The sequence below is a fragment of the Massilia sp. TWP1-3-3 genome (assembly GCF_049897805.1).
In the GTDB taxonomy this organism is placed as follows: Bacteria; Pseudomonadota; Gammaproteobacteria; order Burkholderiales; family Burkholderiaceae_D; genus Telluria_A.
On sequence record NZ_JAFCWX010000033.1, the window covers coordinates 1 to 55,801 of the forward strand.

The window sequence follows — 55,801 nt, forward strand, 5'->3', positions numbered from 1 at the left end:
CTGCGCGACCTGCTGCGGCTAATTGCCGGGAAGACCTATCGCCATCGAGAGAATCGTTCGAAGCCCAGGAAGCCCGGCGTAAAACCACACAAGAAGATGACTCAGAAAAACTGTTGAAAGGTCTTAACTTGGGTGGATTGGTGCGTGCGGGCGGGTGCCCGTTAGGACTAGTGGGTGCCGGCCCGTTCGCGGGGCACGAATGCCCGACAGATCATACCCACCGGGTATGATGCAAAATCTACCCACATGATATATTCGCCCCATGAATAGAATTGACTCCTTGGACTGGCAACGCGGTCTACTTGCATTTGCGATAATGACCTACCACCTCACTGGATGGGAGTTGTTCTCACTTGACTCGTCGTCGACTCTGGGGCGGCTGGGGATCTATGGCGTCTCGATGTTCTTCGTGCTTTCCGGATTGAGCATGGCAGTGGTGTATCACAAATACATTGAAGATGCCGGTTCGTCCATGAGGTTCTTCGTCAGGCGTGTGTTCCGGATCTGGCCCTTGCTGTGGTTCGCCGTAGTTTTCGCGACAGGCGCAGCACTGTTAGCGGGACAGTCTCCAAATAAGCTGGTGATTCTGCTCAATCTCACCACCTCGTTCGGCTTTGTGCAGCCGTCAGCGTACATTAACGTTGGCGCCTGGTCTATTGGAAATGAGATGGTGTATTACGCGTTCACTCCTCTATTCATATGGGCTTACAACACGCGTGCGGCTTGTGGCAACCTCCTGACGGGGCTGGCCTGTGTGGTCGGACTTTGGTTCTCAACAAATCTACTTACGGTCGACAAGTCGCTCGCCGACCAGTGGGTACAATACATCAATCCGTTCAATAACCTGTTCCTATACTGCGCGGGAATAGCGATCTACTACAATACCAAGGACCTGGTTGTCAGCACGCGCGTCAACCTGATGTGCTTCGTGGCCGCCCTTGCGACGTTTATCTTCTATCCTGCGGTTGGCGACCAAATTCATATCGTTTCTGGCGCCGGGCGCGTGGTGTTCAGCTTGGCCTCCGTACTTTTAGTATTTGCATTTTATAAAAATACCGTTCAGATTCCGCAGATTATCGGGGTGCCACTTACCCACCTCGGTGCCATCACCTACGGCGTATATTTACTTCACCCGATCGCGTATCGCGCGATAATTTTTGTTTTGAAGAAAATTCACATGGAATTACCCCCGTACGCAATGATTAGCGGGACCATGGCATCGACTATTATCTTGGCATTGCTTTCATTTAGGCTGTTGGAAGAGCCATTTATTCGACTAGGCAAGAGAAGCACCGCTCGTTATCGCGCTGGACAACAGCCGGATTTTGATGTTCCTGCTCTCGCAACACCGGTTCACCCACCGCGGCCACCAGCATAAATAGGAGTGCCTCGATAGCGCGGTACCATCCTGCTTGCTCACCGCTCCAATGCATGGCGAAGTATTCGCCGCGACCAACAATTTGGAGTCCCGAAATCGGACAATACCGTTTTCTGCCCCCCTTGTCTGGAGGGCGCAGGTCGCAAAATCCTGTCGACCGCCTTGACCAACGCTCCGGTATCCCTCTCGACGTCTTCGCGTACCAGCCGTTGCATGAATCAAACGTCGCCGTTGCGGCGGCCGACAGCTTGGCTGGGGCGACGGGGGCAGGTCCGCAGGAACGGCGCAGACGCGCGCGCAGTCATCAAAAATTCGCTCAATGACAGGACAAGCTCGTTACATCCGGCTTTCGTGGGAATGGCGTTGATAAGTTCCAACCTGAAACCTAGGACGGGTGGACCCGCAGCCTGGCGACACCTGCCCTCGCACGGCGCCGGCTCCGCTGCCTGAGCTGCGTCGAATCCGTACTCGCCGATGGGCGGGCAAATCCTCCACCCCAATCGACTCAAAATTCCCTTCCTAGCGCTGTCATAAGCGCTGGCCAAAGGAGCATACACCCCCGCCGGCGGGTATCCCTTTGACCATCGAAGGGTGCAATGCGCTTGCGCGTACAGGAGTTCTTGCGGCAGTGCACCGGATTGGTCGAAGAGCGCGTGCAAGTGAATGACGCGAGCCACGCCCGACTAGGGGGCAAGAAAAGTATTTGGGACAGTTCGGGATTTCATGATCTACGTCAACATCGCCCGTCGGCAAGCTTCCTAGACTGAGTTTCCTTCAGAAAAAAAGGAGAGTGTCATGAGCGAGTTCGGCATACCAAGCGAGTTCAATTCTCCACCTTGGGGCGAAGGACGCGAAAGGCTTACGGCCCGTGAGCGTCAGCGCCTGATCTGGCTGCTGGGGGCATGCCTGGCGGCCGATACCACGCTGCTGCTGCTAGTGAGTCAGGCGTTTGCTTAGCAACATCTCGGACCCAAGGGAGGCGACCAGCATGCCGCCTGATCGCTTGCTGTTGCCCGCATGGCTGGTCAAGCTAGCTGCATTTGATCGGTACGCATGAATTTCGACTCGCAAGTCCGGCAGCGCGTGTGGCGCGACTAATAGGCGCCGTCTTTCTTGAAGATGACCTTGACGGTTTTCAACAGGATGACGATATCCGAGAACAGCGACCAGTTCTTGACATACCATGCGTCGAGAAATACCCGCTCGTCGTAGGAAATGTCATTGCGGCCGCTGATCTGCCAAAGGCCGGTAATGCCCGGGTTGGCTTCCAGATAGTAATCGACCTGGTTGCCGTAGCGCTCAAGTTCCGCCTCGACGACGGGACGTGGCCCGACCAGACTCATCTCTCCCTTGAGCACATTCCACAACTGCGGCAATTCGTCGAGACTGGTTTTGCGCAGGAAATGGCCGATTGACGTCACGCGCGGATCGTTCTTGAGCTTGAAGTCGCGATCCCATTCGGCTTTCGCTTCAGGATCGCGCGCCAGCAGGTCGGCAAGCAGCTGGTCCGCATTTGGCGCCATGGTGCGGAACTTGTAGCAAGGGAAGGGCTTGTTATGGCGGCCAATGCGCTGGTGGCCATAGAACACGGGCTGGCCAGAGGCGGCCACCTTGGCAGCGATCCACAGCAGCACCGGAAAACCGAGCACCAGCACCGAGAGCGAGACGACCAGGTCGAACAGGCGCTTGACCAGTTGTGGAAAACGCCGCGCCAGGTTGTTGCGTACTGTTAGCAGCAGCACTTCGTGCGCGAAAAAGTGATTTACTTCCATGCCGTACAGCGGCAACCCGCGCACCGACGGCACAATTTGCATGTTCTGGCTGTAGCGGCCCAGGCGCTGAATGATTTCCTGGTAGGTTTCAATGCCGCCCTGTTCGAGGGCCAGCACGATGTGCGGATTGCCCAGGTGGGCCAGGGTCCGTTCGGGCGCGGCGCCCAGCGTGACGCATGGAATCAGGCGCCCGCTGCGGCTCGTGTAGGAGTCGAGTTTACGTTCGCGATCGTCAGGGACCACGAACGCGGTAAGCGTATAGCCCATCATGCGTTCGTCGTCGAAGGCGCGTGCGGTCTGCAGGGCGTTGTCGCCGTAGCCGATGATGACCATGGGGCGCTGCCAGCCACCGATCCGGCGCAAGAATTTCTTCAGCAGGGCGCGATTGAGCAGCATCAGACAGGGCGCGAACAGCCAGGTGGCCACGATTTCGCCGCGCGCCATGTCCCAACGGCCGAAAAACACCAGCGCCACATCGACCAGGGCCAGCACGGTGACCGTGCTGAGCACCTCCCGCACTTCATTGGAATACGGGCGCCGCTTCGAGTAGTGGCCCTTGGCCCAGAATGCCCCGACTGTCATGATCAGCAGCGCGATCGAAGTCTTGACACCCACCTGGTCCGGGATGTTCCAGCGGTGCTGGCGCAGGGGATCGGCCAGGGCCGGGATCGACAGCGCAATCGCGGCGAGGGAAAAGGCCAGCAGCACCGCGATCACATCGGCCGCCATCAGCAACCATTTTTCCGCCTCATTCTTGCAATACCATTTTGTTTTTATCAGGAAGAATGGTTCGGTCGGTTTCATATTTTTCTCTAAAAGTAAGTGCAGCGACATGCCAGCGAGCCTGCCGGCAACGGCAGCGCGCCCAGCGAGCAAAAACGCTGTCCGTCCTGGAGATACGCGTGCTGCAACACTGGTAAGCGGCTCTGGCGCTGTTTCGATCGTGCATTTGTGTTGTAACTAAGCCAGTTTTGGGCGTCAAGCCGCACCTGCTACTTCACAAGGCAGGCATTGACTAAAGCACAATCAAGGCTTGCGCATGGCACGACCGGATTGAACCGGAACGACGACCTCAAAGTTCGCGTAGGTTGGTGCGTCTCTTCCAATGGGCGAACAATCAGTTACCATCGCCTTTATTACTTCTGGTATCGACACAGATTGGTTCAGGAAAATTTAATCTTTTTCAACCGTGGCGTAATATTATCTGAAAGTTCAGCACGGATATGTGAGCACGCCTGACTCGCTCCTGTTACTTCGCAAAGTGTGGTTCGAGCGCATCACCCAGCATAATGAACTGCCACTATTATACCCTTGGGGCGTGCTGTCCTGTCGAATCGTCAAATGCATCCGTTCGTGCCACTCTTTTAGCTGACCGTGTCTTGCCAACTTTGCGTTGCCCGCCGCGCGGTACGCCGGCGGGATTCTTTTCTGCCTGGGTAATCGGTGATAAAATCGCGAATTGCCCAAGGCCTCCGTGCATTGTCCGGGCCGCTTCTGTTTGTTCACCTTGACGTCCCCGCGTGGAAGTGTGGCGGGGCACGGCATTTTACAGGTTATCCGCCTTGTTATTCGCCTTGAAATCCATGAAATATCCCGGCCTCGGCATGCTCATTTTCGGCATGGCCAACGCGCTGGCAGCGACCCCCACCGTGCACGGCCTGTCCGGCTACGTCACCATGCCGAGCGCCGTGGTGGAGCAGGACGGCACCTTCAGCATGGGTTACAGCTACGACCAGCCCTACGGTTCGCTGTGGGTCACATCGACCGTCCTGCCATTCTTGCAAGTGAACGGTCGCTACGTGTCGGTAAGCGGGATTCCCGGCTTTACCAATCTTGAAGGCCAGTACGGTAGCAATTACGGTCGCTACAAAGACAAGGTCATCGATGTCAAACTGCGTCTGCTGGAGGAGCGCTCCTGGTGGCCGGCCGTTGCCGTGGGGGCCACTGACGTCCAAGGAACGGCACTGTTCAAGGGTCAGTTCGTCGTGGCCACCAAGACGTTTGGTGCGGCGAACAATATCGAGGCCAGCGTCGGCTACGGCAACAAGCGCCCCGACGGCGCCTTTGCGGGTCTGCGCTGGCGCTCCGTCAAGGCGCCCGGCTGGAGCGTCGTGGCGGAGTATGATGCCAATGATTACACGCGCGATTTCAGGAGTGGCGAGACGGCAGCCGGCACGCGCGGCAATGGCCCTGTGCTGGGCCTTGAATACCGCTGGGGCTGGCTCGGTGCGCAGGTGGCGCGCCACCGCGACCATTTCAGTGCCAATGTATTTGCCAGCGTTCCCCTGTCGCAGCGCGAATTCATTCCCAAGGTCGCCGAGCCGGGCTATTACAAGCCGAAAGTGGCGCCAGTGCGCCTGTCGGCCGAACAGTGGCGCGCAGACCCGCGCTCCGCAGCGCCTTTGATCAGCGCCCTCGTCAAGCAGAACTTCAAGAACGTGCGCGTGGTTCAGGACGGCACCACGATGAAAATTTCCTTGACCAATACCCGCATCTCGGAGATGGGACGCGCCGTCGGGCGCGCCAGTCGCACTGCACTTGCCTTCGCCCCGCTGGGAACACGCTCGCTGCACATCACTTACACCAGGCTCGAACAGCCGATCACGACCTACGAATTCATCGACATGGGTGTGCTGGCAGACTACCTGGGGGGACTTGGCACGCGCGACGCTTTTCTCAAGACGGTACTGGTGCGCTATGCAAATGCGGATGACAAGGTCGAGGCCGACCGCGCGGCTTTGGCAGCCGCGATCGACGAGCAGACGGGGCTGGAGGTGCATGCTGGCCGCGAGGGCAATGTGGTCCAACTCAGTTCCGAAGACCGCGAAAACAACCGGGTCCGGTTCGCGCCCAAGCTTGGCTTCTTTTTTAACGACCCCAGCGGCGCTTTGCGCTACGACCTGGCCGTGGCGGCCAACTATGATCGGCGCCTGGGTAGCGGCTTGTACCTGAGCAGCGCGTTCCGCCTGACCCTGTTGGAAAGCATTTCGGGGGTCACTCAGAACTCCAACAGTTTGCTGCCCCATGTGCGCAGCGATGTTGCAGAGTATGCGAGGGGCGGAAAACTCAAGCTCAACCGGCTGATGGTGAACCAGTATTTCAGCCCGGCCGAGCGCTGGTACGGGCGCCTCTCGGGCGGTTTTTACGAAGAAATGTACCGCGGCGTTGGCGGCCAGGTGCTGTACCTGCCACAAGATGCACGCTGGGCCGCAGACTTCGCCGTCGACGCACTGCAGCAGCGCGGCTTCAAGGGATGGCTGGACAAACGCGATTACCGTGCTGTCACGGCACTCGGCTCACTGCATTACCGCCTTCCATATAACATGGAGCTCACTGCGCGCGCCGGCCGCTTCCTTGCCAGGGATGAAGGGGTGCGGCTTGAATTCAAGCGCCGCTTCCGCTCCGGTGTCGAGGTCGGTGCGTGGTACGCCAAAACCAACGGCAATGACATCACCAGCCCCGGTACCCCTGCCAGTCCTTATCACGACAAGGGCATTTTCATGTCCATCCCTCTGCGCAGCATGTTGGCGGCCGACACGCAGTCCACAGCCAGCTTCGCCATTTCGCCGTGGACGCGCGATGTGGGCCAGATGGTCGCCTCGCCCGGTGACCTGTATTCCATGGTTGAACAGCCGCGGCGCGATATGTACAACTACGATGGCCTGGGCAATTTCGGCGAGCGGCGGGACGAACAAAACCTGCCGGCAGTGAGCCAGCCCGACCTGCCCGCGCCAAATCCGTGGCCAGCGTTCCGCATGCGCCTCGCGCAGTCCGCCGCCGGTTCCCCGCCGCTGGCCGACTGGGTCTACGGTACCGGCGCGGCCGCCGGCGCCGTGTTGGCTAGTGCGCTGCTCGATAAACCGGTCGACAAGTACGTCAGCAAGCATGCCGAGACACGCTTGGCGCGCAGTTGGGGGAATTTCGGCAAGAACATGCCGATCGCGCTGCTCGCTACCTCGGGGGTGGCCGTCGCCATGGGCGACGGGCGCATGCAAAACACGGGCATCATTTCATTGGAGGCAGTCGCGGCCTCGCTTGGCGTGGCTGCGGTAGGGAAATATGCCGTCGATCGCGCTCGCCCCTACGAGAACCGCGGGCCGTGGCAGCGCGCAGGCGAGGGCCAGTCGCGCAGCAATTCCTCGTTCCCCTCCGGGCATAGCGCAATTGCGTTCGCCGCCGTCACGCCATTCGCGCAAGAGTATGATGCCCCATGGCTGTACGGCGTCGCGGCCGTGAGCGCCATGGGCCGCGTGGCAGGCCGGCAGCACTGGGTTTCCGATACCGTGGCCGGTGGCATCATCGGCTACGCAGCCGGTACATTGCTGTGGAAGGGGCAGCGTGACAACAGCAAATCGCAGTTGTCCGTGGTTCCCGGTCCTAAGGAGATCAGCGTGTCTTATCAGGCCAGGTTTTGAGGGCCTGACCGTCAAAAAATAGAGGCAGCCAAGAAAAAGCCGCCCAGCCCGCGTTAGCGGGGTGGGCGGCTTTTCAATTAGAGGGGCGCAAGGCCCCTCTAATTAACGACGAGCGTGGTGAACTGTCGCAGCGTGCGACGCTGGCGTCTCGCTGTCGTCCGAAGCAACAGCAGCAACAGCTGCCAGCGCTACACCGATCGAAATCATTGCAGCGACCGACAGGCCTGGGGTAGCAGCAGCAGGAGCAGCCATTGGCGCTTCTGCTGGAGCTGCTGGTGCGGTTTCAGGAGTCGCCTGGGCAAAAGCCTGGCCCGACACGAAAGCCATCATGGCGATTACGGAGATAATTTTCTTCATTATGAAACCCTTTTCGTTAAAAATTGTACATCTTCAAATATAACACCATCAGTCTTTTATTATAGCAATGTATGAATTGCTTACATAATAAAATTCAAAGATGGTCATATCTTTAGCAGTAACGGGATGATAGCAACCTTTTCATTTTGGCGTCGCTGTTCGCGCCGATACGTGTTGTTTGTGGACCAAAACGCGAGCCGGACAGGGTTTTTTGCCCGTGTTGCATGAACAAGGCCGCCTTCCCACCCCTGTTCCGGAGATTGCCTGCAAGAAAATTGACCAATAATGTCTTCTGTTAACCGGAGTCGATGATGGCAGAAGACAGCGACGCAGAAAAGACCGAACCCGCGTCAGCCAAACGCCTGGAAGACGCGCGCAAGGAAGGCGATGTGCCGCGCTCGCGCGAGCTGTCGACCTTTGTCGTCCTGATGACGGCCGGGGCCGGCCTGTGGCTCACCGGCGCCGGCCTGGTTCGGCAGCTCAATGCCAGCATGGTGTCCGGCCTTTCCCTCAATCGCGAGCAAGTATTCGATACCAACGTGCTGATCATGCGGGTGGCCAGCGACGTTGGCCAGGTCATGCTGGCCTGCCTGCCGCTGGCGCTGGCCATCATGTTTGTCGCTGTCGCGTCACCGCTGTTGATCGGCGGCTTGTTGTTCACCCCCAGCGGCTTCATGCCCAAATTTTCCAAGCTCAACCCCGCCACGGGCCTGGTCAATATGTTCTCCACCAATGCGCTGGTGGAACTGGGCAAGGCAATTGCCAAGACGCTGGTCATCGGTTTCGTCGCCTATTTGGTGATCAAGAGCCAAAAGGATGAAGTCATGACGCTCGCGCTCGAGCCGCTGGGCAGCGGCGTGGCGCATACGATCAGCCTGGTCGGCAAGGCGTTTCTCTACATTGTGGGTGGCCTGGGCATCGTGGCGGCGATCGACGCGCCTTACCAGATGTGGCACTACGCGAACAAATTGAAGATGACGCGCCAGGAAATGATCCAGGAGTCGAAAGAGTCCGACGGCAATCCGCAGATCAAGGCCAAGATCCGCCAGCTGCAGCGCCAGATGGCCCAGCGCCGCATGATGGCCGACGTCCCCACGGCCGACGTGATCGTCACCAACCCAACCCACTACGCCGTCGCGCTCAAGTACACCGATGGCGCCGGCGGGGCGCCGCGCGTAGTCGCCAAAGGCGCCGACGAGGTGGCCGCCAAAATTCGCGAACTGGCCAGGGAAAACAATGTACCGCTGCTGGAGGCGCCGCCGCTGGCGCGCGCGCTGCACAAGCATACCGAGATCGGCGACGAAATTCCCGAAGCGCTGTATGCGGCCGTGGCCGAAGTGCTGGCCTACGTGTTCCAGCTGCGTGCCTACAAACAGGGTGGCGCGGCCCATCCCGAGCGGCCCACGCGCCTGGCGGTGCCCGACGAGCTTGACCCGCTAAACCCGGCTGCGCAAAAAAATCCACCTGATACGAATAACGGAGCTGCACCATGAAGATGCCAACTTGGATGGCCGGAATGAAGGGCGGCGGCAACGCCCTGGCCGCGCCGATCATCATCATCTTGCTGCTGTCGATGATGATCCTGCCGCTGCCGGCGTTCGTGCTCGACGTGTTCTTCAGCTTTAATATTGCGCTGGCGGTGATCGTCTTGCTGACCAGCCTGTATACGGTCAAGCCGCTCGACTTCATGGCCTTTCCCACCATTTTGCTGGTCTCGACCATGCTGCGCCTGTCGCTCAATGTGGCCTCGACCCGTATCGTGCTGACCGAAGGCCACACCGGCGGCGCGGCGGCGGGCAAGGTGATCGAAGCGTTCGGCCACTTCCTGATCGGCGGCAATTACACGGTAGGTATCATCGTCTTCATCATCCTGACCATCATTAACTTTACCGTCGTCACCAAGGGCGCCGGCCGGATCGCCGAAGTGGGCGCCCGTTTCGCGCTCGACGCCATGCCCGGCAAGCAGATGGCGATCGACGCCGACCTGAACGCCGGCCTGATCGCCGAAGACGAAGCGCGCCGGCGGCGCCTGGAAGTGGGCCAGGAAGCGGAATTCTACGGCGCCATGGACGGCGCCTCCAAGTACGTGCGCGGCGACGCCGTGGCCGGCATCATGATCACCGTGATTAACATCATCGGCGGCCTGCTGGTGGGCGTGCTGCAGCACGACCTGGCGTTTGGCCAGGCGCTGGAAACCTATACGCTGCTGGCCATCGGCGACGGCCTGGTGGCGCAGATTCCTTCGCTGATCATTTCCACCGCCGCCGGTATCGTAGTCTCGCGCGTGGCCTCCGACCAGGACATCGGCACCCAGCTGGTGGGCCAGCTGTTCGCCAAGCCGGACGTGCTGTACATCACCGGCGCCATCATTGGGGGCATGGGCCTGATCCCGGGCATGCCGAATTTTGTCTTCATCCTGCTGGCAAGTTCGCTCATTGGCGCCGGCTACCTGGTCAGCAAGAAGCGCAAGGCGCCCAAGGCGATTGAGGAAGCCGCGCCAACGCCGACGGCCACGCCGGAGAGCGAAGAAGCGAGCTGGCAAGACATCATGCCAGTCGATACGCTGGGGCTGGAAGTGGGCTACCGCCTCATTCCCCTGGTCGACAAGTCGCAAGGCGGCGAGCTGCTCAAGCGCATCAAGGGCATCCGCAAGAAGTTCGCGCAGGAAGTCGGTTTTTTGGCGCCGCCCGTGCACATCCGCGACAACCTCGAGCTCAAGCCTTCTTCCTACCGGATCACCCTCAAGGGCGTGGAAGTGGGCGCCGGCGAAGCGCTCAGCGGCCAGTACCTGGCGATCAATCCGGGCATGGCGAGCGGCACCTTGCCGGGCCTGGTCACCACCGATCCCGCCTTCGGCCTGCCTGCCGTGTGGATCGATGCGAGTCTGAAGGATGAAGCGCAAAACATGGGCTACACCGTGGTCGATGCGGGCACTGTGGTGGCCACCCACCTGAACCATTTGATCACGTCGCATGCATCCGAATTGCTGGGCCGCGCCGAAGTGCAGTCGCTGCTGGACCATATCGCCAAAGAAACGCCGAAGCTGGTGGAAGACCTGGTGCCGAAGATGCTGTCATTGTCGAGCCTGCAGAAGGTGTTGCAGAACCTGCTGGTTGAAGGCGTGCACATCCGCGACATGCGCAGCGTGATCGAGGCGCTGGCCGAGTACGCGCCGCAGACCCAGGACCCGGCCGAGTTGACGGCCGTGGTGCGGGTGGCGCTGGGCCGCGCGATCGTGCAGCAGCTGTTCCCGGGCACCAATGAATTGTCGGTGATGACGCTCGATAACCGGCTCGAGCGGCTTCTGATGCAAGCGTTGGGGGCAGGGGGCGAGGGCGCCGGCATTGAACCGGGCCTGGCCGACACCATCGCACAGCAAGCGGGCCATGCGGCGAACCAGCAGGAGCAGATGGGCTTGACGCCAGTGCTGCTGGTGCCGGGGCCGCTGCGCGCGATGCTCTCGCGCTTTCTGCGCCGCGCGCTGCCGCAGCTGAAGGTGTTGTCCCACAATGAGATTCCCGAGACCAAGACGATCCGCGTAACCAGCCTGGTGGGTGCGGGAATGTAGATTGATGGCTAACGTCACGCGACAAAGAGAGGTGTATTTGCATATCGGCCATCCCGGCGGCTGGTCGGTCATATTGAAGCTTGGTACGCAAGAAAAGCCCCTTTGCGTACAGCGGACGGACAAGCCGCGCATGTGGCGCAGCCTGGACCGCTGTGTGGAGTACCTGAAACGGGAACTGCGGATTGCTCGCTTTGAACTTTTAGATGCGACCAATCATAGCGACGTCGCTGTTGCCGGCGTCACATCGCGCGCCGATGCCGCCACGCGTTTGCGCAATGCGCACGAAGCAGCCGGTCATGACAAGTGGTTCCGTGAAGAGGTCGGGCAAGCCATTGCAGAGGCGGATGATCCGAGCGCCGAATGGGTGACAAATGATGAGGCGAATACGAGTTGGGCGACGAAGCAGGCCGCATTGGTCAAGAGGTTTACAGCGAACGCAGTGTGAAACTGGTATGGCTGGACCGGGCAATTCATGATCGCGACGCGCAACTCGACTACATTGCCCATGACAGTATCAAGTCGGCCGTTGAGCAGCGCGATTGCAGCGCAAAACAGGTCGGCCTGCGGGCCGACCATCCGGAGATGGGCCGCACCGGTCGCATGCGCGGAACGCGGGAACTGGTCATCAGCGGCACCCCTTTTATTGCCGTATATCGCGTGAAGCCAAAGGCCGGGCGCATCGAGCTCTTACGCCTGCTGCATGGAGCGCAACGGTGGCCCCGATCGAAGCGATAAGCCTATCGTGCAAAGTCGTGATACAGATCACGCCACTCCGGATTATTGTTCGTCACCAGCTTCGCCTTCCACGCCCGATTCCACTTCTTGAGCTGTTTTTCGCGGGCAACGGCGGTCTGCAAATCGGCATGCGGTTCAAACCACACCAGCTTCCTGCGCGGCTGCGCGACGCGCTTTTCCAAGTCGCCAGTGACGCCAATAAACAAGTGCGGCGCGCTGTCCAATATGTACACGTAGTTGAGCTTTTCCATGCGCCCATCATGCTGTTTTCTCCAAAATCCTGTCGCACAGGATTGTCATTTTTCCATCAGGAAATGACTAACGTTGAAGTGACCCCGTTTCCCCGTCCTTCTCCGCTGATGGTTTCCGTTCGGCATCGTCAATAATCCATCCTGTGAATCGGTCAATGCCTCATGTGAGCACGCCGGCCGTACCCAGGAGTCGACAATGAACGTCAAAAAATTTACCGCAGCAACGTCCCGCGAAGCGCTGCGCAAGGTGCGCGACGCGCTTGGGCCTGATGCCGTGATCCTGTCGAACCGCCCGCTCGACGGCGTGGTCGAAATTTTGGCGCTGGCCAGCGACGATGTCGCCTCGATGGCCTCGCCCGCGCATGAAACGGAAATGGCGCAGCCGCGCCCCAGCCTGTCGCTGCCGCCCGAGTCCTACGCCAACCGCTACGCGCCGGCAGCCGCGGTTCCGCTACCTGCAGTCCCTGGCCACTTCGACATGTCGCTGATGGCCAGCCAAATGTCGTCGATGATGCAGCAGGCGCTGGCCCAGGCCAAAGACACGGCGGCGGCCGAAATGAGCGGCATGATGAGCGAAATTCGCGCCATGCGCGGCCTGATGGAAACCCAGTTGGCCGAAATTTCATGGAGCACGACCGCGCAGCGCGAACCGCAAAAAACCAGCGTGCTGCGCGAGATGCTGGCGGCCGGTTTTTCGGCCAGCCTGTCGCGCTACCTGATCGAAAAACTCCCGTCGGGAAAAGATGAGGCACAGAGTCTGGCATGGATCAAGACGGTCCTGTCGCGCAACCTGACCACCATTGCCAACGAAAATGAAATCCTGGAAAAGGGCGGCGTCTTCGCCCTGGTCGGCCCCACCGGCGTGGGCAAGACCACCAGCACCGCCAAACTGGCGGCGCGCTGCGTGATGCGCCACGGCCCTGAAAAACTGGCCTTGATCACCACCGACGCGTATCGTATCGGCGGCCACGAGCAGTTGCGCATCTACGGCAAGATCCTCGGCGTGATGGTGCACTCGGTCAAGGATGAATCGGACCTGCGCATCGCCCTGAAAGAATTGCGCAACAAGCACACCGTGCTGATCGACACGGTCGGCGTGTCGCAGCGCGACCACAACGTGGCCGAGCAGGTGGCGATGCTGTCGGGCACCGGCGCGGACGTCAAGCGCCTGCTGTGCCTGAACTCGACGTCCACCAACGAAACGCTCAACGAAGTGGTGCGCGCCTACCAGGGCAGCGGTCTGGCGGGGGCAATCATGACCAAGCTGGACGAAGCGGCCTCGCTCGGCAACGTGCTCGACGTCGTGATCCGCCAGAAGCTGAACCTGTTCTACATCTCCAACGGCCAGCGCGTGCCCGAAGACTTGCACCTGGCCGACCGCGCCATGCTGATTGACCGCGCCTTCCGTCTCAAAAAGGGCGACGCCGCCACCCAGTACGCGGACGCCGAATTGCCGCTCCTGATGGCCGGCGCGACCAACGCCAACAATGACCGCAGCCTGCGCGAGGTGTTCCTTGGCTAATTTCGATTTCGACCAGGCCGAAGGCCTGCGCAGGATGCTGGCCGGGCCAAAGCCGCGCATCGTCACGTTTTTATCGGCCACCGCCCAGGACGACAAGGGCGCCATGCTGGTCAACCTGGGCGCGTCGCTGGCGCGCGCCGGCAACGACGTCGTCATCGTCGACGCCTGCGACCAGGAATACGGCGTGGCCCAGCGCCTGGGCGTGGACCGCGGTTCGAGCCTGCTGAACGTGGCGCGCCAGGAATGCGGCCTGAACCAGGTCATCAACCAGGTGCCGCAAGGCTTTGGCGTGGTCAGCATGGCGCGCACCCGGCGCGCATGCAGCGGCGCGGACGATGCGCGCCGCCTGGCCAAGACGTTCGATGTGCTGGTCAAGCAAAGCGGCATCGTCATTGTCGACGGCGAGTTCGACAGCCGCGACAGCTTTCCCGTCCCCATCATGGGCAACTGCGAAATCGTGGTCCAGGTATCCACCAGCGCCGAGTCGATCACGGCCGCCTACCGCCTCATCAAGCGCCTTTCGCAACAGTTGGGCCGCCGTCCCTACGGTATTTTGGTGACCGGGGCTTCCGAACAGGAGGCGAAGGTGGTATACGATAATATGTCCTCTGCGGCAAGTCGTTACCTTGCGGTACAACTTGTGTCGATGGGCTCGGTGCCGGCCGATGAATACCTGCAGCGCGCAGCGCGCCTCGGGCGCGCGGTGGTCGATGCGTTCCCGCTGGCGGGCGCCTCCGTCGCGTTTCGCCGGCTGGCAGGGCGGTTTGCCATGGCGGGCATGGCGCCGCTAGGCCGAGCAGGGGGAAGCACCCATTTTGGCTCATAAAACTTTACGGTAAACATGTACACGGTCAAAGGCAAAACCGACAAGAACAACTTACTGACGGAGCACATGCCGTTGGTGAAGCGGCTTGCCCACCACATGAAGGCCAAGTTGCCCGCCAGCGTGGAAGTCGACGACCTGATCCAGGCTGGCATGATCGGCCTGCTGGACGCCATTTCCCGCTACGAGGAAACCCACGGCGCCCAATTTGAAACCTATGCCGTGCTGCGCATCCGCGGCGCCATGCTCGACGAATTGCGTTCGTCCGACTGGCTGCCCCGCTCCATGCGCCAAAACATGCGCAAAATTGAAGCGGCCATGAGCGCGCTGCAGCAAAAGCTGGGCCACGCGCCGTCCGAATCGGAAGTGGCCAAGTCGCTCAAGCTCTCGCTGGCCGACTACCAAGACATGCTCTCGGACGGCGGCGGCCACCAACTGGTGTATTACGAAGACTTCCACGACAGCGAAGGCAACGACAGTTTTCTGGACCGCTATGCGGTGGACGACGCCGACCCGCTGCGCTCGCTCATGGATGGCGACTTTCGCCAGGCCGTCATCGACGCCATTGACGCCTTGCCCCCGCGCGAGAAAATCCTGATGGGGCTCTACTACGAAGAAGAATTAAATCTCAAAGAAATTGGAGCCGTCATGGGGGTGTCCGAATCACGCGTATCGCAATTGCATACGCAAGCGGTGGCGCGCCTGCGCGCGACACTACGGGAGCAGGCGTGGACTGGGCCAGCGTAGCGGGGATTGTTCTCGCGTTGGCCGCGCTGCTGCTCGGTCACGGCATGGAAGGGGGCAAGTTCGCCTCGCTGGTGCAGCCGGCCGCCTTCATCATCGTGGTCGTGGGCACCTTTGGCGCGGTGCTGCTGCAGACCGAACGGCATACCTTTCTGCGCGGCGTGCACATGCTGCGCTGGGTGTTTCGCCCGCCCGAGTCGCAGCGCACGCGCCTGGCGCGCGACATCGCGCAATGGAGCTTGCACGCGCGGCGCGACGGCTTGCTTTCGCTCGAGCCGTTCATGCTCAAGTCGCAGGACAAATTCATCCAGAAAGGCTTGCGCCTGGTGGTTGACGGGATCGCGCCCGACAAGGTGCGCGGCCTGCTGGAAACGGAAGTAACGGCCTACGAATTTTCGGAGCGCCAGGCAGCCAAGATCTGGGAGTCGGCCGCTGGCTACTCGCCCACCATCGGCATCATCGGCGCCGTGCTGGGATTGATCCACGTGATGGAGAACCTGGCCGAGCCGGCCAAGCTGGGCAGCGGCATCGCCGTCGCCTTTGTCTCCACCGTGTATGGCGTGGGACTGGCCAACCTGTTTTACTACCCGGTCGCCAACAAGCTCAAAAACATCATCGCCGAGACGGTCACGCAGTATGAAATCCTGACCGACGTCTTTCACGACATCGCCGGCGGCGACCATTCGCGCGTGATCGAAGAGCGCGTCGCCAGCCTGCTCTCGCGCGCGTAGGGAGCACGATTCATGGCGCGCAAACGGTTTGCCGAAGAGCCGGACAACCACGAGCGCTGGCTCATTTCCTACGCCGACCTGATCACGCTGATGTTCGCGTTTTTCGTCGTCATGTACGCCATCTCCGTGGTCAACGAAGGCAAGTACAAGGCCTTTGCGCTGTCGCTCGACAAAGCCTTCACCGGCAAGGAGCACGAAGCGGTCAGCGTGCCCGGCCAGGTGGCGCCGATGGCCACGCTGGCCCCGCCCGTCAATACGCCCGCCATGAGAAAGCGCAACGAAGCCTTGCGGCGCGAGGCCGAAGCGCTCAAGAAGCTGGCCAAGGACTTGTCGGCCGCCCTGGCGCCGCTGGTCAAGGAAGGCAAGGTGCGCGTGACCCAGACCGCGCTGGGCGTGACGGTGGAGATCAACGCGAGCGTGCTGTTCGACCCGGGCGAGGCGCGTCTGGCCCCCGAGTCGGCCCAGGCGCTGCGCGCCCTTGGCGTGGTGCTGCGCAACGACACCCACGCGCTGCAGGTGGAAGGGCACACCGACGACACCAAAATCGCCAATGCGCTCTACCCGTCGAACTGGGAACTGTCCGCCGTACGAGCCAGCAGCGTGGTACGCTTGTTCATCGACAGCGGCGTGGCGCCGGCGCGTTTGACGGCCGTTGGACGCGCATCGAACATGCCGGTCTCGGCCAACGATTCGCCGCAAGGCAAGGCGCGCAACCGGCGCGTCACCGTCACCATCTTGTCGGCGGTGCCCGATTCGCCGAAAGAGGTGCGCACCTATTAACCTGGGGAGAACAAGTTGATTCAATCGATGATGGCGGTGCTGCTGGCGCTGCCGCTGGTGGCCCACGCAGGAGGCGGCATGAATGGTGGCGTGAATGGTGGCATGAATAATATAAAACAGCAGTTGCAGGTTGACGCCAACGGGGGCAAGGTCGTGGTCAAGCTCACGCTGGACAACGCCAGCGGCAAGCCGGTCTACGTGCCCAAGGCCGTGTATGCAGACAAGCAGATTTTCCGGCGCGAGTTCGCCATTACCGATGCGGCCACCGGCGCCGAGGTCGATTACACCGGCCCCATGGTCAAGCGCGGCCCGTTCACCAAAGATGACTTCATCGCCGTCAAACCAGGCCACAAGATCAGTCACGCTATCGACATCACGCGCAGCTATGATTTCAAGCCCAGGCATACCTACAAGCTCAGTTATACGGGCGGCTACCTTGGCGATGCTTCCAAGATGGAGGCCCTGTCGGCGGCCGTGGTTCCCTCGGTGACCTTCACTTTCGGACCCGCGCGCTAAGCGCCCCAGCGCGCACGCGCGACGTTGCGACGACGCGCCCACATAAAAAAACGGCGCCGTTCGCACGGCGCCGCCAAAATTCCCAAGCCGGGAAAGAAGTGTGCTTCCTTAGTTCAGGAATGGCGAATTTTCGCCAAAATATTCGTGCGAGTCCGCATTGTCCAGCGCGCCGGCCGGGTTGCTGATGGCAAGGCTGGCTGCCGCCGACTGGCCATAAGCGCGGTCGTCCGTGGCGGCGACGGCGTTAAAGTGCGACAGCTCGTGCACCAGGGTGCCGCCTTTGGAATCAGTGCCGCTCGTTGGCGCCGACCAGAACGCGTTGCAGACGTAGATCTTGTATGGCTGGGTCGGGTACACGTAAGCGAAGTACGACTCTTTGCAGCTGCAATCGACGACGATCGGCTTGTTGTCGAGCGCATCCTTGATGGCGGTGAAGTGCGAACGGGCCGTCGCGTAGCGGGTCGAGCTGTAGGTCCCGAACCATTTCTTGTAGCGGGTGCCGTTGGTGCCGGCGTTCAGGTAGCTGACGCCGCCGTTGGCCATGGTCTTGGCCGCGCTGATGGCCGACGTGATCGAGCTCGATTGCGACGCGGTGCAGCCGGTGGTGGCCAGGCTCATCGCGCCCGGGGTGCCCGCGCCTTGCTTGGCCAGCTCGAACGGCGTGCCAACCACGGTGCCGCGCGGCAGGCGGCCATCGATGAACATCGATACCGGCGCCGATGCCAGGTCGTCGACGTTGGCGCCAACCGGTGCGGCGGAGATGCTTGGCAAGCCTTTGCTCGGCATGAACAGGTTGACCGATGCAACGTGGTATTTGATGGCGTAGTCGCCCGTCACGCTCATGTCGTAGACCGACGAGAGTTCAACCCGGCTGGTGTGCGACTGGCCCGGCTTGAGCAGGTAGTAATCCTTGGCCGTTGGCGCGCCGCGCTTGTAGTGGCGGCCTAGGTAGGGCACGTCCACGCCATCGCGCGTGACTTCGAAGATATGGTCTTCGATCCCGGAGAACGGGGTATGCCACTTGAGCACGTACTGCGGGCTGGCCGAGGTGTTGGTGATGGTGACGCGCATGACAACGTCGTCATCTTTTTTGAGCGAATTTTTTTCCGGTGCAATGCTGACGGTCACGCCGTTAGATGCAGCCTGTGCGGAGAAACATGCTGCGAGTGTAGCAATCGATACGCCAGCTTTTACCAATGTATTCAAGTTCATTTCTGCTCCGTGAAGTATATGTGGTTGTCGTTGTCCGCTGAGCCGTCATGCATATAAAACCGAGCTCAACAATTCATCGTCACATAAACCCGGATGCCGAGTAAACGTTGAATCATCGGTAATTGTGTCAAATAGGCGAATGTTTAATGTTTTTAACTTTTGTTGGTTCTCCAAAGAAATTTTAACGAGCCCGCTATGAAAACAAGTTGTTACTGTCACATCTGGCTTGAGCACTGTGACAATGGATTGTTAAATTTTGAACGGTTACAAGGGCAAATAAACAAATGTTTGTCGTGGACCGTTCCAGCGGTGTAACATTATTTCCACAGTTGGTTCAGCGCTGCCGGCGAGACGAAAAAAAACCGGCGCCCACAAGGACGCCGGCTTGTCGTGAAGCACGGCTGATCAGTTCTGCGCCGGCGTGTTCTCGCCAAAATACTCGTGCGAGTCCGCATTGTCGGTCGCTTTGGCAGGATCGCTGATCGCCAGGCTGGCCGCGCCCGACTGGCCGTAGACCCAGTCGTCGGTGCCGGCGGTGGCCGTGAAATGGCTCATTTCATGGACCAGCGTGCCGCCTTTGGAATCGGTGCCGCTCATCGGCGCCGTCCAGAACGCCTTGCACACGTAGATCTTGTAAGGCTGGTTCGGGTAGACATACGCGTAGTAGGTCTTCTTGCAGCCACAGTCGACCGTGATCGGCTTGCTGTCGAACGCGCCCTTGATGGCGGTGTAATTGGCCTTCACGTGTGCGATGCGGCCGGCGTCGCTGGCGCCGAACCACTTGCTGTAGCGAGCACCGAGCGCGCCGCCCATGTAGCTGGTGGCATTGTTGGCATAGCCGCTGGCCACGCCGATGGCCTGGGTGATCTCGCCCTGCTGGGCGGCGGTGCACTTGCTGAACGACAGTGCGGCGAGTGAATTGCCGGTGTCTGCCGGCGCCTTGCCAGCGATCGATTGGGCGCCGCGCGGCTGGGCGCCGTCAATCCATACCGATGCCACCGGCGAGGTGATCTCGCCAACCGTTTTCTCGTGGGTGCCGAACAGGTTCACTGACGCTGCCTTGTAAGCAATCGTGTACTGGCCCGTGATGCTCATGTCGTACATGTCCGACAGTTCAACGCGTACCGTGTGCGAGGCGCCCGGCTTTAACAGATAGTAATCGGACGCCGTTGGCGTGCCGCGCTTGTAGTGGGCGCCCAGGTAGGGAACTTTGGCGCCGTCGCGGGTCACTTCAAACAGCGACTCTTCAATCTCGGCAAACGCGGTATGCCACTTCAAGACCATTTGCGGCTGAGCCGAGGTGTTGGTGATGGTCAGGCGAACGGTGACGTTGTCGTTCTTGCCCAGCGAACTTTTCTCGGCCGCCACGGTGGCGGTCACGCCGTGCTTGGACGCTGCGTGTGCGCCGATGCATGCCACGCCTGCGACGATTGCAACACTTGCCTTGCCTACGTTATTCCAATTCATTGTTTTCCTCCGAAGATGAGTCGTGTTGTTTGCCGCATCGCGCATTGACCAGCTTGTGGCCGGCGCTGGCGTGCAGCTTTTTATAGAAGTTGCCGTGACAAAATATCACTTGTCTATACCGGAAACCCGTGACTGATACTCACGGATTCACGCGCAGAAGTAAAGTTGATTTATGAAATGTGTCAATTTAGTCACGCAAGGTGGAGGAACGTCTCCATCGCCCTTGCGAAAGTCATGCAGCAGCGTTACATCGTTCTGGTGCGCGAGCACGATGTTGTTGGGTCCTGGATACAAAAAAACCGGCGCGCGGCCGGTTTTCCTGAATGTAGCAAGTCAGTTCTATCCCACCACCAACGGCCGCTTCCCGCTGACCGGCGTCGCATGCCCGCTGGGGCCATAAAACCCCGTATCGACCGCATGCGACGGCGTGCGCATGGCTTGTATCAAATTCTGGTTGTGGGTCATTTGCTTGTTGATCAGCATGCCGTTGATGCGGTTCAGTTCTTTCGCCGCGCGCATTTTTTCCAGCACATGCTGCCAATTGGCCTGGATCGCGGGATTGTTCAGCCGCTTCACCCACGCCTGCATGCCCGCTTCGGAGCCGTCGCAGCCGTCTTGCTGCAAGCTGGCGTGACGCTGGGCGGCGAGGGTGCCGAGCTGTTCAACCAGCTCGGTCTTGCGCGGCGTGAGCGTGCCGAGGCCGTCGGTATCGGCGGCCACCAGGCATTGCTGTTCCTGTTTCATCAGGTCGATCAAGCAATTGATCAGTTTTAGTTCGTCTTGCAGCGTGGTGTGTGCACTGGCCGTGGACATGATGAAAAGCTCGCCTTCGTCGCTTCAATTAGCGTTTGCGGGAATGCAACAGGTCGCGCACTGTTTCCAGCAAGCCGTCTGCGACTTTCTCTGAATTGATACTGAACTGCCCATCGGCGATGGCCAGCTTGATGCGCTCGACCTTTTTGGTGTCGAACACGCCCGTGCTGCTCGCTGCCGCCGACATGGCTTGCCCCTGCGACGACAAGCGTACGCTGTCGGTGCTGGCCGGCCCTGCGGTGCTGGCTTTTTCGGCGTTTTTGGCGCTGTGTGCTGGCGTATTTGCTGCCGCCAATGCAGGGCCACCCTTGATTGTATCGTTGATTTTCACGGCATCATCCTTCTCTGCGCGGAGTGGAAACTCCATGGTCTGCATCTATTACGGCGCCATCCCCGTAAACTTTAGCGCGACCGGCAGCATTGTTGCGTCTACTTCCTGAAATATTCAGAAAACAACTTCCACCAATCCACCGGCCTTGGCCACGCCGCTGATAATCGCCCCGGCCGGCGTGCGCACTTGCACCACCTGGCCTTCGCTGGCGTTGCCAATCGCGCGCGCTTCGGCCGTCACCCGGAACCCGGCGCCGCCCGACACCACGCGCACTGCCTGGCCTTGCTGCACCACCGGTTTGCTGCGCAGCAGGTCGGCGCGGAGTGGCGCCCCTGACTGCACCGACATGCTGCTGGTGCGCCCGACGACCTGCGCGATATCGGTCAGCACGCCGTTGGGCAGCGCCGCAAGGTCGCCCTTGACCATCACCAGCTGCGACGCGTCAATGGTCTGGCCCTGCACCAGTGGCGTGGCGGCGGCCACGTACTCGGCCTGCACGCTTACCTGCGATTGAATATACACCGTCCAGGCAGTAGGCGCCAGACAGCGCACGCCGACCGTGGTTTTGCCCCACGCGCGCGCGCCCGGCTGCTGGAACGGCTGCGGGTCGGGGCAGGCGGCCAGGTTCATGCGCTGGTCGAGCGCGCCCACCGTGACCGTCACCTTGCCCGGCAGGCCGGCGCTCTGGGTGACCAGATATTGCTGCGCCATCTGGCGCAGCGACTCCAGGTCCTGGCGTGCCGGCGCCTGGGCCAGAGCGAACGGTGCGGCAAGGAACAGTAAGATCGTCAACAGGGTTTTCATGGTGGGCGCCTTTATCTAGTGACGCGATGATAGGCCTCGCGCGAGGGGCCCGAAGTGATGAACAGCCGCCGTTTACCCATCTTGATCGCCCGATTAGCAAGCCCCAAGCCCACGTACTATCGGTCCTGTCATATAACGAGGCGAACGCGAGGCGAACGACATGATTGGCAAACTCAACGAATACATGGGTTTTAACGAGGCGGCCCTGGGGCTGCGGGCGCAGCGCCAGCAAGTGCTCGCGTCCAACATCGCCAATGCGGACACGCCCAACTACAAGGCACGCGACATCGATTTCGCCAGCGCCTTGCAGGCGGTCGTGGCGCGCAACAGCGGCACCCCGCCGGCCGGCGTACTGGCGCAGACGGCGCCGGCCCACATGCCGATCAGCGGCGGAGGCGACTACCTGCCCAACGGCACGCCGGTGCAGTACCGCATGCCGGCCCAGGGCGCCGCCGACAATAACACGGTCGACATGGATGTCGAGCGCAATCAGTTCGCCGACAACGCCCTGCGCTACGAAGCGGGCGTCACGTTTCTTAATATGCAGATCCGCGGCATGCTGACCGCGATCCAGGGAGGTTCTTGATCATGTCGCTCTTTAATATCTTTAATGTTTCCGGTTCGGCCATGAGTGCACAGGCGCAAAGGTTAAACACCGTTGCCAGCAATCTTGCAAATGCCGATTCCGCCAGCAGCGCCACTGGCCAGGCTTACCGGGCTAAACAGGTGGTTTTCGAGGCCGTGCAGACCGAAGGCGGCGGCACCGGCGTCAAGGTTCAGCAGGTGATCGACGATCCGTCGCCTTTGAAACAGGTATACGATCCAAAACATCCGTTGGCTGACGACAAGGGTTATGTGGCGATGCCAAACGTGAACGTGGTCGATGAGATGGTCAATATGCTGTCGGCTTCCCGGTCGTACCAGACCAATGTGGAAACCATGAATGCAGCCAAGGCGCTGCTGATGAAAACGCTGACGCTCGGTCAGTAAACGACGAAGAAAATGCCATGACTACCATTCAAACTCCGCCCGGCTATGTGTCGCAAGACTTGATGAATACCGTCAATGCCAAGAAGGGAAGCACGGCCGGCGCCAGCGTGGACGCCGACAAGGACAAGTTCATGACGCTCCTGATCACCCAGATGAAAAACCAGGATCCGATGAACCCGCTCGACAATGCGCAAGTGACCAGCCAGCTGGCCCAGCTCTCGACCGTCACCGGCATCAACCAGTTAAATACCACGCTCGAGTCGCTCAAGTCGAGCTACCAGTCGTCGGAATCGCTGCAGGCGGCCACGATGATCGGCCACGGCGTGCTGGTGGCCGGCGACAAGGTGGCGCTGGCCGGCGGCAAGGGCATCATGGGCGTGGAGGTCGGCAGCGCCGCCGACAAGGTGCAAGTCATCATTACCGACCCGCGCACCGGCAAGGACGTGCAGGTGATCGACATGGGAGCGCAGCAGCCGGGCATCACGCCGATCGCGTGGGACGGCGTGCCCGATCCATCGCAAATGGGCGCGGACGGCAAGCCGGTCACTCTGCGCGACGGCAATTTTTTGATCCGCGTCGTCGCCACCCGCGGCGAAGAAGTGCTCAAGGACGCCAAGACGCTCTCGTTCGACAGCGTGGCCAGCGTCACCACCAATCCCAAGGATGGCGTCAAGCTCAACTTGCCGACGCTGGGCGTGGTCTCGATGGCCGACATCCGCCAGATTTTGTAGCGCCAGGCCGCATTCACTAACATTTCAGGAGAATCACATGTCTTTCCAACAGGGACTTAGCGGCTTGAACGGCGCTGCAAAACAGCTCGACGTCATCGGCAACAACATCGCCAACGCCAGCACGGTCGGCTTCAAGGGTTCGCAAGTCCAGTTCGCCGACGTGTACGCTAATTCGCTCAACGGCGGCGGCGGCAACCAGGCCGGGATCGGCGTGAAGGTTTCGCAGATCGCCCAGCAGTTCACCCAGGGTAACGTCGAAGCGTCGAACAATCCGCTCGACATTGCCATCAATGGCGCGGGCTTTTTCCGCACCACCGTGGCCGGCGCCACCCAGTATTCGCGCAACGGCCAGTTTTCGCTGGACAAGGAAGGCTTCATGGTCACCGCCCAGGGCGCCAAGCTGACCGGTTTTGCCGCCGGCCCGACCGGCGCCATCCTGGCCGGTTCGCCGTCGCCCATCCAGATCAATACCGCCGACCTGAAACCGGTGGCCACCTCGCGCGTGGACACCGAGATCAACCTCGATTCGGGCAGCGTGGTTCCCGTGACCGCGCCGTTCAACGCCAACGACCCGACCAGCTACAACAAGCAGACCCCGATCGACGTCTTCGACAGCCTGGGCAATCCGCACGTGATGTCGACTTACTATGTGAAAACCGACGGCGGCGAGTGGGACGTCTACAGTGCAGTCGATGGCGTGGAAATTACCAACCAGGAAGTAGCGGCTGCTGCCCAGGACGATCCGGCGTCCATGACCGCGCGCGACAACTACCAGGCCGCGGCCGCCACGCCGCCGGGCGACACCTCGGCCCAGGCCGTGTCCTACGCCCAGGCCGCCGCGACTGCCGTCAAGAACGCCGCTGCGGCGGCCGGCGCGACCCCGACCACGCTCGCTGCAATCCAGGCCGCGGCCAATAGCGCCGGCACCACCGTCGGCATTAATCCGGACGGCATCGACGCCCTGATTGCGGCGGCGGTGACGGTGCCCGCCGTGCGTTCGGGCTACCTGCGCTTTGACACCAGCGGCGCGCTGAGCGCTTCGGCGATGGCGCCGCAAACGCTGCCGCTGAAGATTGATTTGCCGATCTTTCCGTCCACCGGTTCGGCCAACACGCTCACGCTGAAACTCAATTTTGCCAACTCGACCCAGTACGGCGCGGCCACCAGCGAAAAGAAGACCACCCAGGACGGCTACACGGCCGGCCAGTTGCAGCGCTTTGCGGCCGGTCCCGACGGCATCATCCTGGGCCAGTACAGCAATGGCCAGTCGCACGCGCTGGGCCAGATCGTGCTTGCCAACTTCGCCAATCCGAACGGCTTGACGCCGCTGGGCAACAACGCCTGGGCGGAAACGTCGGCCTCGGGCAATCCGCTGGTGGGCACGCCCAACTCGGGCAGCCTGGGCGTGCTGCAGTCGTCGGCGGTGGAAAACTCGAACGTCGATCTGACCGCTGAGCTGGTTAACATGATCACGGCGCAGCGGGTGTATCAGGCCAACGCGCAGACCATCAAGACGCAGGATTCTGTGCTGCAGACGCTGGTCAATCTGCGTTAACACTGAGCATGGCGGAATGCGCCAAGGCTTTTCCGCCCTACGTTCCTTTGCGGCGCGCCGGGCGGGTGGAAAATTCGCCCCACGTGCCCTTGCGGCGCGCCGGGCGGGTGGAAAAATCGATTCGCATTGGACCGTAGGGCGGAAAAGCGTAGCGCATTCCGCCAAGCGTGTCGGGGAACCCCATGGACAAACTGATCTACACCGCCGCCAGCGGCGCCAGGCACATCCTGGACCAGCAGGCCACCGCCGCCAACAACCTGGCCAACGTGACCACCACCGGCTTTCGCGCCCAGCTTGACGTGTTTCGCGCCGTGCCCGTGGTCGGCCCGGCCGGCGCCTTGCCCACGCGCGCCTTTGTGATCAACACCGAAGCGGGCACGGACTTTAGCGCCGGCCCCTTGCAAATGACGGGGCGCGATCTCGACGTCGCCCTCAAGGGCAAAGGCTGGATCGCCGTGCAAATGCCCGACGGCAGCGAAGCCTACACCCGTCACGGCGCCTTGCAAATGAACGCCAACGGTCTGCTGCAAACGGCCCAGGGCCAGACGGTGCAGGGCGACGGCGGCCCGATCACGGTGCCGCCTGAAGTGACGGTCGCCATCGGCGGCGACGGCACCATTTCGACCATCGCGACCACCACCAAGCCGGGCGCGCCCACCGTGCTGGGACGCCTGAAACTGGTGAATCCGCCCGAAAAAGACTTGGTGCGCGGCGACGACGGCCTGTTTCGCCTGAAGGACGGGGCCGCCGCCCCGGCCGACCCGTCGGTGGTCGTGGCCGGCGGCGCCCTCGAGGGCAGCAACGCCAGCCCGATCGATTCGATGGTGCAAATGATTTCACTGGCGCGCAGCTTCGAGCTTCAGATGAGCCTGATGAAGAACGCCGAGAACAACGCCGGTAAAGCTACCCAGATCCTCGCTTTGAATTAAGTAGCACCCGCGCATAATGGTCTTCAATGATCGGTGGCCGGCAAACTTCGCCTTGCCACCGTAACTGGAGAAAACCATGATCCGTTCCCTGTACACGGCCAAGACCGGCCTCGAAGCGCAGCAGACCCAGCTTGACGTCATCACCAACAACCTGGCCAACGTCAGCACCAACGGCTTCAAGCGTTCGCGCGCGGTGTTCGAAGACTTGCTGTACCAGAATATCCGCCAGCCCGGCGCCCAGTCCTCCCAGCAAACCAACTTGCCGTCCGGCGCCCAGATCGGTTCCGGCGTGCGCACCGTCGCCATCGAACGCATTCACACGCAAGGCAATCCCCAGGCGACGGGCAACTCGAAAGACGTAATGGTCAACGGTGCCGGTTTCTTCTCGGTGCTGCTGCCCGACGGCACCGCCGCCTACACCCGCGACGGCTCGTTCCAGAGCGACGCCAACGGCCAGCTGGTCACCTCGTCCGGTTTTGTGGTGCAGCCTGCCATTACCGTGCCCGCCAATGCGCAGTCGATCACGATCGGGCGCGACGGCACCGTCTCCGTCACCGTCTCCGGCACCGCCGCGCCGTCGCAGATCGGCACCTTGCAGCTGACCACGTTCGTCAATCCGGCGGGCCTCGAATCGAAGGGCGAAAACCTGTACGTGGAAACGGGCGCCTCGGGCAGCCCGGGCACCAACACGCCGGGTACCAATGGCGCGGGCGTCTTGATGCAAGGCTACGTGGAAACGTCGAACGTCAACGTGGTCGAGGAAATGGTCAACATGATCACCACCCAGCGCGCCTACGAAATTAACAGCAAGGCTATCACGGTGTCGGACCAGATGCTGCAAAAGCTGGCCCAGCTTTAACCGGAAGAGATTCATGAAAACCCTGCTGATTCTGTCCCTGCTGGCGCTGGCCGGCTGCTCCGCCACTCCTGGCACCATTGTCGACCGTCCCACCAGCGCGCGCCCGATGTACACCGAACCCGTGGTAGCTAGCAATGGCGCCATCTACCAGAGCTCGCAGTACCGCCCGCTGTTCGAAGACCGCCGCGCGCGCCATATCGGCGACATGCTCACCATTAACATCATCGAAAAGACCGCCGCCGTGAAAGCGGGCGCCAGCTCGGGCAACAAGTCCGGTTCGGCCAGTTTTGTGGTGCCGGTGCCGGTGCGCGGCGTGTTCGGCGCGTCGGTGGCGACGGAAGCTGCCACCAAGTTTTCAGATGCCGACAACCAGAGCGCCAGCAACACCTTTACCGGCACCATGGGCGTGACGGTCACCGAAGTGCTTTCCAACGGTAACCTGATCGTCTCGGGCGAAAAGCAGATCGCCATGAACAAGGGCGTGGAATTCATCCGCTTTTCAGGGATGATCAGTCCGGACAATATTGGCGTGGGCAATACCGTCTCGTCGACCCAGGTAGCCGACGCGCGCGTCGAGTACCGCACCAACAGCCAGATCGACCGCGCTGAACTGACGGCCATGGTGTCGCGTTTCTTCCAGTCGCTCGTACCGTTCTGATCGGAACCCCCATGCGCCGTACTTTTCACTGGCTGACCCTGGCCGCCATCTGCCTTGCCACGCTCGCGCCGCAACTGGTGCGCGCTGAACGCCTCAAGGACTTGACCACCATCGCCGGCGTGCGCCAGAACCAGTTGTCCGGCTACGGCATCGTGGTCGGCCTGGACGGCAGTGGCGACCAGACCACGCAAACGCCGTTTACCGTGCAGTCGATCGTCTCGATGCTGCAAGCGAAGGGCGTCAACCTGCCGCCGGGCACCACGCTGCAGCTCAAGAACGTGGCCGCCGTCATGGTCACCGCCTCGCTGCCCGCGTTCGCCCAGCCGGGCCAGACCATCGACATCACGGTCTCGTCGATCGGCAACGCCAAGAGCTTGCGCGGCGGAACGCTGATCATGACGCCACTGCAAGGGGCCGACAACCAGGTCTACGCCATGGCGCAAGGCAATGTGCTGGTGGGCGGCGTGGGGGCGGCTGCGGCCGGCTCGCAAGTGCAAATCAACCACCTGAGCGTGGGCAAGATTTCGGGCGGCGCCACGGTCGAGCGCGCCGTCGCCTCCAGCCTGGGTGAAAACAACCAAATTCGCCTGGAAATGAATACCACCGATTTTTCCACCGTCAGCCGGGTGGTCGAAGCGATCAACAACCATTTCGGTCCCGGCATTGCCACCGCGCTCGACGGGCGCGTGATCCGGGTGCTATCGCCCTCGTCGTCCGACCAGCGCGTGGCCTTCCTCGGCATCCTGGAGTCGCTGGAAGTCAATCCTGCACGCCAGGCTGCCAAGGTGATCATGAACGCGCGCACCGGTTCGGTGGTGATGAACCAGTCCGTCACGCTGGAAACGTGCGCCATTTCGCACGGCAACCTGTCGATCACGATCGGCGCCGACAACCAGGTCAGCCAGCCCGGCCCGCTGGGAGCCGGGCAGACGGCGCCTACCCAAAACGCGTCGGTTGAAATTAAAAAAGATCCGGGCAAGGTGCTGCTGGTCAAGGGCGGCGCCTCGCTCGCCGAAGTGGTCAAGGCGATGAATGCGATCGGCGCTTCGCCGCAAGACTTGCTGTCGATCCTGCAAGCCTTGAAGGCTGCCGGCTCGCTGCGCGCCGACCTCGAAATCATTTAAGGAACCACCATGAGCGTCTCATCCATTGACTTGAGCAGCAAGTTTGCCCTCGATACCAAGGGCATGGGCGACTTGAAGCAGTCGGCCAAGGCCGGTTCCCCGGAAGCGCTGAAAGGCGCGGCCACCCAGTTTGAAGCCATGTTCATCAACATGATGATGAAAAGCATGCGCGAAGCTACCCCGCAGGACGAATTGACCGGCAGCGAACAGACCAAGATGTTTACCGGCATGCTGGACCAGCAGATGAGCCAAAACATGGCCAAGCGCGGCGTGGGCCTAGCCGACATGCTGATCCGCCAGTTGTCGTCGCAGGCTGCCGGCACGCAGGCGCTCGCCATCGGCGGCGAGCCGACCGGGCGCTCGCCGACGCCGACGCCGACGCCGACGCCGACGCTTGAAGCGATGATGAGCGCACCGGCCGCGCTGGCCGCCCCGGCCGCGGCCGGCGCGCCGTCCGGCGTCACCCACGCCGCCAGCGGGCGCATCCAGGCGCCGCACGTGCGCGCGTTCCAGGAAAAGCTGGCCGTCCATGCGCAAGAGGCCGAACGCAGCACCGGCATCCCGGCCAAGTTCATGCTCAGCCAGGCGGCGCTGGAAACCGGCTGGGGCAAGCGCGAAATCCGACACCAGGACGGCAGCAGCGCCAACAACCTGTTCGGCATCAAGGCTGGTCCTGGCTGGAAAGGCAAGGTTGCCACCGCCGTCACCACCGAATATGTCAACGGCGTGCCGCAGACCCGGGTCGAGAAATTTCGCGCCTACGATTCGTACGCCGACAGTTTCAAGGATTATGCTAAATTGATTACCAACAACCCGCGTTACGAAAAGGTGCTGGCCAACGCCAAGGATGCGGCCGGCTTCGCGCAGGGGCTGCAGCAAGCCGGTTACGCGACCGATCCCCAGTACGCCGCCAAGCTGAGCCGCATCATCAAGCACAACCTGGCATGATGGTTGAGTAACGTTTCCGCAGTGAAAGTCAAGTTTCCGGGGATTCTGCCGTAGACAGTGATATACAAAAGAAAGAAACCCTATCATGGCCGGAAATATACTCAACATTGGCAAAAGCGGACTGTTCGCGGCGCAAGCGGGACTGTCGACCACGGGCCACAATATCTCCAACGCCAATGTAGTGGGATATAGCCGCCAGGTCGTCATGCAGGGCGCCGGACCGGGCCAGAACATTGGTTCGGGCTTCATCGGTAGCGGCACCCAGGTCACCGACATCAAGCGTTACTCCGACGAATTCCTCAATGCCCAGGTGCGCACCGCGACCACCTCCAAGGCGTCGCTCGACGCGTACTACACCCAGATTGCCCAGATCGACAACGTGATGGCCGACCCGGCTTCCGGCCTGTCGCCGTCGCTGCAGGGTTTTTTCAAGGGCGTGCAGGATGTCGCCTCCAATCCCGCCTCGACTGCGTCGCGCCAGGCGCTGCTGTCGGGCGCCGATTCGCTAGCGGCGCGCTTTCAGGGCTTGAATGGCCGCCTGAGCGAGCTTCGCGAAGGGGTCAATACGCAAATCACGTCGAACGTGACGATGATTAACGCCTATGCCGACCAGATTGCCGCGCTCAACGAACAGATCGGCGGCGCCTCCGCCGGCGGGGGCAGGCCGAACGACCTGATGGACCAGCGCGACCAGCTGGTGCTGGACTTGAACAAGCAGATCAAGGCGACCGTCGTGGCCGGCTCGAACAACAGCATCACGGTATCGATTGGCAACGGCCAGCCGCTGGTGGTGGGGAAAAAATCGTACGACCTGGCCGCCATGGCGTCGCCCACCGATCCGACCCGGGTCGAGGTCGGCTACGTGGCCGGCGGCAAGGTGGTTCCGCTGGGCGACAGCGCGCTTAAAGGCGGCGAGCTGGGCGGGTTGATGGACTTTCGCAACACCGCGCTCGACCGCGCGCAAAATTCGCTCGGCCGCATCGCGATCAGCATTGCCGCCACCTTTAATGACCAGCACCACCTGGGCGTGGACGCCGAAGGCAAGCCGGGCGCCGATTTTTTCACCGAGGCCAAGCCGTCGGTGACGGCCAGCCGCGACAATTCCCTGAACAGCACCGCCGCTGTCAAGGCCGTCATCAGCGACCCGTCCAAGCTCACGCAGAGCGACTACAAGGTCGCCTATGACGGCGCCAAGTATGTCGTCACGCGCCTGTCCGACAGCCAGCAGACCGTGATCAGCCCGTATCCGCAGACCGGCGCCCAGAGCATCGACGGCATCGAGTTTTCAATCAATGGCGCCTCCGGCAGCGGCGACAATTTCCTGGTGCGCCCGACCATCAACGGCGCCGCCGGTTTTGGCGTGGCCTTGGCTGACCGCTCAAAAATTGCCGCAGGCGCGCCGATCAACACCGCCATGCCGACCACCAACACTGGCAGCGGGCGCATCAGCGAAGGCAGCGTCGACGCCGCCTACCTAACGCCGGGCAACGCGCTGACGGCGCCGGTCACGCTCAAGTACAGTTCCGCCAGCGGCACCCTGAGTGGCTTTCCTCCCGGCCAGGCAGTGACAAAAACCATGGGCGGCGTGACTACCGTCTACCCGGCCGGCACGGCGGCCGTTCCCTATCAGGACGGCGCCAGCTACAACTTTGGGGGCGTTAACATCGGCATGAGCGGCACGCCGGGCGACGCCGATACCTTTACCGTTTCCAAGAACCTGGGCGGCGCGGGCGACAACCGCAACATGCGCGCGCTGGGCAACCTGCAAACCAAAAACACCATGGAGGGCGGCAAGACCAGCTTCCAGGGGGCGTATGCGGAAATGACCAGCTTCATCGGCAACAAGACGCGCGAAGTGGAAGTGAACGCCAAGGCCAGCGACTCGCTGCTGCGCCAGGCGCACAATGCGCAGCAAAGCGTGTCCGGCGTGAACCTGGACGAAGAAGCGGCCAATCTGCTCAAGTACCAGCAAGCCTACCAGGCCGCCGGCAAGGTCATGGCGATGGCCAGCACGCTGTTCGACACCTTGCTCTCGCTCGGTCGCTAAACTCATTACGGAAAGCACATCATGCGCATCGCTTCGAGCACCATTTACGAATCCGGCACCAGCCAGCTTAACACGCTGCAAAGCAGCCTGGCCCGCACCCAGCAGCAGATCGCCGCCAACCGCCGCATTCTCACGCCCTCGGACGACCCGATCGCGTCGGCACGCGCGCTGGAAGTGACGCAGTCGCAATCGGTCAACGCCCAGTACGCCATCAACCGCCAGAATGCGCGCGCCGCGCTGACGGAAGAAGAACTGACGCTGACCAGCGCCACCAACTTGATTCACGATGTGCAGGATATCGCCGTCAAAGCGAGCAATGGCGTGCTGTCGGCGGCCGACCGCGCCTCGCTTGCGGTGGAACTCGAAGGCCATCTGGAAGACTTGTTTGGCCTGGCCAATTCGACCGATAGCGCGGGCGACTACCTGTTTGGCGGCTTCAAGAGCGACACCGCGCCATTTGCCAAGACGGGCGCCGGCGCGCAGTACCTGGGTGACCAGGGTCAGCGCCAGTTGCAGGCGTCCACGTCGCGCCAGGTGCCGACGGGCGACTCGGGCACCACCGTGTTTGAAAGCAACCGCACCGGCAACGGCACGTTTGTGCTGAGCGCGCCGGCGGGCAATACGGGCACCGGGGTCGTCTCCACGGGCGCGGTGGCCGATGCGAGCAAGCTGACCGGCCACCAGTACGAAATCAGCTTTGCCGTGTCCGGCACGCCGGCAGCCACCACTTACAGCGTGCTCGACAAAAAAACCGGCTTGCCGCCGCCCAGCCTGTCCGGCCCGCAGCCATTCCAGCCGAGCCAGCAGATCGCCTTTGAGGGCTTGTCGTTCACGGTGGCGGGCAACCCGGCCGCTGGCGACAAGGTCAACATTGATCCGAGCGCCAAGCAGTCGGTGTTCAAGACCATGACCGACATGATCGCCACCCTGCGCGCGCCCGCTTCCACGCCGGCGCAGCTGGCCGCGCTGAAAAACGGTTTGAACAAGGCTTCCGAAGGATTGACTTCGGCGCTCGATTCGGTGCTCACGGTGCGTTCGGCGGTCGGCTCGCGCCAGAAGGAACTCGACACGCTCGACAGCGCCGGCGAAGACCTGGGCATCCAGTACGCATCGACCTTGTCGAACCTGCAGGACCTGGACATGGTAGCGGCCATTACTTCATACTCGCAGCAGCAGCAGACGCTGGAAGCGGCGCAAAAGTCGTTCAAATCGCTGACGGGGCTGTCGCTGTTTAATTACATCGGTTAAACCGGGCGGGAATTTTTTCATCCGCGACTGGCGCCAGCGGCGCCAGTCGCCATGCAGCTCAGCTGAACTTTTACCTGGGCGGCGCCTTTGGCGGAGCAAGCACCGGCACCAGCGGTGCCTTTCGGTCAGCCGCCCCGCGCGCGATCCCGCGGCTGGCCTCCATCCCCTGATTGAACAGCGTTTGCAGCGGCCCGTTCAGATAAGGCATGGTCTGGCTGAGCAGCAGCAAGCCCACACCCAGCGTGATCGGAAAGCCGATACCGAAAATATTCAACTGCGGCGCGGCGCGCGTCAGGATCCCCAACGCCACCGTCGTCACCAGCAGCGCGGCCACGATCGGCAGCGACAATTGCAGCCCCGTTGAAAAAATAACGCTGCCCCATTTCACCACTTGCAAAGACAGCGTTCCCGAAATCGGCGTGGCGGAAATGGGCAGGCTGACAAAGCTTTCGGCCAGCACCTCAAGCAGCACCAGGTGACCGTTGACGGCCAAAAAAGCCATGGTCGCGATCAGCGCCACAAACTGGCTGACCGCCGACGAGCGGCCGCGCGACTGCGGATCGAACACGGTGGCAAAACCGAGACCCATGGTCAAGGACGCCACTTCGCCGGCCATCTCCACGGCGGCGAATACGATGCGCATCGCAAAGCCCATCGCCACCCCGATCAGCAGCTCCTGCAACAGGATTAACACGCCGGCCATCGACAGCGGATCGGCCGCCGGCAGGGCAGGGACCGTAGGCGCGATGATCAGGGCCAGCAGCACGCCCAGCCCCACCTTGGACGAGACGGGAAAGCTGTTGTTGCCAAACAGGGGAGCGGCAGTGACCAGGCCCAGGATGCGCGTCAAGGGCCACAGCAGCGCCGCGATCCAGGTGTTCATCTCGATACTGGTCAGTGTCAGCATGGGGTGGCGGCCAGGCGCCTAGCCGATCAGGCCGGGGATGCCGGTAAACACCTGGCGCATGTAGTCGAGCAGCACCGCCAGCATCCAGGGACCGGCCACGATCAGCGCCACAAAAATGCCGACCAGCTTGGGGATGAACGACAGCGTCGCTTCGTTGATCTGGGTGGCGGCCTGGAAGATGCTGACGATCAGACCGATGATGAGCGCCACCAGCAGCATGGGCGCGGCCACCATCAGCGTCACTTCCATGGCGTTGCGCCCGATCGTCATGACGGATTCTGGAGTCATTGTGCGCCCTTGCTAGTAAAAGCTTTGCGAGAGCGAACCGAGGATCAGTTGCCAGCCGTCGACCAGCACGAACAGCATCAGCTTGAAGGGCAGCGAGATGACGGCCGGCGACATCATCATCATCCCCATTGCCATCAGCACGCTGGCCACGACCATGTCGATGATCAGGAATGGAATAAAGATGGCAAAGCCGATCTGGAACGCGGTTTTCAGTTCGCTGGTGACAAAGGCGGGAATCAGTACGCGCAGCGCAATGTCTTCGGGCCCTTGCAGCGCCGGCGAGCGCGACATCTTGACGAACAGCGCCAGGTCGCCCTGGCGCGTCTGGCGGATCATGAAGTCCTTGAGCGGCTGCACGCCCTTGTCCATCGCTTCGCCCATCTGGATCTTGTTTTCCTGCAGCGGCACGTAGGCGTCCACGTAAATCTTGTCGAACACCGGCCCCATGATGAACAGCGTCAAAAACAGCGCGAGGCCCACCAGCACCTGGTTGGGCGGGGACGATTGCGCGCCCAGCGCCTGGCGCAGCAGCGACAGGACGATGATGATGCGTGTAAAACTGGTCATCATCAGCAGCGCGGCCGGCAGGAACGACAGCGCCGTCATCAACAGCAGCGTTTGCACCGGCAGCGAATAGGCGGTGCCGCCGCCGGGCGCCGGGGCGCTGGTAAAGGCGGGGATCCCCGGCGCGGCGGCGGCCAGCAGCGGCAGCGCCAGCGCGGCAAACGTCAAGGCGGTACGGGAAGCGGAAAGCAGCTTATTTTGCATTGCGTTTTTCGATCGTTTGTTTGAGCCACTCGGCAAAGCTGCTGGCCGATGGCGCATCGGGGTGCAGCGTGGCCGGGTGCAGCGTGGCCGGGGCCACGTCAAGCTGCTGTTTGGGCATGGTCGCCAGCGCGTTCACGCGTCCGGGCGAGGCGCCCACCACGATCCACTGGTCGCCCACTTCCACCACGATGATGCGCTCGCGTCCGCCCAGGTTCAGGGCGCCGACGATGCGCAGGCCCGCTGCGCCCGCGCCCGGGCGCGGACCGTAGCGCTTCATGGCCCAGGCGAACAGGGCAAGCGTGGCCAGCACGACGGCCAGGCCGAACACGGTTTGCAGCAGGCTGCCGGCCGATGCCGCCGCCATTGGCGCGGCCGGTTGGGGCAGCGGACGGGGCGACTGCGCGCGCGGCGTGGGAGCAGTAGCAGGAACGGACGCAGGAACGGACGCAGGAACAGACGCAGGAACAGACGCAGCCTGGACCGGGGCTGCTGCGGGGGCGGCGGCCTCTGGCATTGGCGTCTGGCGCGCCGCCACCGGGGCGCACGCCAGCACGGTGGCCAACATCAGTGCCGGAACTGCCTTCACCATCATTTGTTGAGTTTTCGAATCCGTTCGGACGGCGTAATAATGTCCGTCAGGCGAATACCGAATTTGTCGTTCACGACCACCACCTCGCCCTGGGCGATCAGGCAACCGTTGACCAGCACGTCCATCGGCTCGCCGGCCATGCCGTCCAGTTCGACCACGGAACCTTGCGCCAGCTGCAGCAAGTTCTTGATGGCGATCTTGGTGCGGCCCAGTTCGACCGTGAGCTGCACCGGAATGTCGAGGATGAAGTCGATATCGTTCGGCGTTTCGTTCTTGGTGCCCTTGTTTGAAAAGTCCTTGAACACAGCCGCGCTGGCCGGTTGGTTTGCCAGTGCGTCAGCTTCCGCCTTGGCCTGCTCGGCAATGGCCGCGCCCCAGTCGTCGTCCATGCTCGTATCATCTTGGTTGTCGGACATTATGCACTCCTGTCATTATTTAATATCGGCATTGGCGATCAATTTTTCCACTTTGAGCGCGTACTGGCCGTTCAGTATGCCGTAGGTGCAGTCCATCACGGGCACGCCGTCCACGGTAGCCTGGATCTGCTCGGCCACGTTCAAGGGAATGATGTCGCCCACTTTCATGTTCAAAATTTCGTCGAAGGTTGCGCGCCCGTGGCCCAGCGTTGCCACCAGTTCGACTTCGGCCACCTGGATCTGCTGCGTCATCAGGCGGATCCAGCGCTTGTCGATTTCCAGCGCCTCGCCCTGCAGCGACGAGGTCAGCGCGTCGCGGATCGGTTCGATCATCGAGTACGGCATGCAAAAGTGGATCTGGCCAGAGACCGAGCCCAGCTCCACCGTAAAGGTCGACGACACCACCACTTCGTTGGGCGTGGCAATGTTGGCGAACTGGGTATTCATCTCCGAACGAATATATTCGAATTCGACCGGGAACACCGGCTCCCACGACTTGGTGTAGGCCTCGAACACGATATCGAGGATGCGCAAGATGATGCGCTGCTCGGTCTGGGTAAAGTCGCGTCCCTCGACCCGGGTATGGAAGCGCCCGTCGCCACCGAACAGGTTGTCCACCAGCAGAAACACCAAGCCCGGATCGAACACCATCAGCGCGGTGCCGCGCAGCGGCTTCATGTGCACCAGGTTCAGGTTGGTGGGCACCACCAGGTTGCGGATGAATTCGCTGTACTTGGACACCCGCACCGAACCGACCGACACTTCGGCGCTGCGGCGCAGAAAGTTGAACAGGCCCACGCGCAGCAAGCGCGCGAAACGTTCGTTGATGATTTCCAGCGTCGGCATGCGGCCGCGCACGATCCGTTCCTGGGTGGCCAGGTTGTAGGTGCGAACGCCGGACGTCTCTTCCGGCGCGGCAGCGTCGTCCTGGTCGCCGTTGACGCCTTTGAGCAGCGCATCAACTTCTTCCTGGGAGAGAAAATTATCGGCCATGGAGGATCACTGGATGATGAACGAGGTGAACAGCACGTCGGTCACTTCCTGCTGCGGCGCGCCGGTGGCGAAAGGTTGCTTGATGACGGCGATGATTTCCTTCGACAACTGGTTCTTGCCTTCGACGGTAGACAGTTCGGACGCCTTCTTGGCCGACAGCAGCAGCAGCACGCGGCTGCGCACGCGCGCCATATTGGTCTTGATGATCTCGACCTGTTCCAGGCCGGCTACTTCCAGCGTGAACTGGATTTGCAGGTACTGTTCGCCGTTTTCCGGCTGCAGGTTGACGGTGAAGGCCTCGATGACGACGAATTCGGGCTTGGCGTGCTTCTTGACTTCGGCGTGGGCCGGGTCAGATTTGCCCTGGGTGAAATACCAGGCTGCGCCGCCGGAAATGGCGAGCACGACGATGCCGATGATGGCGATGACCAGCATCTTCTTTTTGGAAGATTTGGGTGCTGCCGGCTCTGCCTTCGGATCAGCCTTCATTTTGGGATTCGCTTTCAAGTTGCCTCGTTGGTGCAGTGGATGGAACGTGGTCTCATTATGTCATTATCGCGAATAGCCGAGCAGTTGGATGTGTTGAAAAGAGGGAATAAGAAGGGTCAACTCGTGGCTTGAGGCATACAGTCATTTCAAACTGCCAATCGCAGGATCAAAACCGGCCGACCCGACGATGCAGGTTTGATTTTCCGGTTCGCTGATATTTCGGTTCCCGCCCGGCCGCTCGTCCTTCGACCTTTATGCAAACGTATCCACCAGCCCCGGCAATTGCCCAGTCCGCTTAGGCCGCTCAGCCACCTTGGCCTCCGCTTGCCCGGCGCTGCCGCTGGCGTCACCCTCCAGACGCCCGCCGCCGCGCCCCATGCGCCCACTCGCGTCGTCGCGCGCCTGCTGTTGCTGCTGGGCCGAGCCGTCATTCACGCTCGCGTTGCCCAGCGCAATCCCGCTCTCGCTCATCATCTCGCGCAATTTTGGCATGGCGTCTTCCAGCGCCTGCCGCACTTCCGGCGTGGCCGACGAGAACGTGACCGTCGCATGGTCATTGGTCACGCTGAGCACCACCTGCATCGGCCCCATGTCCGGGGGATTAAGCGTGAGCGAAGCGCTTTGCTCCTTGCCCGCCACCATCCACACAATCTTTTGCCCCACCTGGTTGTCCCACGCCGGCGTGCCTACGCGCGCGGCGATCCTGTCGCCCGCGCCCGCGCCCGCGCCCACACCATTCACCACATTCGCCATCGCCAGCGATGCCTGCTGCACCGGCGCCGCCGCCGGCGCGGTGACCGGCAGTTCTTTCGGCATCTGGTCGGGCAGGGCCGCTTCGCGCCCGCGCACCTGGACCAGTTGGCCGGGGTCCGGCGCGGCCTTGCCCGGCGCCGTGTCGGCCGGACTGAGGGCTGCGGCAATGTCTTTGGCCAGCGTCGATTTTTCCGGCCCGGTCGGATTGGCGTTGTCGGCCGCTGCCGGCTTGACGCCGTCGAGCTTTGCCATCGCGTTGCCAAAGTCGGCCGGCAGCGCCGCGGGCGCAACGGCGCCGCCTTCCAGCAAGGCCGCCCCGGCCGCAATCAGCTTGTCCATGCCAGCGGTGGCTTTGGCTGCGGCGAACATGGCGTCCAGGCCCGGCGGCGCGGCGCTTGCCGCCAGTTGCGGGTTATCTGCAGAGTCGCCCGGCGCGGTGGCAATGGCTGCCGGCAGGTTCAGGCCCGCCATCAGCGCTGCCATGTCGGGCGCGATCGTTGGCACGGCGGCCGTGTCCGCAGCTGCGTCGTCCTTGCGTTCACTGGTCGCGCGCGCTGGCTCGGACGCCGCCTTCTTTGGCGCGCCGGCCTTGTCGCTGTGCTGGCCCTGCTGCGCCCTGGCCGGGCCGTTTTGCTTGTTTGCTTCGGGCGCTTGCGCACGGCGCTGCGCGATCTCGCGGTTGAGCGTCTGGTTGAACTGGGCGCCCGCGTCCGGCTGTGCATTCTTGGCCCGGGCCGGCGCCGCGCTGGCGCCGCTGATCTGGATCGGGAGGAGTGGCTTTTGCATGATGGGCAGTCGGTAGTGAATCAACGTTTGTAATAAGCCTGGCGGGCGGCGTGTTCGTCCATCTGTTTCTGGTCCAGCTTGTTTTCAAGGCGCAGCGCCTCGACCGAGGCCCGTTCGCTCAAGGTCCGGTACGACAAGCGCTTGCGCTCGGCCGCCTGCCATGTGGTCTTTTCATTCGCGCTGCGGTTTTGCGCGATCTTGAGCACGTCGCGCTGGCCATTGATGGCCACTTCGAGCTTATCGATAAAGGCGATGAAATTGCCATAGGCCATGGGCGTCATGCCGGCAATTTGCGCCGCTTCGAGCTTGATGCCGTAGTCGTCCCGGAACCCCAGCAGCATGGTCAGTTTTTGCTCGGCCTCGTCCACGGCTTTCAGCGCCACCCCCAGCCGTTTGGCCGCTTCGTCGGTGTCGCGCTGGGCCAGTTCGATCAGGGTATCAAGTGCAGACTGTTTTGCCATGGGTCGAGTATAGGCCCAGGCGGACCGGATTCATCAGTCGAACAGGGTGGTAAGTTGCCCCAAGCTCTCCAGCATGCCGACCCGTTCGTGGATCTCCTGGCACAGGAACGCTTCAATCTTGTCATTTTTGGCAATCGCCTGGTCCAGGATCGGGTCGCTGCCGGCTGCGTACGCGCCCACGCTGATCAGGTCGCGCGAGCGCTCGTAGCGTGAATACAGCTGCTTGAGCTTGCGCGCGGCCAGCTGGTGCGCGTGGGTGGTAATGCCATGCATGGCGCGCGAAATCGACTGCTCAATGTCGATTGCCGGGTAGTGGCCCGATTCGGCAAGCTTGCGATTCAATACAAAGTGACCATCCAGAATTGCGCGCGCCGAGTCGGCGATTGGGTCTTGCTGGTCGTCGCCCTCGGTCAGCACGGTGTAGAACGCGGTGATCGAGCCGCCGCCTTCAAGCCCGTTGCCGGCCCGTTCCACCAGCACCGGCAGCTTGGCAAACACCGACGGCGGATAGCCCTTGGTGGCGGGCGGCTCGCCAATGGCCAGCGCAATTTCGCGCTGCGCCATCGCGTAGCGGGTGAGCGAATCCATGATCATCAAGACATTCTTGCCCTGGTCGCGAAAGTACTCGGCAATGGTGGTCGTGTAGGCGGCCCCTTGCAGGCGCATTAGCGGCGGGGTGTCGGCGGGCGCGGCCACCACGACCGAGCGCGCCAAGCCTTCAGGACCCAGAATCTGTTCGATGAATTCCTTGACCTCGCGGCCGCGCTCGCCGATCAGGCCCACCACGATCACGTCGGCGGTGGTGTAGCGCGCCATCATCCCCAGCAGCACCGACTTGCCCACGCCGGAACCGGCGAACAGGCCCAGGCGCTGGCCGCGCCCGACCGTGAGCATGGCATTGATGGCGCGCACGCCCACGTCGAGCGTGTCGACAATCGGCGCGCGGTCCAGTGGATTGGCGGGGCGCACGTTGAGCGGCGCGCTTTCGCTCGAGTCGAGCGGACCCAGATTGTCCAGCGGCCTTCCGGCGCCGTCGAGCACGCGCCCGATCAAGCCCCAGCCCACCGGCAGGTGGCGCGCGCGGTCGCTGGGCCGGCGCCGCGGGTGCGCCACCGAACCCGGCTTGGGCACCGAGGGCTCGATGGGAAACACGCGGGTGCCGGGCACGATGCCTTCCACGTCCGACTGCGGCATCAGGAACAGGCGCTCGCCGTCGAAACCGACCACTTCCGCCTCGACCCGCTGGCCGCTGGGCATGGGAATGGTGCAGGCGCTGCCAACGGCGAGGCGCAAGCCCACGCATTCCATGACCAGCCCGGCCACGCGCGTAACGCGCCCGGACACCAGCATCGGCTCGACAAAGCTCGATAGCGCCGTGCAGTCGCGGATGTACGACTTCCAGCGCGCGGTATGACGATCGGGCGTGATCTGACGATCGGGCGTGATCTGACGATCGGGCGTGATCTGGCGATCGGGGGTGATGTGGCGGTCGGGCAGGGTGCTCACCGCTCCAGCCACTCCACATTGTTCTTGCCAAGCGCGGCAGTCAGGCGTGCCCAGCGGGCAGGGGACTGGGCGTCGATCTGGTTGCTGGCGGTATCGATCTTGCAGCCGCCGCGCGCGATGGTGTCGTCTTCGGCCACGCGCCAGCCGCCTTTTTCAAGTTCCTCGCCCATGGCGCCGCGCACGATGACCGCGTCGGCCGGGTTCAGCTGCAAAATGGCGGGCTGCTGCAAAATGGGCAAATAGCCAATGGCTTCGCGCACCAGCGGGATGATCAGTTCGGGCTTGACGTCGAGCGCCGTGCGCAGCATGCCGCGCGCCAGCTGCAGGGCGAGTTCGAGCATGTCGCCGGCGATGGTTTCATCGGCTTCGGCCAGCGCCGTGCCGAAGGTGGCGGCAATCGACTGCAGGTGTTCCAGTTCCTGGGCCGCCTCGGCGCGGCCGATCGCCAGGCCGTCCGCGTAGCCGGCCGCGTGGCCTTCGTCGTAGCCGATCAGGCGCGCTTCCTCCTGCATGCCGGCGATTACATCCAGATTCGGCGGCTCGGGCGGGGGCGCTCGCTTGGCCACCACGCTGGGCCGCTCGTCGCCGAACGAATTCATTTCCCAGCGCTGGTAGGCGCTTTGCAGTTCTTTTGGGGTATCAGACAAACGAATCTTCTCCTTTTCCACCCAGTACTATCTGCCCTTCATCCGACAAGCGGCGCACGATCTGCAAAATCTGCTTTTGCTGCGCTTCCACTTCGGACAGCCGTACCGGGCCTTTCGATTCCAGGTCTTCGCGCATCATTTCACCGGCGCGCTGGGACATGTTCTTGAAAATCTTTTCGCGCAAGTCCTGCGAGGCGCCTTTCAAGGCAATGATCAGCATTTCGGACTGCACTTCGCGCAGCAGCAGCTGGATGCCGCGGTCGTCGATGTCGATCACGTTATCGAACACGAACATCTCGTCCATGATCTTTTGCGCCATGTCGTTGTCGTAGTTCTTGATGTTGTCCATCACCGAACCCTCTTGCTCGCCGCTCATGAAGTTGAGGATTTCGGCGGCCGCGCGTACGCCGCCCAGCGACGACTTCTTGATGTTCTCGTTGCCCGACAAGAGCTTGGTGAGCACATCGTTCAATTCGCGCAGCGCGGCCGGCTGCACGCCGTCGAGCGTGGCGATGCGCAGCACCACGTCGTTGCGCAAGCGGTCAGTAAAATTGCCCAGGATTTCGCACGCCTGGTCGCGTTCCAGGTGGACCAGGATGGTGGCGATGATCTGCGGGTGCTCGTTGCGGATCAGCTCCGAGACCGACGAGGCGTCCATCCACTTCAGGCTTTCAATGCCCGAGGCGTCCTTGCCGCCCAAAATGCGCGACAGCAGTACCGCCGCCTTGTCGTCACCCAGTGCCTTGGTCAGCACCTGGCGGATGTATTCGTCCGAGTCCAAACCCACCGTCGAGTTAAGCTCGGTCTGGGCGCGGAACGCTTCCAGCACGTCGACCACCTGGCCGTGCTGCACCGCCTTCATGGTGGCCATCGCCGCGCCCAGCTTCAATACTTCGCGCGGGCCGAGAAACTTCATCACTTCGGCCGCCTCGGACTCGCCCAGGGCGAGCATCAGGATGGCCGCTTTTTGTATGCCGTTATCATTCATTCGCGCCTACCCATGCCTTTACGACGTTTGCCACGACCCGCGGGTCTTCCCTGGCCAAGTTTTTTGCCATCTGCAGGTTTTCGCGGTAGCCCTGCGCCTGGCCTGCCTCCATGTGCTCCAGTTCGGTGCTTGCAAGGGCGGCTTGAACGTCTTCTTCAGGCGAGAGCACGCGCCGCGGCGGCGGCGGGGGCACGTCGGAAATCTCGTCGAGCTTGCGCAGCACGGGGCGCAGCATGGGGCGCAGGATGCGGAAAAACAGGTAGGCGATGATGACGGCGGCCAGTACGAACTTGGCCACCTTCATCACCAGCGCCCAGGTATCCGGATCGCGCCACCAGGCCAGCGCCTCGGGCGCGTCGACCGCCTTGCCCACGCCGTCGAACGGGGCGTTGGTCACGGTCAGGGTGTCGCCGCGCTCCTTGGAGTAGCCCATCGCTTCCTTGACCAGCTCGTTGATCTGGGCCACTTCAGCCGCCGCCAAGGGCTGCACGGTGACCTTGCCGGTCTTGGCGTCGATAATGCGGCGGTGGTTCACCAGCACGCCCACGGTCAGGCGCTTGATGCCGCCCATCGGCTTTTGCTCGTAGCGGACCGTCTTGTCGACTTCATAATTGGTGGTCGAATCCTTGCGCGTAGGGCCGGCGCTGGCCGTGCCGGGGGTGGGTGTGGCGCCGGCAATCGGGGCGGTGGCCGCGCCCGGCGGCTGGTTCGACAGCGCGCCGGGAATACCCACTGCCGGCGTGGCCGGGGTGCCCGCCTCGCTGGTTTGCTGGCTGCGGATCGACGAGGGCTCGGGCGGCGAATTGGGCTTGAAGGTTTCGGCGGCCGTGTCGACCTGGGCAAAATCGATGTCGGCGGTCGCTTCCGCGCGCACATTGCCCTGGCCAACCAGCGGCGTGATCAGGGACTCCACCTGGCGGATGATGTTTTGCTGGATCTGCGCCACGTACTTGAGCTGGTTCGGGTCCAGCATCTTGGCGCCGGTCTGCTTGGTGGTGTCCGACAGCAGGTTGCCGGCCTGGTCGACGACGGTCACGTTTGAAGTTGGCAGTTCGGCCACGCTGGAAGCGACCAGGTGGACAATGGCCGATACTTGCGACTGGTCGAGCGTGCGCCCGGTCTGCAGGTTCAGCAGTACCGATGCGGTGGGCTTTTGCTGTTCGCGCACGAATACGGTAGGTTTTGGCAGCGCCAAATGCACGCGCGCCGAACTGACGGCGGCCAGCGACTCGATCGAGCGCGCCAGTTCGCCTTCCAGCGAGCGCTGGTAATTGATCTGTTCATGGAACTGCGACACACCCAGTTTCTGGTTTTCCATCAGCTCGTAGCCGACGTTGCCGCCCTTGGGCAAGCCTTGCGCGGCGAGCTTCAGGCGCGCGTCGTGCACCTTGTCGGCCGCCACCAGAATGGCGCCGCCGCCTTCGGAAAACTTGTAGGGAATGGCCATCTGGTCGAGCGAAGCGGTGATCGCGCCGCCATCCTTGTCGCTGATATTGGCAAACAGGATGCGGTATTCCGGCTGCTGGCTCCACATCCAGGCGCCGGCCATAATGGCCAGCACGATCGCAATGCCGATGCCGAGCACAAAGTTGCGCCCCATGGCCGTCTGGAAGAACGTGGCCCTGGTGTTGATGTCGACGAGTTCTTCGGTTGCTGCTGCCATGATTGTTTTTTTCCGACAGGCGGTTCCGCCCTACGCGTCAAATGTTCCCACAAACTACAAAGTGGGGCTCAGGCACAATTATGGCGGCCCGCCCCGGCAATCAAAGGCCCAAACAGAGCGCTCTTTTGCCCCCTGCTTGTGACGACACCGTGCGCACGCGCTGGTATTCTGACAGCCTGACTTCGCTTGTGCATGCATTGTACTCGCGTGGCAGGTGCCCGTTGCCGCGCCTGCCTTGCCACCTCACCGGAGAACCACATGAACATAGGCGCTATCGACGGCGGCCGTATCGAGGCCATGATTGCCCAGCTCAAGGCGGCATCGACCAAGCCGGCCGCACCTGCCGTCAGCCCCCTTGCCGGGGTGGGCGAGACGCCGGCCGCCAAGGTCAACTTCGCCGACGCCTTGCAAAATTCGCTGTCGGAAGTGAGCGCGGCGCAAAAGGGCGCCGGCGAAATGAGCAAGAAGTTCACCATGGGCGATGATTCAGTCAGCCTGTCGGACGTGATGGTGTCGATGCAAAAGGCGAGCATTGGGTTTCAGGCCACGGTCCAGGTACGCAACAAGCTGGTGTCGGCTTACCATGAAATCATGAACATGCAAGTGTAAATTGCCCGGTATGTAGACCGGCGCAGGGGCAAGTGATATGGTTGTGCGGATCCTTGCTTTGATAAGGCGAATATGCAAGACAAACTGCATGCGAATGAACTGGACGGCGCCTGGCTGGCCGGATATGAGGGCTTGAAGGTCTTGTCGCTGGACTGTTTCGATACGCTGCTGTGGCGTAAAGTGGCCAGTCCGAGCGACGTATTTTTTGCCCTCGCGCGCAGCGCGGCATTTGCGAAAATGGGCTTGACGGCGCCGCTGCGCGCCCGGGCCGAAACCATGGCGCGGCGCATCAAATGGGTGACGACCCAGTGCAGCGAAGTAACGCTGGACGACATCTATCGCCAGGCGGCGCCCCGGGCAAGCGACGCGGAACGTGCCGAACTGGCCGACGCCGAATTGGCGTGCGAAATTGACCATTGCTTCGTCTTTCAGCCCGTTTTCACGCTGATCGAACAAGCCAGGGCGCGCGGCCTGAAGGTCGTTGTCGTCAGCGACACATACCTGTCCGAAGCACAGCTCAGAGGCCTGCTGTTTTCCGCCTTGCCCGCGCTCGAAGGCTTGATCGACGCCGTCTACTGCTCGAACGTGCAGCTTGTCTCGAAATCGGAAGGCATGTGGCCACAGCTGCTGGCGCAGCTAGCGGTCAAGCCGGAGCAGGTCCTGCACCTGGGCGACAATATCGAGGCTGACTACCATAGCCCGCTGCGCTTTGGTATGCGCGCCACCCATTTCATCCAGCAGCACGAAGCGACGCGGCGCATCTTCGCCGCACGCGCGCAGGTGGCGCCGCAGGTGCTGCCGGAACTGGGCTACCGGCTGCCCGTGCCCAGCTATTACCATGCACAGGTTGCGCGCATGCCGCAGGGCGACCAGTTGGCCACCTTCGGCTACGCCTGCATGGGGCCGCTTTTGTACAGCTTTGCCGACTATGTGCTGCGCGAAGCGGCCGCCGTGCGTGCCCAGGGTGCGCCAGGTTCACGGCTGAAGGTCGCGTTCCTGATGCGCGACGGCTTTTTGCCTGGCCGCGCCTGCGCAGAACTGGCCGGCGAGCAGTTCGGCAGCCAGCTCAATATCAGCCGCTTTACCGCGCTCGCCGCGTCGCTCGACAGCCGCGAGCGGGTAGTGGCGCTGCTCACGCGCGTGCTCTCGCGCGAAGCGCTCGAACCTTTGACGCGCCAATTGCTGCTGCCGGCGGCAGCGGCGGCGCGCATCCTGAAGGCCGCCGCCGCCTCCGGCGCGAGCGAAGCGGAGTTTGCGCGCCAGGTCTTGCAGCCGGAGACCGTGAAAGTGATCCTGGCCGCCTCGCGCGCGTTTCGCCAGCGCCTGGTCAGCCACGTGCGCCTGATGACGGGCGTCGAACGTGGCGACACCTTGATGCTGGTTGACCTGGGCTACAGCGGCACCGCGCAAAGCCTGCTCACCGACGTGCTCAACGATGAGCTGGGCGTCAGCTTGACGGGACGCTACCTGATCGTCGACCAGGTGGCGCCGCATCAGGACGACCGCAAGGGCCTGATCGACGCGACCGTCATGGACGGGCGCATCACCACCACGCTCACTGGCGACTACATTGCCAGCTTCGAGATGCTGTGCACCCAGCCGGCGCCGAGCACCGTGGACTATACCGAACAGGGCGCGCCAGTGTTTTCCGGCACGGCGGTGAGCGCGGCCCAGGACCGCGTGGTGGGCGCCATCCAGGACGCCTGCCTGCGCTTTATCGCCGACACGCGCGACACGCCGCTGTGTTTTCGGCCCAAGGTGCTGGCGCACGAGGTGGCGCAGGGCGTGGCGATCGACCTGGCGCGCCAACTGTATTTTCCCACGCCGCTGGAACTCGATTGCATGCACAGCTTCCAGTTCGATTTCAACCTGGGCACCGACAAGACGATCGCCATGTTCGACGCCCAGGCCGGCCTGGCCGCCATGCGCACGCAGGGATTTAGCTACATGAATGCGGGCCTGGACCACAAGCGCACCAGCTACGCGCTGGAGCTGCGCACGCTCGATTTGTCGCTGTCGGTGCTGCTGTTCGCGCAAAACCGCTTTGGCTTCGACATGCAGCCGGCCAGTTCCTCGTATCGCAGCCAAAGCGTGCAGGTGCTGGTGACGAACCAGAGTGGCCATGCGGTGCACGAACTTGTTGCCAGCGCCACCTACGACGGCTACTTCTCGCTGTCGGTGCCGCTCTCGCCCAACTTCGATGTCGGCGTCTTGTTCGGAAAACAGTACAGTTGGCTGCAGATCGACAGCGTCGAGCGCATCAGCGACGGCGACTACGCCCATCCGGCCGCGATGGCCCCGGGGAGCGCACTGTTCGACCAGATGGCGCACCAGCAGGACGGCCTGTACCAGGTGGACGCTGGCGGCATGCTGTACCTGCCGGCCGTGGCTGCGGCTACGGTCGGCACGCAGCTGTGCCGCGTGATTTTTCGCCCGTTGGCACGGGTCGATCCATGACCGGCGCGTTGTCAGACGCCGAAGCGCTGGTCAGGCTGTTCGGCGCAGGACTGGTGCTGTGCGTCGGCGGCGACGACAGCCTGGCGCGCTGCCTGCGCCAAAAGGGGGCGCAGGTGCACAGCGCCGCCACGCTGGCCGACCTGGACGCCTGGGATGAAGCCGGCGGGGCGCGTTACGCGTGCCTGGTGGTAGAGGGCGGCGCCATGCTGGAGTCAAGCACGCTCGCTTCCAGTTTCGCGGCGCTGCGCCGGCTGGGCGCGCGCTGGGCGGTGCTGCGCTTTTCCCAGCAGCGCGACATGATCCGCGCTTCGCGCGAAGTAGGGTTGCGCCAGGTATGGGAAGCGGCCGCCGTCACGGCGCACTTCCGGCGCGCCCCGCAAGCGGTGTCGATCGGCAGCTACCAGCTTGAGTGCCAGGATCCCTTCGTGCCCCAACTGCTGGCCTTTGAAGCCATTCCGGTAGCGGGACAGGCGCCGTTTGGCGGCACGCTTGCCGACAGCACGCGCCAGAGCGGCGCGCAGGCCGACGCCTATATGGCGCGCTACGCGCTGGCCGCGGCCATGGTGCGCGGCGGCGACACGGTGCTCGACTGCGGCTGCGCGCTGGGCGCGGGCACGGCGATCCTGGCTGCCCAGTCCTACGGCGCGCGTTATATCGGGGTGGCGGCCAGCGCGCAGGCAGCAGTCTACGCGGCGGCCAATTTCGGGCAGCAGTACGGCGTCGAGTACGTCGTGGCAAACCTGGCAAACTTGGCCGACCTGTCTTGCATGGGAAACGACAGCGTCGACCTGGTGGTGGCACTGGACGTGCTTGCACAGGCGCCGGACAGCGCGGCGTTTCTGGCCGAAGCGCAGCGCGTGCTGCGGCCCGACGGCAGGATCATTGTCAGCGTGCCTAACCGCGCCGCGCCCAACATGGCCGGCCGCAGCGACGTGTCCGATTTCGCTACGCTGCGCGCTGCGCTGGGGGCTTGCTTCCTGGTGGAGGAGCGTTTCGTGCAGGGCGCCGGCGGCGAAAAGCTCAAGGACGCCCGGCGCACGCTCGACAAGCTGGCGCTCGCCGCGCCGGATGACGCCAGCGAATGGCTGATCCTGGTCGGATCGAGCGACCCGCTGCGCAAGCAGGCGTCGGGCCCCTACCGCCATCCCGAGTTCGCCGCGGCCGCGCTGCCGGGCGCCTGGGTGACGCAGTTCGGCGACTATTACGACAACCCGTGGCTGTACCGCTCGATGGTGCAGATCGGCGAGCGCGTGCGCGACCCGGGTGTGCTCAACGACCTGGCTGCGCGGGTGCTGGGGACGTTGCCGATGGACAGCGCCGATTTCGGCGCCGCCTTGACCGTGCTGGCGCACTCGTTGAGCGAGGACCCGCACGCGGTCCTGGTCGACGACGTGCTGGCGCTGGTTGACGCCTACCTGGCGCAGGAGAGCGCCAATCCGCACGTGCTGCGCTGGCAAATTTCCAGCGCCTACATTGCGGGGCGGCTGGCGATGGCGCGCGGCGAGCGCGAACTGGCCGCCGGCTACCTGGAAGGGGTGGCGCAGGCCGACTTCATGGCTTTCAGTGCGCTGCTGGCCACCAAGACCATCGCCGCATCGTTCCACCTGGGCGCCATGGCGCTGGCCGGCGCCGATCCAGGCAACAGGGCGGCCCAGCACTTCGCCAACGGCGTGGCCAGCTGCCGGCGCGCGCTCAAGGCCGACGACACCAACGCCATCGGCAACCCCGCGGCGCCGCTGGCCTTCGGCTTTACCGAGCTGGCCGAGGTGGCCGACATGGGCGCGCAGTGCGCCATGGCGCTCAGGATGCTACCGCTGCACGCGCGTTTCCCCGGCCTGTTCTGGCGCCGGGTCGACACCAAGCGTTTTGGCCTGCTGACATGGGCGCTGTCGCTGGAAGAAGAAAACCTGGCGCTGCGCCGGCGCCTTGGCTGACGCCGGGCAAAGCAAGACACGAAAGACACGAAAGACACGAAAGACACGAAAGAGACGAAAGTCCACTGGAGAACAGCATGGCGCTCAAGGATGTGCAGGAAATTCTCGGAATGTTCGGCGCCGGCGCCGTGTTGTGCGTGGGAGGCAACGACCCGGCTCCCGCTGCCGAGCTACGCCTGCACGGCGCGCTGGTCGACAGCGTCAACGCGCTGGAAGAACTGGCGCCGTGGCGCGCGGATACGCACGCGCGCTACGACTGCGTGGTGGTCGAGGCGAGCGCCATGCTTGAAATCGGCACGCTCGAATCGAGCTTCGCGCAACTGTACCGGATCGAAGCGCGCTGGGTGGTGATCCGCTTTGCCGAGCACCGTGACCTGATTTGCGCCTCGCCCGAAGTGGGGCTGCGCCGCGACTGGGAAAACGCCGCCATCCGGGCCGGGTTCAGGCGTGCCCCGCAGGCCGTCTCGTGCGAGCGCTACACGGGCCAATGCAATGACCCGCTGGTGCCGGCGCTGCTCGAATTCGAGCGCATCCCCCCCGCCGCGCTGGCCGCTTTTCCTTTCGAGCAGTTGCTGGCCGATCGCAAGCTGCACATGGACATGTCGCGCGAAGCGGGCGAGCGCGCCGACGCCCACATGGTGCGCTATGCGCTGGCCGCTACGCTGGTGCGCGCGGGCGACACGGTGCTCGACTGCGCCTGCGGTCTGGGCTACGGCAGCGCCATCCTGGCGGCGCAGTCGGGCGGCGCGCGCTACATCGGCGTGGACATCGATCCTGGATCGACCGCCTACGCCACGGCCAATTTCGGCGCGCAGTACGGCGTCGAATACGTGGCTGCCAGCGCCACGGACCTGTCGTTCCTGGAAGACGACAGCATCGACCTGGTGGTGACGTTTGAAACCATCGAGCACCTGCAGGATTACCAGGGTTTTTTAAAAGAGGCGCTGCGCGTATTGCGTCCCGATGGCCGGATCATCGCCAGCGTCCCCAACTTGTGGGTCGACGAGACGGGGAACGACCCGAATCCGTATCACTTTCACGCCTTTGATTACGCCACCTTTCGCGCCACCATGGGCGCCTGCTTTTTGCTGGAAGAGCGCTATGCGCAAAGCGCGCCGGGCGGCTTCAAGCTGCGCGACTGGCCGCGCATGCTCGACCAGTTGGCGCTGGACGCACCCGACGAGCAAACCGAGTGGTTGATCCTGGTCGGAGCATGCGACCCGCTGGCCAAGGCTGCGCAGCGCGCCTACCGCGACGGCGCGCTGGCCGGCAGGGCGCCGCTGCCCGGATGCTGGGTCGCTGACATTGGCGGCCACTACGACAACCCGTGGCTGTACCGGACCATGGTCGACCGGCAAACACGCCTGCGCGAGCGCTCGCTGCTGACCGATCTGGCCGCGCGCGCGCTTGGCCAGATGCCGATGCAAAGCGCCGACTTCGGCGCGGCGCTGACGGTGCTCGGCCACGCGCTGCTGGCGCAGCCGCAGTCGCCGCACGTGGACGACCTGATGCCGCTGATCGATGCCTACCTGGGGCAGGACATGCCCAATCCGCACGCCAAGCGCTGGCAGATGTCAGCCGCTTACGTGGCCGCTCGCCTGGCGCAGGCGCGCGGCGAGCGCGCGCTGGCGAGCATGTATTTGACGGCGGTGGCGCAGGCCGACTTCATGGAGTTCGGTCCACTGCTGGCGTCCAAGGCGGTTGCTGCGGCGTTCGACCTGGGCGTGATGGCGATGGCCGAAAACGACCACGCGCGCGCGGCGCTGCATTTTGGCGGCGGCGCCCAGGCATGCCGCAGGGCGCTCAAGGCCGACGACATCAATGCGATCGGCGACCCGGCGGCGCCATTCGGGTCCGGTTTCGAGGAGCTGGGGCAGGTGGCGCAGCTTGGGGCGCAGTGCGCGCGGGCGCTCGAATTGCTCCCGCTGGCCAGGCGCAGTCCGGGGCAGTTTTGGCGTGAGGTCAACGCGAAGCGCTGAACAACCCGGCGCGCAAGCAGCAATGCGCCGGTCCGCCCCGCGTGACCGCTGCCGTCAGCTCAGGCCGGCAATGCGCGCATTGCGCTCGCGTTCAAGTTTGGTGATGTAGCGCTGCACCAGCGCCAGATTGCCGCGCGAAATGTCGATAAATTCGCAGCCCAGCCGGCGGTTGGTTTTGTTGTTAAGCAGCGTCAGTTCCATCGAATTGCGGATCCGCAGCCCGGTCGTCACCATGCCGATCTCAGGCAGGTCGAGGCGGCAGTCGGGATACTTGTTGCCGATGGTGTCGCCCAGCATCAGCTTGTTGTCGAGAATCGCGATGCCGCCGCAACTGATGTCGGCCAGCGGCACGATGGCGCTGCCGCCGCCCAGTTCCGGCGGGATCGGGATGGTGGTGCGCACCGGGTTGCTGACCGGCGTGGCCATGCGGTAGTATTCGCGCCGCTGCAGGCGGATCAGCGTGGGCGGGATCTCCACCAGCAGCGCCGGCCCGCCCTGGTAGGTCGTGGCGCGCGCCGCTTCGGTGGAAAACAGGATGCGGATTTTGTCGAGCGTGGTTTCGAACGACAAGCGCTTGGCTTCCAGGATGCGGCGGTTTTGATCGGCCTCGATCGAGCAGTCAAAGTACATGCTGTTGGTGTCGGGATCGACGTCGAGGATGGAAGTGACGCAAACGTCCGCTTCGCCGCGCACCAGCATGCGGATCAGCTGGTTTTTTTCGCCAATGGCGCGCAGCAGCGACACAATCTCGCGGCGCGAATCGACTTCATAGTCGTGCCAATTTTCCAGCAGTGAACCTTCTTGAGTGTGCATTGGCGCGGCCGTTGTTAGGTGTCGATGAATCGGGTTGCATCGGGCGGCGGCGTGCTTCTTGCCCCGTGCGCGGAGTCAATATGATATAGCCAGGCCAGCAGTTCCGCAATCGCGCGGTACAGACCGGGCGGGATCTGGCTGTCGAGGTCGACATTCATTAACAATGCCACAAGTTCCTTCGATTCGTGCACGAACACGCCCGCTTCGCCAGCCCGTGCAATGATCTGTTCGGCAATCAAGCCTTTGCCCTTGGCCACCACCTTGGGCGCGGGCGCGCCGTCCGTGTAAGCGAGCGCCACCGCGGTTTGCTGCTTGCGCTTGAGCGTGACTTTATCGGCCGCGTCAGCCATCGCCATCCTCGCGCTTGTGGCCGATCGACAGTGACGACAGCGGCGTGCCGGCCGCCTCCATCGCCCCTGTCAGTTCGGCCGCGTGCGAGCGCAGCAGGCTGCCCACGGCGCTGCTGCCGGTCTGGATCTCGATCTGGAAGGTGTCGCCGGCCATCACCACGGTGGCGGCGATTTCGCCCAGCAATGGCAAGCGGAACGTCATGCCGCTGCGCCAGGTCGGCGCTTCCTCGCCACCGGCCCCGCGTCCGCCGTGCCCGTCTGTGGCGTCCTTGTGGATGTCCCATGCCATGTGCTGGCCCGGCAACAGCTGGCCTTGCCACGCGACGCGCGCCTGTTCTTGGCTGGTCAGTTGCAGGTTAATGAACTGGGCGGTGGTGGGATCGGTCACCGGCGAGGGCAGGCGGCCGGTCTGCGGCTCGCGCATCAGTTCGCTCAAGGGGCGCGTGCCTTCGGCCCATTCGGCCAGGTGCGATTCGTAGAACAGGCCGCTCTGGCCGATGGCGTCCTGCAGGCGCGCGGCCAGTTGCGCCGGGTCCGGCGCATGGTTGGCCATCAGCGGCTGGTGCCCGGCAAGCGCCAGTGCGGCGCCCGGTGCATTCTGGGCCGCCACGATCACGCTGCTGATGACCCGCCCCGCGTCGCTGAGCACCGGCGCCGGCGGGGCGCCCGCCAGCAATGCGGCGGCGGCGCCATCCTTGGCGGGAACGGCCGCTTGCAGCGGCGCGGCGCCGCCCGTGCCGCCGGCGCCGGCGGTGGCGGCGGCACCCTTGGCCGGCAGGGCATTGGCAGTGTCGGCCAGCAATTGCGCAGCTTGCGAGGCCGGCGAGGGCGGCGTGTACAGCGTGCCGGGCAGCGCCTGGCCGTTGCCATTGGTGATCTGGAAGGTGGGGCGGGGGTCTGCCGAGAGCAGCGTGAGCGGCACTTCGCTGCCGATCCTGGTGCCAGGCGGCAGCTGCATGCGCACCGGGTCGCCTGCGACGCGGACAATGTAATTGCCGTCGACCAGGCGCGAGAGCACTTGCGAGAGCATCGATTTGCCGACCATGCCGGACATGGTGCGCTGGAAGGCTTCCTGGCGCGGGTCGGCGACGCCGTCGGCGCGGCCGGCGCGGTCGACCTTGCCGACCGTGCCGGCCGGCGTCAGGTCGGTGCGCAGCTGCATGTTGGGTTAAATAAACTAAACCGCGCGCTTCAAGCCGTGCGGTGCGCCTCGTAGGCGCGCGACAACTTGCGTTCGGTGCCGGCGCTGTGCATCAGCGCGGCCAGTTCGGCCATCCAGGGTTCGGTCAGGCAACGGATTTCGCGATCCTGGGCCATGATCTGGTGAATGATGCGAATTTTTTTCGCGCGCAGTTCGCCCGTCAATGGCAGTGCCGGCTCGGCTTGCTTGAGCGTGGCCACGTGGCTGGTGCAGTGCGATTCGAGCGCGGCCAGGTTCTCCCAGTCGCGCGTTTGGGCCGCAGCCAGCATTTGCCCTGTCAGGCTCGACACTTCTTCGTAAATCGAAATAATTTGTTCGCTGTTCATGGGTTCAAGCGCTTACATAAGAGGTGGCACGTGGCGCCAGGCCATCGTAGACGGTCGCGCGCGGGGCTGGGGCTGGGGCCGGGGCCGGTGCGGGAGGCGCTACATTGCCGATCGCGTCCCACGCTGTTTTAAGGTCGGTCAACAGGGTCAGCGCTTCGTCGAGCAGGGCCTGGTCGTTGCGCAGGTTGGCCCGCATCAGGCACTGGATGATGTAAGCGTACAGGGCGTCGAGGTTGGTCGCGATTTCGCCGCCGGCTTTCTTGTCCAGGCTGGCGCGCATGCCTTCGTCGACGATCAGGACCGCCTTGGTGATGGCCTTGCCCTTGACTTCGAATTGGCCCGCCTTCATTGCGGTCCTGGCGTTGTTGATGGCGACAATGGCGCCTTCAAACAGCATGACGATCAGTTTGTGGGGGCTGGCGGCGACGACGCCGGTTTCCAGTCCAACCTTGGCGTAGGCATTGGCACCGCTGCGCGTTGATCCAAACATGGTATGTCCTTTCAATAAACTTTAATTACAGGCGTGCCAGCGAAGCGAGCTGCTGAGTCAAGTAGCTACTGGTGGCGTTCATCTTGCTAATGGTCGTATCGAGCGTCGTGTACTGCGTGCGATAGCGCTTCTCGACGTCGGCCAGGCGATCAACTATTTTCTGGCGGTTCGCCGCCAGTTCCTTGATCGAGGTATTGATGCCGTCGGTGCGCAAGGTAAGCGGGCCGGTGGTGTCGAGCAGTTTCTTTGCAAACGTCTCGAACTGGGCTGCATAGCCCTTCGAGTAGTTGACCGTGCCGCGCGCACCGGCGCCTTCAATCGTCAAGGCCAGTCCTTCGGCATCGCCCACGCCGCCGGTGAGCGTCTTGCCGCTGCCGGTGGCGGCCACGCCGCCGATGGTGCCGGCCACATCGCGGCCGGCGTTGCTGACGGGGGTCAGACCGAGCAGGCTGTCCGCGCCGGCGCCGGCGGCCAGGCTGACACCTGAGGCAGAGCCGAATCGGTTCGAGGTGATGGTGAGCTTGCCGGCGGTGTTGGTGACGGTGACGGCCGAGCTGTCAGCGGAAAACGTGGTGCTGCCGTTGATCTTGGACTGCACTTCGGTGGCCAGTGCGTCGGCGCTGGCGTAAGTACCTTCGCCCAGGGTAATGGTGGCCGTTTTGCCGTCCAGCGTCACGTCCATGGTCTTGTTGCCGCTGCCAATGACCAGGTTGGCCGTGGCGTTGCCGGCGACGTTACCCTTGGCCGCGAGCTGGCTGATGTTGACCGCGTAGTTGCCTTCCACGGTTTTGTCGCTGGCGCTCTTGAAGGCCACCAGCGAGTCGCTCGGTTTGCCCACCGCGGCGAACAGGCCGGCGATGCTGCTGAAATTGCTGTCGATGGTTTTTTTGAGCTTGGCGTCGTCCACCGCCATCACGCCCGCCTTGACGCTCACGCCAACGGCCGAGAGCACCGAAAAGGCCGAGTCGCCGGTGGCAATCGGGGCAGTGAGCATCGTGCGCAACTGGGTCGAGATGCTGCGCGCGGTGGCGTCGCCATTCAAGACCGCACCGGTCTTGGTCGCTTCGTTGTAGGCGGTCA

55 protein-coding genes (1 of these 55 cut by a window edge) are annotated in these 55,801 nt (G+C 62.8%); 28 read left to right on the top strand and 27 right to left on the bottom strand.

The window, feature by feature from the left end; genetic code table 11:
* Positions 1-262: 262 nt before the first annotated feature.
* Together ACP7D4_RS23585 and ACP7D4_RS23590 are read left to right on the top strand one after the other, a co-directional pair.
* Entirely contained in the window at positions 263-1,378 is a 1,116-nt protein-coding gene (locus tag ACP7D4_RS23585; RefSeq protein WP_426211643.1) for an acyltransferase family protein, read from the top strand.
* Positions 1,379-2,173: 795 nt separating this feature from the next.
* On the top strand, positions 2,174-2,335 hold the full coding sequence (locus tag ACP7D4_RS23590; RefSeq protein ID WP_426211645.1) for a hypothetical protein: 162 nt from the start codon (positions 2,174-2,176) through the stop codon (positions 2,333-2,335).
* A gap of 137 nt (positions 2,336-2,472) precedes the next feature.
* Here the strand turns inward: ACP7D4_RS23590 and wbaP are convergent, their stop codons facing one another.
* Entirely contained in the window at positions 2,473-3,984 is a 1,512-nt protein-coding gene (gene wbaP / locus ACP7D4_RS23595; protein WP_426211646.1) for an undecaprenyl-phosphate galactose phosphotransferase WbaP, read from the bottom strand.
* Between the two features lie 749 nt (positions 3,985-4,733).
* On the opposite strand from wbaP, the gene ACP7D4_RS23600 reads away from it, so the two are divergent.
* Complete coding sequence (locus ACP7D4_RS23600; RefSeq protein ID WP_426211648.1) at positions 4,734-7,565, top strand: YjbH domain-containing protein; 2,832 nt, start codon at positions 4,734-4,736, stop codon at positions 7,563-7,565.
* A 102-nt stretch (positions 7,566-7,667) separates the two neighbouring features.
* On the opposite strand, the gene ACP7D4_RS23605 is transcribed toward ACP7D4_RS23600, so the two are convergent.
* Positions 7,668-7,922, bottom strand: a complete 255-nt coding sequence (locus ACP7D4_RS23605; RefSeq protein WP_426211650.1) for a hypothetical protein — start codon at positions 7,920-7,922, stop codon at positions 7,668-7,670.
* Between the two features lie 311 nt (positions 7,923-8,233).
* Here ACP7D4_RS23605 and flhB point away from each other — a divergent pair, with 311 nt between their 5' ends.
* The 4 genes from flhB to ACP7D4_RS23625 are packed head-to-tail and all read left to right on the top strand — an operon-like array spanning position 8,234 to position 12,225.
* A complete protein-coding gene (gene flhB, locus ACP7D4_RS23610; protein ID WP_426211652.1) occupies positions 8,234-9,415 on the top strand; it encodes a flagellar biosynthesis protein FlhB in 1,182 nt (393 codons plus the stop codon).
* Complete coding sequence (gene flhA, locus ACP7D4_RS23615; RefSeq protein WP_426211654.1) at positions 9,412-11,490, top strand: flagellar biosynthesis protein FlhA; 2,079 nt, start codon at positions 9,412-9,414, stop codon at positions 11,488-11,490. Before flhB ends, flhA begins: the two co-directional genes overlap by 4 nt.
* Positions 11,491-11,494: 4 nt before the next feature.
* Complete coding sequence (locus tag ACP7D4_RS23620; protein WP_426211655.1) at positions 11,495-11,935, top strand: hypothetical protein; 441 nt, start codon at positions 11,495-11,497, stop codon at positions 11,933-11,935.
* A complete protein-coding gene (locus tag ACP7D4_RS23625) occupies positions 11,932-12,225 on the top strand; it encodes a type II toxin-antitoxin system RelE/ParE family toxin (RefSeq protein WP_426211657.1) in 294 nt (97 codons plus the stop codon). The genes ACP7D4_RS23620 and ACP7D4_RS23625 overlap by 4 nt, the downstream gene beginning before the upstream one ends.
* 2 nt (positions 12,226-12,227) lie before the next feature.
* Here ACP7D4_RS23625 and ACP7D4_RS23630 read toward each other — a convergent pair whose 3' ends face one another.
* On the bottom strand, positions 12,228-12,476 hold the full coding sequence (locus ACP7D4_RS23630) for a GIY-YIG nuclease family protein (protein ID WP_426104704.1): 249 nt from the start codon (positions 12,474-12,476) through the stop codon (positions 12,228-12,230).
* Positions 12,477-12,672: 196 nt separating this feature from the next.
* Between ACP7D4_RS23630 and flhF the strand changes: the two genes are divergently transcribed.
* Genes flhF through ACP7D4_RS23660 form a run of 6 tightly spaced genes read left to right on the top strand, consistent with a single transcriptional unit; the run spans position 12,673 to position 17,592 of the window.
* On the top strand, positions 12,673-13,998 hold the full coding sequence (gene flhF, locus ACP7D4_RS23635; protein WP_426211659.1) for a flagellar biosynthesis protein FlhF: 1,326 nt from the start codon (positions 12,673-12,675) through the stop codon (positions 13,996-13,998).
* Positions 13,991-14,824 carry a MinD/ParA family ATP-binding protein gene (locus tag ACP7D4_RS23640; RefSeq protein ID WP_426211661.1) on the top strand — a complete coding sequence of 278 codons (834 nt, stop codon included), beginning with the start codon at positions 13,991-13,993 and terminating at the stop codon, positions 14,822-14,824. The genes flhF and ACP7D4_RS23640 overlap by 8 nt, the downstream gene beginning before the upstream one ends.
* Before the next feature lie 15 nt (positions 14,825-14,839).
* Positions 14,840-15,568, top strand: a complete 729-nt coding sequence (locus ACP7D4_RS23645; protein WP_426211663.1) for an RNA polymerase sigma factor FliA — start codon at positions 14,840-14,842, stop codon at positions 15,566-15,568.
* Positions 15,550-16,296 (top strand): flagellar motor protein, encoded by a 747-nt coding sequence (locus tag ACP7D4_RS23650; RefSeq protein WP_426211665.1) that lies wholly within the window; start codon positions 15,550-15,552, stop codon positions 16,294-16,296. Before ACP7D4_RS23645 ends, ACP7D4_RS23650 begins: the two co-directional genes overlap by 19 nt.
* Positions 16,297-16,308: 12 nt before the next feature.
* Complete coding sequence (gene motD, locus ACP7D4_RS23655) at positions 16,309-17,076, top strand: flagellar motor protein MotD (RefSeq protein ID WP_426211667.1); 768 nt, start codon at positions 16,309-16,311, stop codon at positions 17,074-17,076.
* A 15-nt stretch (positions 17,077-17,091) separates the two neighbouring features.
* Entirely contained in the window at positions 17,092-17,592 is a 501-nt protein-coding gene (locus ACP7D4_RS23660; protein ID WP_426211669.1) for a hypothetical protein, read from the top strand.
* A gap of 108 nt (positions 17,593-17,700) precedes the next feature.
* On the opposite strand, the gene ACP7D4_RS23665 is transcribed toward ACP7D4_RS23660, so the two are convergent.
* From ACP7D4_RS23665 to flgA, 5 genes are all read right to left on the bottom strand, one after another.
* The gene (locus tag ACP7D4_RS23665) at positions 17,701-18,804 is read right to left on the bottom strand and encodes a M35 family metallo-endopeptidase (RefSeq protein ID WP_426104692.1); all 1,104 of its coding nucleotides are present in this window, start codon (positions 18,802-18,804) and stop codon (positions 17,701-17,703) included.
* Between the two features lie 405 nt (positions 18,805-19,209).
* A complete protein-coding gene (locus ACP7D4_RS23670; protein ID WP_426211671.1) occupies positions 19,210-20,271 on the bottom strand; it encodes a M35 family metallo-endopeptidase in 1,062 nt (353 codons plus the stop codon).
* A gap of 339 nt (positions 20,272-20,610) precedes the next feature.
* A complete protein-coding gene (locus ACP7D4_RS23675) occupies positions 20,611-21,084 on the bottom strand; it encodes a flagella synthesis protein FlgN (protein WP_426211673.1) in 474 nt (157 codons plus the stop codon).
* 28 nt (positions 21,085-21,112) lie between these two features.
* Complete coding sequence (flgM, locus tag ACP7D4_RS23680; protein ID WP_426104687.1) at positions 21,113-21,415, bottom strand: flagellar biosynthesis anti-sigma factor FlgM; 303 nt, start codon at positions 21,413-21,415, stop codon at positions 21,113-21,115.
* Positions 21,416-21,529: 114 nt separating this feature from the next.
* The gene (gene flgA / locus ACP7D4_RS23685) at positions 21,530-22,219 is read right to left on the bottom strand and encodes a flagellar basal body P-ring formation chaperone FlgA (RefSeq protein WP_426211675.1); all 690 of its coding nucleotides are present in this window, start codon (positions 22,217-22,219) and stop codon (positions 21,530-21,532) included.
* A gap of 160 nt (positions 22,220-22,379) precedes the next feature.
* Between flgA and flgB the strand changes: the two genes are divergently transcribed.
* From flgB to flgL, 11 genes are all read left to right on the top strand, one after another.
* Positions 22,380-22,805 (top strand): flagellar basal body rod protein FlgB, encoded by a 426-nt coding sequence (flgB, locus tag ACP7D4_RS23690; RefSeq protein ID WP_426211677.1) that lies wholly within the window; start codon positions 22,380-22,382, stop codon positions 22,803-22,805.
* 2 nt (positions 22,806-22,807) lie between these two features.
* Positions 22,808-23,209: a flagellar basal body rod protein FlgC gene (gene flgC, locus ACP7D4_RS23695; protein ID WP_426104765.1), complete on the top strand. Its 402-nt coding sequence runs from the start codon at positions 22,808-22,810 to the stop codon at positions 23,207-23,209.
* Positions 23,210-23,226: 17 nt separating this feature from the next.
* A complete protein-coding gene (locus tag ACP7D4_RS23700; RefSeq protein ID WP_426211679.1) occupies positions 23,227-23,940 on the top strand; it encodes a flagellar hook assembly protein FlgD in 714 nt (237 codons plus the stop codon).
* Between the two features lie 37 nt (positions 23,941-23,977).
* Positions 23,978-25,495, top strand: a complete 1,518-nt coding sequence (locus ACP7D4_RS23705; protein ID WP_426104680.1) for a flagellar hook protein FlgE — start codon at positions 23,978-23,980, stop codon at positions 25,493-25,495.
* A gap of 182 nt (positions 25,496-25,677) precedes the next feature.
* On the top strand, positions 25,678-26,424 hold the full coding sequence (gene flgF / locus ACP7D4_RS23710) for a flagellar basal-body rod protein FlgF (RefSeq protein ID WP_426104679.1): 747 nt from the start codon (positions 25,678-25,680) through the stop codon (positions 26,422-26,424).
* Between the two features lie 76 nt (positions 26,425-26,500).
* Positions 26,501-27,283: a flagellar basal-body rod protein FlgG gene (gene flgG / locus ACP7D4_RS23715; RefSeq protein ID WP_426104677.1), complete on the top strand. Its 783-nt coding sequence runs from the start codon at positions 26,501-26,503 to the stop codon at positions 27,281-27,283.
* A 13-nt stretch (positions 27,284-27,296) separates the two neighbouring features.
* A complete protein-coding gene (locus ACP7D4_RS23720) occupies positions 27,297-27,941 on the top strand; it encodes a flagellar basal body L-ring protein FlgH (RefSeq protein WP_426211681.1) in 645 nt (214 codons plus the stop codon).
* Positions 27,942-27,952: 11 nt separating this feature from the next.
* Positions 27,953-29,065: a flagellar basal body P-ring protein FlgI gene (locus tag ACP7D4_RS23725; RefSeq protein WP_426211683.1), complete on the top strand. Its 1,113-nt coding sequence runs from the start codon at positions 27,953-27,955 to the stop codon at positions 29,063-29,065.
* A 9-nt stretch (positions 29,066-29,074) separates the two neighbouring features.
* Entirely contained in the window at positions 29,075-30,013 is a 939-nt protein-coding gene (flgJ, locus tag ACP7D4_RS23730; RefSeq protein ID WP_426211685.1) for a flagellar assembly peptidoglycan hydrolase FlgJ, read from the top strand.
* Positions 30,014-30,098: 85 nt separating this feature from the next.
* The gene (gene flgK, locus ACP7D4_RS23735; protein WP_426104671.1) at positions 30,099-32,060 is read left to right on the top strand and encodes a flagellar hook-associated protein FlgK; all 1,962 of its coding nucleotides are present in this window, start codon (positions 30,099-30,101) and stop codon (positions 32,058-32,060) included.
* Positions 32,061-32,081: 21 nt separating this feature from the next.
* The gene (gene flgL, locus ACP7D4_RS23740) at positions 32,082-33,308 is read left to right on the top strand and encodes a flagellar hook-associated protein FlgL (protein WP_426104669.1); all 1,227 of its coding nucleotides are present in this window, start codon (positions 32,082-32,084) and stop codon (positions 33,306-33,308) included.
* A gap of 70 nt (positions 33,309-33,378) precedes the next feature.
* Here flgL and fliR read toward each other — a convergent pair whose 3' ends face one another.
* From fliR to fliF, 13 genes are all read right to left on the bottom strand, one after another.
* Positions 33,379-34,215, bottom strand: a complete 837-nt coding sequence (fliR, locus tag ACP7D4_RS23745; protein WP_426211686.1) for a flagellar biosynthetic protein FliR — start codon at positions 34,213-34,215, stop codon at positions 33,379-33,381.
* Positions 34,216-34,233: 18 nt separating this feature from the next.
* Entirely contained in the window at positions 34,234-34,503 is a 270-nt protein-coding gene (gene fliQ / locus ACP7D4_RS23750; RefSeq protein ID WP_426104667.1) for a flagellar biosynthesis protein FliQ, read from the bottom strand.
* Positions 34,504-34,515: 12 nt separating this feature from the next.
* Positions 34,516-35,271 carry a flagellar type III secretion system pore protein FliP gene (fliP, locus tag ACP7D4_RS23755; RefSeq protein WP_426104665.1) on the bottom strand — a complete coding sequence of 252 codons (756 nt, stop codon included), beginning with the start codon at positions 35,269-35,271 and terminating at the stop codon, positions 34,516-34,518.
* Complete coding sequence (fliO, locus tag ACP7D4_RS23760) at positions 35,261-35,857, bottom strand: flagellar biosynthetic protein FliO (protein WP_426211688.1); 597 nt, start codon at positions 35,855-35,857, stop codon at positions 35,261-35,263. Before fliO ends, fliP begins: the two co-directional genes overlap by 11 nt.
* A gap of 2 nt (positions 35,858-35,859) precedes the next feature.
* Positions 35,860-36,276: a flagellar motor switch protein FliN gene (fliN, locus tag ACP7D4_RS23765; RefSeq protein ID WP_426104663.1), complete on the bottom strand. Its 417-nt coding sequence runs from the start codon at positions 36,274-36,276 to the stop codon at positions 35,860-35,862.
* Positions 36,277-36,291: 15 nt separating this feature from the next.
* Positions 36,292-37,269, bottom strand: a complete 978-nt coding sequence (gene fliM, locus ACP7D4_RS23770) for a flagellar motor switch protein FliM (protein ID WP_426104662.1) — start codon at positions 37,267-37,269, stop codon at positions 36,292-36,294.
* Between the two features lie 6 nt (positions 37,270-37,275).
* Positions 37,276-37,776 carry a flagellar basal body-associated protein FliL gene (gene fliL / locus ACP7D4_RS23775; RefSeq protein WP_426211690.1) on the bottom strand — a complete coding sequence of 167 codons (501 nt, stop codon included), beginning with the start codon at positions 37,774-37,776 and terminating at the stop codon, positions 37,276-37,278.
* Between the two features lie 234 nt (positions 37,777-38,010).
* On the bottom strand, positions 38,011-39,297 hold the full coding sequence (locus ACP7D4_RS23780) for a flagellar hook-length control protein FliK (RefSeq protein WP_426211692.1): 1,287 nt from the start codon (positions 39,295-39,297) through the stop codon (positions 38,011-38,013).
* Positions 39,298-39,317: 20 nt separating this feature from the next.
* On the bottom strand, positions 39,318-39,758 hold the full coding sequence (fliJ, locus tag ACP7D4_RS23785; RefSeq protein WP_426211694.1) for a flagellar export protein FliJ: 441 nt from the start codon (positions 39,756-39,758) through the stop codon (positions 39,318-39,320).
* Between the two features lie 33 nt (positions 39,759-39,791).
* Positions 39,792-41,108, bottom strand: a complete 1,317-nt coding sequence (gene fliI, locus ACP7D4_RS23790) for a flagellar protein export ATPase FliI (RefSeq protein WP_426211716.1) — start codon at positions 41,106-41,108, stop codon at positions 39,792-39,794.
* Positions 41,109-41,260: 152 nt separating this feature from the next.
* A complete protein-coding gene (locus tag ACP7D4_RS23795; RefSeq protein ID WP_426104762.1) occupies positions 41,261-41,863 on the bottom strand; it encodes a flagellar assembly protein FliH in 603 nt (200 codons plus the stop codon).
* Positions 41,864-41,903: 40 nt separating this feature from the next.
* Positions 41,904-42,899, bottom strand: coding sequence for a flagellar motor switch protein FliG (fliG, locus tag ACP7D4_RS23800; protein WP_426211695.1), 996 nt, complete (start codon positions 42,897-42,899; stop codon positions 41,904-41,906).
* Entirely contained in the window at positions 42,892-44,562 is a 1,671-nt protein-coding gene (fliF, locus tag ACP7D4_RS23805) for a flagellar basal-body MS-ring/collar protein FliF (RefSeq protein WP_426211696.1), read from the bottom strand. Before fliF ends, fliG begins: the two co-directional genes overlap by 8 nt.
* Positions 44,563-44,820: 258 nt before the next feature.
* Here fliF and fliE point away from each other — a divergent pair, with 258 nt between their 5' ends.
* The 4 genes from fliE to ACP7D4_RS23825 all read left to right on the top strand — a co-directional run bounded on the left by fliE (position 44,821) and on the right by ACP7D4_RS23825 (position 51,541).
* Entirely contained in the window at positions 44,821-45,171 is a 351-nt protein-coding gene (fliE, locus tag ACP7D4_RS23810) for a flagellar hook-basal body complex protein FliE (RefSeq protein WP_426104650.1), read from the top strand.
* A gap of 72 nt (positions 45,172-45,243) precedes the next feature.
* Positions 45,244-47,628 carry an HAD family hydrolase gene (locus ACP7D4_RS23815; RefSeq protein ID WP_426211697.1) on the top strand — a complete coding sequence of 795 codons (2,385 nt, stop codon included), beginning with the start codon at positions 45,244-45,246 and terminating at the stop codon, positions 47,626-47,628.
* On the top strand, positions 47,625-49,562 hold the full coding sequence (locus ACP7D4_RS23820) for a class I SAM-dependent methyltransferase (RefSeq protein WP_426211699.1): 1,938 nt from the start codon (positions 47,625-47,627) through the stop codon (positions 49,560-49,562). Before ACP7D4_RS23815 ends, ACP7D4_RS23820 begins: the two co-directional genes overlap by 4 nt.
* Before the next feature lie 77 nt (positions 49,563-49,639).
* Entirely contained in the window at positions 49,640-51,541 is a 1,902-nt protein-coding gene (locus ACP7D4_RS23825; protein ID WP_426211701.1) for a class I SAM-dependent methyltransferase, read from the top strand.
* Between the two features lie 54 nt (positions 51,542-51,595).
* On the opposite strand, the gene ACP7D4_RS23830 is transcribed toward ACP7D4_RS23825, so the two are convergent.
* The 6 genes in view from ACP7D4_RS23830 to fliD are tightly spaced (at most 29 nt apart) and all read right to left on the bottom strand, a layout consistent with a single transcriptional unit that may run on beyond the window.
* Complete coding sequence (locus ACP7D4_RS23830) at positions 51,596-52,354, bottom strand: flagellar brake protein (protein WP_426211703.1); 759 nt, start codon at positions 52,352-52,354, stop codon at positions 51,596-51,598.
* A 14-nt stretch (positions 52,355-52,368) separates the two neighbouring features.
* On the bottom strand, positions 52,369-52,704 hold the full coding sequence (locus ACP7D4_RS23835) for an EscU/YscU/HrcU family type III secretion system export apparatus switch protein (protein ID WP_426104645.1): 336 nt from the start codon (positions 52,702-52,704) through the stop codon (positions 52,369-52,371).
* Positions 52,697-53,866: a flagellar hook-length control protein FliK gene (locus ACP7D4_RS23840; protein WP_426211705.1), complete on the bottom strand. Its 1,170-nt coding sequence runs from the start codon at positions 53,864-53,866 to the stop codon at positions 52,697-52,699. Before ACP7D4_RS23840 ends, ACP7D4_RS23835 begins: the two co-directional genes overlap by 8 nt.
* 29 nt (positions 53,867-53,895) lie before the next feature.
* Positions 53,896-54,231: a flagellar protein FliT gene (locus ACP7D4_RS23845; RefSeq protein ID WP_426104642.1), complete on the bottom strand. Its 336-nt coding sequence runs from the start codon at positions 54,229-54,231 to the stop codon at positions 53,896-53,898.
* A 4-nt stretch (positions 54,232-54,235) separates the two neighbouring features.
* Positions 54,236-54,721 carry a flagellar export chaperone FliS gene (gene fliS / locus ACP7D4_RS23850; protein WP_426211707.1) on the bottom strand — a complete coding sequence of 162 codons (486 nt, stop codon included), beginning with the start codon at positions 54,719-54,721 and terminating at the stop codon, positions 54,236-54,238.
* Between the two features lie 25 nt (positions 54,722-54,746).
* Positions 54,747-55,801, bottom strand: partial view of a flagellar filament capping protein FliD gene (gene fliD / locus ACP7D4_RS23855; RefSeq protein ID WP_426211709.1) — the 3' portion only. Its footprint extends 937 nt past the window's final position; 1,055 of the gene's 1,992 nt are visible here — the last part of the coding sequence; its start codon lies off the right edge, out of view; its stop codon occupies positions 54,747-54,749.

What these genes read in the sequence shown, in the direction of transcription:
- ACP7D4_RS23585 (WP_426211643.1), top strand. Translation starts at nt 263, where the DNA reads ATGAATAGAATTGACTCCTTGGACTGGCAACGCGGTCTACTTGCATTT.
- ACP7D4_RS23590 (WP_426211645.1), top strand. Translation starts at nt 2,174, where the DNA reads ATGAGCGAGTTCGGCATACCAAGCGAGTTCAATTCTCCACCTTGGGGC.
- wbaP (WP_426211646.1), bottom strand. Translation starts at nt 3,984, where the DNA reads ATGTCGCTGCACTTACTTTTAGAGAAAAATATGAAACCGACCGAACCA.
- ACP7D4_RS23600 (WP_426211648.1), top strand. Translation starts at nt 4,734, where the DNA reads ATGAAATATCCCGGCCTCGGCATGCTCATTTTCGGCATGGCCAACGCG.
- ACP7D4_RS23605 (WP_426211650.1), bottom strand. Translation starts at nt 7,922, where the DNA reads ATGAAGAAAATTATCTCCGTAATCGCCATGATGGCTTTCGTGTCGGGC.
- flhB (WP_426211652.1), top strand. Translation starts at nt 8,234, where the DNA reads ATGGCAGAAGACAGCGACGCAGAAAAGACCGAACCCGCGTCAGCCAAA.
- flhA (WP_426211654.1), top strand. Translation starts at nt 9,412, where the DNA reads ATGAAGATGCCAACTTGGATGGCCGGAATGAAGGGCGGCGGCAACGCC.
- ACP7D4_RS23620 (WP_426211655.1), top strand. Translation starts at nt 11,495, where the DNA reads ATGGCTAACGTCACGCGACAAAGAGAGGTGTATTTGCATATCGGCCAT.
- ACP7D4_RS23630 (WP_426104704.1), bottom strand. Translation starts at nt 12,476, where the DNA reads ATGGAAAAGCTCAACTACGTGTACATATTGGACAGCGCGCCGCACTTG.
- flhF (WP_426211659.1), top strand. Translation starts at nt 12,673, where the DNA reads ATGAACGTCAAAAAATTTACCGCAGCAACGTCCCGCGAAGCGCTGCGC.
- ACP7D4_RS23645 (WP_426211663.1), top strand. Translation starts at nt 14,840, where the DNA reads ATGTACACGGTCAAAGGCAAAACCGACAAGAACAACTTACTGACGGAG.
- motD (WP_426211667.1), top strand. Translation starts at nt 16,309, where the DNA reads ATGGCGCGCAAACGGTTTGCCGAAGAGCCGGACAACCACGAGCGCTGG.
- ACP7D4_RS23665 (WP_426104692.1), bottom strand. Translation starts at nt 18,804, where the DNA reads ATGAACTTGAATACATTGGTAAAAGCTGGCGTATCGATTGCTACACTC.
- ACP7D4_RS23670 (WP_426211671.1), bottom strand. Translation starts at nt 20,271, where the DNA reads ATGAATTGGAATAACGTAGGCAAGGCAAGTGTTGCAATCGTCGCAGGC.
- ACP7D4_RS23675 (WP_426211673.1), bottom strand. Translation starts at nt 21,084, where the DNA reads ATGTCCACGGCCAGTGCACACACCACGCTGCAAGACGAACTAAAACTG.
- flgA (WP_426211675.1), bottom strand. Translation starts at nt 22,219, where the DNA reads ATGAAAACCCTGTTGACGATCTTACTGTTCCTTGCCGCACCGTTCGCT.
- flgB (WP_426211677.1), top strand. Translation starts at nt 22,380, where the DNA reads ATGATTGGCAAACTCAACGAATACATGGGTTTTAACGAGGCGGCCCTG.
- flgC (WP_426104765.1), top strand. Translation starts at nt 22,808, where the DNA reads ATGTCGCTCTTTAATATCTTTAATGTTTCCGGTTCGGCCATGAGTGCA.
- ACP7D4_RS23700 (WP_426211679.1), top strand. Translation starts at nt 23,227, where the DNA reads ATGACTACCATTCAAACTCCGCCCGGCTATGTGTCGCAAGACTTGATG.
- ACP7D4_RS23705 (WP_426104680.1), top strand. Translation starts at nt 23,978, where the DNA reads ATGTCTTTCCAACAGGGACTTAGCGGCTTGAACGGCGCTGCAAAACAG.
- flgF (WP_426104679.1), top strand. Translation starts at nt 25,678, where the DNA reads ATGGACAAACTGATCTACACCGCCGCCAGCGGCGCCAGGCACATCCTG.
- flgG (WP_426104677.1), top strand. Translation starts at nt 26,501, where the DNA reads ATGATCCGTTCCCTGTACACGGCCAAGACCGGCCTCGAAGCGCAGCAG.
- ACP7D4_RS23720 (WP_426211681.1), top strand. Translation starts at nt 27,297, where the DNA reads ATGAAAACCCTGCTGATTCTGTCCCTGCTGGCGCTGGCCGGCTGCTCC.
- ACP7D4_RS23725 (WP_426211683.1), top strand. Translation starts at nt 27,953, where the DNA reads ATGCGCCGTACTTTTCACTGGCTGACCCTGGCCGCCATCTGCCTTGCC.
- flgJ (WP_426211685.1), top strand. Translation starts at nt 29,075, where the DNA reads ATGAGCGTCTCATCCATTGACTTGAGCAGCAAGTTTGCCCTCGATACC.
- flgK (WP_426104671.1), top strand. Translation starts at nt 30,099, where the DNA reads ATGGCCGGAAATATACTCAACATTGGCAAAAGCGGACTGTTCGCGGCG.
- flgL (WP_426104669.1), top strand. Translation starts at nt 32,082, where the DNA reads ATGCGCATCGCTTCGAGCACCATTTACGAATCCGGCACCAGCCAGCTT.
- fliR (WP_426211686.1), bottom strand. Translation starts at nt 34,215, where the DNA reads ATGCTGACACTGACCAGTATCGAGATGAACACCTGGATCGCGGCGCTG.
- fliQ (WP_426104667.1), bottom strand. Translation starts at nt 34,503, where the DNA reads ATGACTCCAGAATCCGTCATGACGATCGGGCGCAACGCCATGGAAGTG.
- fliP (WP_426104665.1), bottom strand. Translation starts at nt 35,271, where the DNA reads ATGCAAAATAAGCTGCTTTCCGCTTCCCGTACCGCCTTGACGTTTGCC.
- fliN (WP_426104663.1), bottom strand. Translation starts at nt 36,276, where the DNA reads ATGTCCGACAACCAAGATGATACGAGCATGGACGACGACTGGGGCGCG.
- fliM (WP_426104662.1), bottom strand. Translation starts at nt 37,269, where the DNA reads ATGGCCGATAATTTTCTCTCCCAGGAAGAAGTTGATGCGCTGCTCAAA.
- ACP7D4_RS23780 (WP_426211692.1), bottom strand. Translation starts at nt 39,297, where the DNA reads ATGCAAAAGCCACTCCTCCCGATCCAGATCAGCGGCGCCAGCGCGGCG.
- fliJ (WP_426211694.1), bottom strand. Translation starts at nt 39,758, where the DNA reads ATGGCAAAACAGTCTGCACTTGATACCCTGATCGAACTGGCCCAGCGC.
- fliI (WP_426211716.1), bottom strand. Translation starts at nt 41,108, where the DNA reads ATGCTGGTGTCCGGGCGCGTTACGCGCGTGGCCGGGCTGGTCATGGAA.
- ACP7D4_RS23795 (WP_426104762.1), bottom strand. Translation starts at nt 41,863, where the DNA reads ATGAATTCGTTCGGCGACGAGCGGCCCAGCGTGGTGGCCAAGCGAGCG.
- fliG (WP_426211695.1), bottom strand. Translation starts at nt 42,899, where the DNA reads ATGAATGATAACGGCATACAAAAAGCGGCCATCCTGATGCTCGCCCTG.
- fliF (WP_426211696.1), bottom strand. Translation starts at nt 44,562, where the DNA reads ATGGCAGCAGCAACCGAAGAACTCGTCGACATCAACACCAGGGCCACG.
- fliE (WP_426104650.1), top strand. Translation starts at nt 44,821, where the DNA reads ATGAACATAGGCGCTATCGACGGCGGCCGTATCGAGGCCATGATTGCC.
- ACP7D4_RS23815 (WP_426211697.1), top strand. Translation starts at nt 45,244, where the DNA reads ATGCAAGACAAACTGCATGCGAATGAACTGGACGGCGCCTGGCTGGCC.
- ACP7D4_RS23820 (WP_426211699.1), top strand. Translation starts at nt 47,625, where the DNA reads ATGACCGGCGCGTTGTCAGACGCCGAAGCGCTGGTCAGGCTGTTCGGC.
- ACP7D4_RS23825 (WP_426211701.1), top strand. Translation starts at nt 49,640, where the DNA reads ATGGCGCTCAAGGATGTGCAGGAAATTCTCGGAATGTTCGGCGCCGGC.
- ACP7D4_RS23830 (WP_426211703.1), bottom strand. Translation starts at nt 52,354, where the DNA reads ATGCACACTCAAGAAGGTTCACTGCTGGAAAATTGGCACGACTATGAA.
- ACP7D4_RS23835 (WP_426104645.1), bottom strand. Translation starts at nt 52,704, where the DNA reads ATGGCTGACGCGGCCGATAAAGTCACGCTCAAGCGCAAGCAGCAAACC.
- ACP7D4_RS23840 (WP_426211705.1), bottom strand. Translation starts at nt 53,866, where the DNA reads ATGCAGCTGCGCACCGACCTGACGCCGGCCGGCACGGTCGGCAAGGTC.
- ACP7D4_RS23845 (WP_426104642.1), bottom strand. Translation starts at nt 54,231, where the DNA reads ATGAACAGCGAACAAATTATTTCGATTTACGAAGAAGTGTCGAGCCTG.
- fliS (WP_426211707.1), bottom strand. Translation starts at nt 54,721, where the DNA reads ATGTTTGGATCAACGCGCAGCGGTGCCAATGCCTACGCCAAGGTTGGA.